Here is a 57,373-nt window from a genome sequence, read left to right as displayed (position 1 = left end):
GGCGCCGCCGAGCGATTCGTCGTCGGACTCCTCACCGGTCGCCATCTTGACCAGCGGCGGCCCGCCCAGGAACACCTTCGCGCGTTCCTTGACCATGACGACGTAGTCCGACATGCCGGGCAGGTACGCGCCGCCCGCGGTCGAGTTGCCGAACACCAGCGCGATCGTGGGCACCTTCGCCGCCGAAGACCGCGTGATGTCACGGAAGATCCGGCCGCCGGGGATGAAGATCTCCTTCTGCGTCGGCAGATCCGCACCGCCGGACTCGACGAGGTTGATCACCGGCAGGCGGTTCTGCGCGGCGATGTCCGCGGCGCGATAGCTCTTCTTGGCCGTCCACGGGTTGCTCGCCCCGCCTTTGACCGTGGGATCGCTCGCCGAGATCATGCATTCGACGCCTTCGACGACGCCGATGCCGGTGATCACGCTGGCGCCGACCTGATAGTCCGAACCCCAGGCCGCGAGCGGCGAGAGCTCCAGGAACGGCGAGTCCTCGTCGAGGAGGAGTTCGATCCGCTCGCGGGCGAGCAGCTTGCCGCGTTTGCGATGCCGGGTGACGTACTTTTCGCCGCCACCCGCGATCGCCTTGGCCTGCTCTCCGTCGATCTCGGCGAGCTTGCCGAGCATGGACTCGCGGTTGGCCGCGAACTCCTCGCTCTTCGAGTCCACTGTGGACCTGATCGTGCTCATGCGGTGTATCCCAATCGCTTCGCGGCCAAGCCGGTGAGGATCTCGTTGGTCCCGCCGCCGATGCCGAGGATGCGCACGTCACGGTAGTGACGCTCCACTTCGGACTCCCGCATGTAGCCGAGTCCGCCGTGCAGCTGCACGGCCTCGTTGACCACCCATTCGGCGGTCTCGACGGCGGTGTTCTTCGCGAAACAGGCTTCGGCGATGACCTCTTCGCCCGCGACGTGCCGCTGCGCGACCTGCCGGGTGTAGGCGCGGGCGACGTCGATCTTGCGGGCCATCTCGGTGAGCTTGTGCTGAACCAGCTGCCGGGAGATCAGAGGACGGCCGAACGTCTCCCGCAAGCGGCACCAGTCCAGCGTCAAGTCCAGCGCCCGCTGCGCGTGCGCGTAACCCTGCACCGCCAGTGAGACCCGCTCGGTGACGAACTGCGTGGCGACCTGCGCGAACCCGCTGTTCTCCGCGCCGATCAGGTTCTCCGCGGGCACCCGGACGTCCGCATAGGACAGCTCGGCGGTGTCCGAACAGAGCCAGCCCATCTTCTCCAGCTTGCGCGAGACGGTGAAACCCGGCGTACCCCGCTCGACGACGATCAGCGAGATGCCGTGGGCGCCGGATTCGCCGGTGCGGACGACCGTGGTCACGAAGTCGGCGCGACAGCCCGAGGTGATGAAGGTCTTGGCGCCGTTGATGACGTATTCGTCGCCTTCGCGGACGGCCGTGGTGCGGATCCCGGCGACGTCCGAGCCGCCGTCGGGTTCGGTGACCGCGAGCGAGCCGATCTTGGCACCTTCCAGCGTCGGCCGCACCCAGCGCTCGATCTGCACCGGATCGCCGGCCGCCGCGATGTGCGGGACGGCGATGCCGCAGGTGAACAGCGAGGCGAAGAGCCCGCCGGAACCGCCCGCGTAGTGCAGTTCTTCGGCGATGACGACGGCGTCGAGGTAGTCGCCGCCTCCGCCGCCGACCTCTTCGGGAAAGCCGACACCGAGGAGCCCGAGTTCCCCGGCCTTGCGATGCAGGTCGCGCGGCAGCTCGCCTTCGCGCTCCCACTCGTCGAGGTACGGCAGGATCTCGGCTTCGGCGAACCGCCGGACGGTCTTGCGCAGCTCGACGCGTTCCGGCGTGGAGAAGGGGTCGGTCACAGGAGAGCCTCCGGGATGTCGATCTCGCGGGAGCGCAGCCATTCCCCGAGCGCCTTCGCCTGCGGGTCGAACCGCGCCTGCGACGCGACGCCCTCGCCGAGGATGCCTTCGACGACGAAGTTGAGCGCCCGCAGGTTCGGCAGGAGATGCCGCCGGACTTCGAGGTCCGCGGTCTCGGGGAGCAGCAGTTTGAACTCGGTGACGGTGAGCCGGTGCGCGAGCCAGCGCCACGCCTCGTCCGACCGGGCCCAGACGCCGACGTTCGCGTTGCCGCCCTTGTCGCCGCTGCGCGCGCCGATCACCCTGCCGAGTGGCGCCCGGCGGACCTCGGCCTGCGTGAACGGGGCAGGCAGGGCTTCGTTGTCCACTTCGGACAGAGGGAGGGTTTCGGCGGCGGGCGCGATGTCACGACGCGTTCCGTCCGGCAGGACGGCGACATGCGGAACCTCTCGCGCGTCGACGAAAGCGGCTCGGTAGACGCCGTAGGGCGACGCGGCCGCGGGTGGCGCGGTGACGTGGAAACCGGGGTAGCTCGCCAGCGCGAGTTCGATCGCCGCTCCGCTGAACGCGCGTCCGGCGACCTCCGGGTCCGCGTCCTTCACCGCGACGTGCAGCAACGCGCTCGCCTGCTGTTCGGTTTCGGCGTCGGGACGCTCGGTGCGGGCGAGGGTCCACTTGACGTCGGCGGGCGGCCGGGCTTTGAGCGCGCCTTCGAGTTGTTCCTTGACCAGCGCGGCTTTCGCTTCGATGTCGAGTCCGGTGAGGACGAACGTCGTCTCGTTGCGGAAGCCGCCGAGACCGTTCAGGCACACCTTGAGCGTCGGCGGTGGCGGTTCGCCGGTGACGCCGCTGATCCGGACGCGGTCCGGACCGTCTTCGGCCAGGGTCAGCGTGTCGAACCGGGTCGTGACGTCCGGCCCGGCGTACCGAGCGCCGGTGATTTCGTAGAGCAGTTGCGCGGTAACGGTTCCGGCGTTCACGATGCCGCCGGTGCCAGGGTGTTTGGTGATCACGCTGGAGCCGTCGGCGGAGATCTCGGCGATCGGGAAGCCCGGGACGCCGATCTCGTGCTCGGTGAAGAAGGCGTAGTTGCCGCCGGTGGCCTGCGTGCCGCATTCGATCACGTGCCCGGCCACGACAGCGCCCGCCAGCGCGTCGTAGTCGTCGCGCGCCCAGCCGAAGTGCGCGGCCGCGGGCCCGACGATCACCGAAGCGTCGGTGACGCGCCCGGTCACCACGATGTCGGCGCCCGCGTTCAGGCAGTCCGCGATCCCCCACGCGCCGAGGTAGGCGTTGGCGGTCAGCGTCTTGCCGAACCCGAGTTCTTCGGCGCGCTGGATCAAGTCGTCGCCCTCGACGTGCGCGATGGCGACGTCGACGCCGAGTTTCGTGGCCAGTTCGCGGAGCGCGTCCGCGAGTCCGGCGGGGTTGAGCCCACCGGCGTCGGCGACGATCTTGACGCCCTTTTCCTTGGCCAGCGCGAGGTTCGCCTCCATCTGGCGGAGGAACGTCTTGGCGTAGCCGCGGTTCGGGTCCTTCATCCGGTCGCGGCCGAGGATGAGCATGGTCAGCTCGGCCAGGTAGTCGCCGGTCAGCACGTCGAGCGGGCCGCCGGTGAGCATCTCGCGCACGGCGGAGAACCGGTCACCGTAGAACCCGGACGCGTTGCCGATCCTGATGGGTGCGGTCATGCGAACTGACCCGGCTGCCGTCCCGCGCCGGGAGGTCCGGCGAAGGCCTGCGCGATGCCGAGCCATTCCTCGACGTCGGCGCCGGTGGCGACCAGGTCGGTGTCGTCGGGATGGCGGCGCTGGGTGATGACGAGGCAGAAGTCGACCGCGCTCCCGGTGAGCCGCTGCCCGGCGTCCTCGGGCCCGAACGCCCAGGTGGTGCCGTCCGGCGCGGCCAGCTCGACGCGGAACTCCTCGGCGGGCGGGGCGAGCGAGTTGAGCTTGTAGGCGAAGTCGCGGGTGCGGGTCCCGAAGCGGGCGATATGCCAGATCCTGGCCGAGTTCTCGCGCGGGACGCCGAGCGCGTCGAAGATGTCCTGACCGTGGGCCCAGGTCTCCATGAGCCGCGCGGTCACCATGGACGCGGCGCTCATCGGCGGCCCGTACCAGGGGATTTTCTGCCCGTCGGGCACCGCGGCGAGTGCTTCGGCGAGTTCCGCGCGACCGGCGCGCCACTCGGCCAGCAGTTGACGGGGCGGCGTTTTCGCGCCCTCGGCCGCTCCGTCGTCGACGTAGCTCTCCCCGGTCGCGAGGAGTCCTTCGATCTCGGCCTGCCACTCGGCCTCGGAGCCGCGCGCCGCGATCAGCGCCTTCTTGTCGGTCCAGGCCAGATGAGCGATCTGATGGGCGATCGTCCAGCCTTCGGCCGGGGTCTGCCGCGCCCAGTCCGACGCGGGCAGATCCGCCACCACGTCGTCGATGGCCTGCGATTCCGCCGCGAGATCCCCAAGGATCACGCCCAGGTCAGCCATGCCCGCCTCCTCGCGTCCCCCTCAGGCTGGCACCCCTCGCCAGAAAAATCAAGCACGCCTGATTGTTTTGCTCGCCTGCGCCCACCGACCCAAACCGCATTCAGAGGACTAAATGCGTGACATGGCGTGACACGACGCCGCACTCACGTGATCAGACACGGAACTCGCGTGTCCGGACTCCGCACACCAAGGACGGCGTCCAGTCACGCGAGTTCCGCCTTCCGTCACGCGAGTCCCGTGCTCAATCACGCGAGTCACGCGCCTGATCACGCGCGTCCGCTCGTCAGGGCCGCTCGAACTCCCGGATCAGCACCGGGTACTGCTCCCCGCCGTGCCCCGCCGCGATCGCCCGGTCGGCCATCGCCTTGATCAGCTTCGGCAGTTCGGCGTTCACGCCCAGCGCCTCGCTCTCCTCGACCATGTGCGCCATCGCCCGCACGTCGGTCTCCAGCGCCGACACCTCCGCGGGGAAGGAACCCTTGTCGACCTGCTCCGCGTAGCCGGGCAGCCAGCCGGCCACCCCGGCGGCGATCTGCTGCGCGAACGGCGCGTACGTCGCGGCGTCGACGCCGGCGGTCTTGAGCATCGCGGTGCCCTGGAGCCACGCGTTCAGGACGCTCCACATCATCGTCAGGCCGGCGACGTCGTACAGCGACGCGAGCCCGGGGTCCTCGCCGAGGTGACTGACCGTGCCGAGCGCGCCGAGGTCGAAGTCCGGCAGCGGCCCGCTCAGCAGGATCACCGCCTCCTCGGTACCGATCGACGACGGGATGGCCATGATCGCGCCGTCCAGGTAGCGGGCACCCCGTTTTTCCGCCCAGGCGGCGGTTTCCCGCGCTTGACCGGAATCGCCCGAGGTCAGGTTGACCAAGGTCGCGCCTTCCAGCGCGGCATCGTCGAGCAGGTCGCGCACGGCCGGGTAGTCGGTGAGGCACACGATCGTCGTGCCGCCCGCCGCGAGCGCGTCACCGATCGTGGGCGCGAGCCGCGCACCCTCGGCCACCAAAGCCGAAGCTTTGGCGGCGGTCCGGTTCCAGACGGTGGTGGGATGCCCGGCCGCGAGGAACGCGCGGGCGAGCGCGGTCCCCATCAGGCCGAGGCCGAGAACTGTCACAGGTGCGGTGGTTTCGTTGTCCATGGCTGCATCGTCGACGTTGAGACCGGTATGAAGGTCAAGTGGGAAACACGATGAAAATCGGGGAACTGAGCCGCCGCACGGGAGTCAACACTCACCAGCTGCGCTACTACGAAGCACAAGGACTCCTGGAGGCGGAGCGCGCCACGAACGGCTACCGCGAGTACGACGAAACCGCCGTCCTGCGGGTGAAGCAGATCCGGCACCTGCTCGCCGCGGGCCTGTCGTCCGAAGACATCGCGTACCTGCTCCCTTGCGCGATCGGCGAGGAGCCCGAGCTGATCGGCTGCCCCGAGCTGCTGGCCGCGATGCGCGAACGACTCGGCAAGCTCGACGAACAGCTGGACAGGATCATGCGATCCCGCACCGCGCTCGCCGGGTACATCGAAGCGGCCGAACAAACCGGCAAGAAGACCTACGAGCTCTTCGCCTGAGCCCTTATTGACACCTTGTCAACATAGTCTTACTTTCACGTCATGAGCGCGTACGCCGAAATCACCTACGAGGTCGCCGACCGCATCGCGACGGTCACGCTCAACCGGCCCGAGGCCCGCAACGGATACACCATCCGCATGGCCGACGAACTCGGCGACGCGATGGACCGGGCCGACAGCGACGAAGACGTCCGAGTGGTGATCCTGACCGGCAACGGCAAGGACTTCTCGGTGGGCGCCGACCTCTCGCAGGGCGGTTTCGACTTCGACCCGGAGTCCGGGCCGGACGCGGCGTGGCAGGAACCGGCGGGACGCTGCTCGAAACGGATCTTCACGATGAACAAGCCGGTGATCGCCGCCCTGCGGGGCGCGGCTGTCGGCGGCGGCGTCACGATCACGCTGTCGTGTGACTACCGTCTGGCGTCCACCGACTCCCGGTTCGGTTTCGTGTTCGTCCGCCGCGGCATCTATCCCGAGGGCGCGTCCGCGTGGTTCCTCCCCCGGCTCGTCGGGATGGGCACGGCACTCGACTGGATGATCAGCGGCCGCGTCTTCGGCGCCGAGGAAGCGAAGAGCGCCGGTCTGGTCCACAGTGTCCACGAGCCCGGCGAAGTGCTCGGCAAGGCCCGCGAACTGGCGCTGGAGATCGCCACGACCACGTCACCGGTTTCGGTCGCGGTGACCCGCCAGCTGCTGTACCGGATGGCGAGCGCCGAATCACCGTTCCCCGTGCACGCACTGGACTCACGGCTGATCGGCGGCCTGGGCTCCAGCCCGGACGCCGTCGAAGGGGTCATGTCCTTCCTCCAGAAACGACCACCGGAGTTCTCCATGCGCGTCGACACCGACCAGCCCGCCTACCTGCCGTGGCGGAACGCGTGACCGCCTATCCCCCCGAACCGTGGAACCTGGCGGGCCAGGCGCACCTGTCGATCTGGCGTGTCCCGGTGAGCGAACTGCCGGAGCTGCCAGACGGTGTCGAGCCGATCGTGGTGGGCGGCCGCGCGCAGGTGTTCACCGCCTGGATCGACTACCAGGAACCCGGGCAGCTCCAGTATCACGAGCTGCTGGCGACGGTCGCCGTCCGCGGCGAACGCCTGTCCAGCTCCATCACGGACATCTGGGTCGACAGCGAGGTCTCGCTCGCCGGCGGCCGCGCGCTGTGGGGCATCCCCAAGGATCTCGCCGCGCTCGACTTCACTCACGGGCGGACGTTCACCGCTTCGGCGGCCACCCACGAGGACTGGATCGCGACGGCCGCCTTCACCGTCCGCCCGAGCCTTCCGGTGCGGATGCCCGCGGCCTTCGACGTCGTCCAGATGCTGGACGGACGTCTCAAAAGAAGCCCCGTCCGAGCGAAGGCGAAGCCTCGCCCGGCCGCCGCGGACTGGCGGATCAACGAGCACGGACCGCTGGGCTTCCTGGCCGGTCAACGGCCCGTCCTGAGTGCCTGTCTGCGCGATTTCACGATCGTTTTCGGCGGCTGACCAGCCGCTCAGCGTGATCGTCTAACCCGCCAGGGTGAGACCACGACACGCCACCCATTGGGGCACGTGCAGCCTCCGACCCCTACATGTAGTCTCTGGGAACCGGCACCGCCCAGCGACGGGGAGACCGCTCAGGAGCGGTGGTCGGACAGCTTTGTGAACGTGCAGCGCACGGCCTTGTGAGGCCTTGTGGTGCTTCAACGCGCCCTTTGGAGTGACGATGTCAGTCGATACCGGTCAGCGGCCACCCTCGTCTTCGGACACCACCCCCGCGACCGTGCGAGTCATCCGGCGGGACGGCAGCGTGTCCCCCTTCGACGCGAACAAGATCTCGGTCGCCGTGACCAAGGCCTTCCTCGCCGTCGAGGGCGGTGACGCGGCCGCTTCGTCGCGGATCCACCACCTGGTCCAGGAATTGACCGAGCAGATCGAGTCCTCGCTGCTCCGCCACGCCGGTCCCGAGACCGCGCTGCACATCGAGCAGATCCAGGACATCGTCGAGCTCGCGCTGATGCGCGGCGAGCATCACAAGGTCGCCCGCGCGTACGTCCTCTACCGCGATGAGCGCGCGAAGGCCCGCGACGCCGAAAAGCCCGCGTCGTCCGACGTCGCGATCAGCGTCAAGGCGGCCGACGGCACGCTCCGCCCGCTCGACTGGGCCCGCGTCTCGCACGTGGTCGGCGAGGCCGTCGCCGGTCTCGAGGACGTCTCGGCCGAGCCGGTGCTGGCCGAGGCCAAGCGCAACCTCTACGACGGCATCAGCGCCGACGAACTCGCCCTCGCCCAGATCATGGCCGCGCGCGTGCTCGTCGAGCAGGAGCCGAACTACTCCTACGTCAGCGCCCGGCTGCTGGCGGACAAGCTCCGCGGCGAGGCGCTCAGCTACCTCGCGGGCGTCCCGCAGCAGGCCAGCCAGGACGAGATGACCACCCGGTACCCGCAGTACTTCCGGGACTACCTCAAGCGCGCCATCGAACTGGAGCTGGTCAACGCCGAGCTGCAGACCTTCGACCTGGACAAGATCACCGCGGCGATCCACGCCGAGCGTGACCTCGACTTCGGCTTCCTCGGCCTGCAGACCCTGTACGACCGGTACTTCCAGCACCACAACGGCGTCCGCTTCGAACTGCCGCAGGCGTTCTTCATGCGCGTCGCCATGGGTCTCGCGATCCGCGAAGACGACCGTGAAGCCCGCGCGATCGAGTTCTACGAGCTGCTCTCGTCGTTCCACTTCATGGCGTCCACCCCGACGCTGTTCAACTCGGGCACCACGCGCCCGCAGCTGTCGTCCTGCTTCCTGACCACTGTGGACGACGACCTCGACTCGATCTTCCAGGCGTACAAGAACAACGCGCTGCTGGCGAAGTACTCGGGCGGCCTCGGCAACGACTGGACCCCGGTCCGCGGCCTCGGCGCGCACATCAAGGGCACCAACGGCCAGTCGCAGGGTGTCGTGCCGTTCCTCAAGATCGCCAACGACACGGCGGTCGCGGTGAACCAGGGCGGCAAGCGCAAGGGCGCGGCCTGCGCGTACCTCGAGACCTGGCACGTGGACATCGAGGAATTCCTCGACCTGCGCAAGAACACCGGTGACGACCGTCGTCGCACGCACGACATGAACACCGCGAACTGGGTGCCGGACGAGTTCCTCCGCCGGGTCGAGGCCGACGCGCAGTGGACGCTGTTCTCGCCGAACGAGACCCCGGACCTGCACGACCTCTACGGCAACGCGTTCGCCGAGCGTTACCGCGAGTACGAGGCCGCCGCCGAGCGCGGTGAGCTGAAGGTGTTCCGCAAGATCCGCGCGGTCGACCTGTGGCGCCGCATGCTGACCATGCTGTTCGAGACCGGCCACCCGTGGATCACCTTCAAGGACCCGTGCAACCTGCGCTCGCCGCAGCAGCACGTGGGTGTCGTGCACTCGTCCAACCTCTGCACCGAGATCACCCTGAACACCACCACCGACGAGGTCGCGGTCTGCAACCTCGGCTCGGTGAACCTGCTCAAGCACGTCACCCCCGAGGGCATCGACGCGAAGCGCCTCGAGAAGACCGTGCGCACCGCCGTCCGCATGCTCGACAACGTGATCGACATCAACTTCTACACCATCCCGGAAGCACGCCGGTCCAACCTGCGGCACCGCCCGATCGGGCTCGGCCTGATGGGCTTCCAGGACGCGCTGTTCGAGATCGGTGTCCCGCTGTCCTCGGAAGAGGCCGTCCAGTTCGCGGACACCAGCATGGAGCACATCAGCTACTACGCGATCTCGGCCTCGACCGACCTCGCCGAGGAGCGCGGCCAGTACCAGACGTTCGAGGGTTCCTTGTGGAGCAAGGGAATCCTGCCGATCGACTCGATGCAGCTGCTGATCGACGCCCGCCAGGGCGACGCCCTCGACGTCGACACCTCGTCCACTTTGGACTGGGCGCCGCTGCGCGAGCGGGTCAAGACCGTCGGTATGCGCAACTCCAACGTGATGGCGATCGCGCCGACCGCGACGATCTCCAACATCGTGGGCGTCGGGCAGTCGATCGAGCCGCTGTTCCAGAACCTGTTCGTCAAGTCGAACATGTCCGGTGACTTCACCGTGGTGAACCCGCACCTGGTCCGCTCGCTCAAGGAGCGCGGGCTGTGGGACGAGGTCATGGTTTCGGACCTGAAGTACTTCGACGGCAGCCTCGGCCAGATCGACCGCGTGCCGGACGACCTGAAGGCGCTGTACGCCACCGCGTTCGAGATCGAGTCCAAGTGGCTCGTGGACGCCGGTTCGCGTCGGCAGAAGTGGATCGACCAGGCGCAGTCGCTGAACCTGTACATCGCGGCACCCAGCGGCCGCAAGCTCGACGAGCTGTACCGCTACGCCTGGCACAAGGGCCTCAAGACCACGTACTACCTGCGGGCGCGGTCCGCGACGCACGTGGAGAAGAGCACCCTGCGCGGCACCGACGGCAAGCTGAACGCGGTCTCGGCCACCCCGGCCCCCGCCACATCCAAGCCTGCCGCTCCTGCCCCGGCTCCCGCCGCTTCGCCCGCTCCGTCGGCCACCGCCGCGGTCTCGCCGTCGCCGGCCGCCGCTGTCCCGGCCGTGCCGGTGACCGCCCCGGCCCCGGCTCCCGCCGCCAAGCCGGAGCCGAAGGAGATGCCGCAGGTCTCGGACGTCGACTTCGTCGCCACCGACGGCGCCGCCTGCCGGATCGACGACCCGGACTGCGAAGCCTGCCAGTAAGACATCCTCGTGAGTGGTAAGGACGGTTAGAACCGTCCTTACCACTCACGACCCCCCACTCGTGAAGTGAGCCGCTCTATGACCACCTTTGACGCTTCCACCGACGCCACCGGTCTCGGTGAGATCGAAGTCGGCGCCGCCCGCATCAACGTCGACGACAAGCGGATGATCAACGCCCGCGCCGACGTCAACCAGCTGCTGCCGATGAAGTACACCTGGGCGTGGGAGAAGTACCTCGCCGGCTGCAACAACCACTGGATGCCGACCGAGGTCGCCATGCAGGCCGACATCGCGCTGTGGAAGTCGCCCGACGGCCTCACCGAGGACGAGCGCACCATGCTCAAGCGCAACCTGGGCTTCTTCGCCACCGCGGAGTCGCTGGTGGCCAACAACATCGTGCTCGCGGTGTACCGCCAGATCACCAACCCCGAATGCCGCCAGTACCTGCTGCGCCAGGCGTTCGAGGAGGCCGTGCACACGCACACCTTCCAGTACATCTGCGAGAGCCTCGGCCTGGTCGAGGGCGAGCTGTTCAACATGTACCGCGAAGTCCCCTCCATCTCGGAGAAGGACGCGTGGGCGCTCAAGTACACGCAGAACCTGGAGAACCCGGACTTCGAGACCGGCACCCCCGAGGCCGACCAGAACTTCCTGCGTGACCTGGTCGCGTTCTACGTGATCTTCGAGGGCATGTGGTTCTACACCGGTTTCGCGCAGATCCTGTCGCTCGGCCGCCGGAACAAGATGATCGGCATCGCCGAGCAGTACCAGTACATCCTGCGCGACGAGTCGATCCACCTGAACTTCGGCATCGACTGCATCAACCAGATCAAGATCGAGAACCCGCACCTGTGGACCGACGAGTTCCAGGCGGAGATCCGCGGCATGCTGACCGAGGCCTGCGAGCTCGAGGTCGCCTACGCCCGCGACACCATGCCGCGCGGCATGCTGGGCCTCTCGGCCGAGCTGATCGAGCAGTACATGCACTTCATCACCGACCGCCGCGCCCAGCAGATCGGTCTCCAGCCGATCTTCGGCGAGACGGAGAACCCGTTCCCGTGGATGTCGGAGGCGATGGACCTGAAGAAGGAGAAGAACTTCTTCGAGACCCGCGTCATCGAGTACCAGTCCGGTGGCGCCCTCGACTGGGACTGACCGTCCGTCCGTAGTACATGAAGGCCCCCTTCCTTGCGCCTAGGTACAGGAAGGGGGCCTTCATGTACTTGCGGGGCCTCGGGCGAAGTGCGGTTCCGCCGCTTCCAACCGCGGCACCGGGACGCCCAATCGGCGCGCTTCTGCCAAGGTGTCCCGGCAGACTTCACGCGGCTCCTCGGCGTCGGGATCGGAGTGCGCCGTGATGCTCACGCGCGCCGGCGCGACATGAGCGGTCAGCCAGGCGAGAACGGGGGCCGTCAGCCAGGTGGGCGCCCGGAACGGCAGCAAACCGACCCGATGACGTCGCAGGTCGAGTCCGCGCGCCTCGAGAAGCGGCAGTAGTTCACGGCCGTTCAGCAACCCCTCGCGCAAGTCGCTCCTCGACCCGGCCAGCCGGGACAGGGAACCCAGCCGCAGGCCTTGCGAGAGCAGGCCCGCGTCCGACGCGAAATGGACCCACAGCCAGCCGCGGAAGTCGGGGCGCTCCTTGATCCGGAGCCCGGCCTCGCGAAACGCCTGGCGCACGGCTCGCTCCCGATCGGTCGGGGGCCGGTCGAGGGTGCCGAAGACGACCGACGGCATCAGCATCCCGCGGAGCACGCCGTCCGCGTCGAAACCGCCACCGGCCTGGGGAAAGCCCCAGGCGATGCGGTCGAGAGGGAGCGGGCCGATCGCGGCCGCCGGCTCGGTCCAGACGTTGCCGAAGACCAGCACCGTGGCCCGGCCGACACGCGGGGCCAGGAAAGCCGTCGCCTCCGGCAGGCGGTGGTGCGAAACGCTGAGCACGATCAGGTCGAAGTCGTGGTCCGGCTCCAGCGTTTCGCGGAGGCGCACCGGCCACTTCTCGACGACACGCTGCCCCCATATCCGGCGCCGCGTGTCGAACAGGTCGAGGTCCACCGAGTCCCCGTACGTCGCCGCGCGGCCCGGCCGGACGTAGAACTCGACGTCATGTCCCGCCTTCCGCAGGGCCCAGCCGTAGATGGTGGCGATCACGCCTCGGCCGAACATCAGGATCTTCAAGCTGGACCTCACGGGGTACGATCGATTTGGAGATTATCTCCACTTTCGAAAATATGGAGATGCTCTCCACTTGTCAACGCGAGGGAGCGCATGACCGCCGACAAGCCGCTGCGGGCCGACGCCCGGCGCAAGCGCGAGGCCCTCCTCGCGAAGGCCCGGGAGATCTTCCAGGCCGGATGCTTCTTCGATCTGCGCTTCGACGACTTCGCCTGCCTGGCAGGCGTGGGCACGGGCACGCTCTATCGCCACTTCCCCACCAGGGAGGCGCTGGCCGAGGCGGTCTACCACGGGGAAGTCGCCGCGCTGTGCGACCGCGCCCGACAGCTCCAGGCCACCCTTCCCCCGGCGGAAGCCTTGGCGACCTTCCTTCGCGACATGGTCGACCACCTAGGCGCCCATGCCGGCCTGGCCAGGACGCTGGCCACCCTCATGGCCGACCGTTCGGGCGCCCTCGCCGAGGGCAGCCGGGCGCTGGAGGAGGCGGTCACCGCCCTCGTGGCCGACGCGGTGCGGGACGGCGCCGTTCGCGACGACGTGGACGCCGGTGCCGTGATGATGGCGCTGCACGGGATCGGTGCGGCCCATGACCGCCCCGAGTGGCGGGCCGAGGCCGACGGCGTCATCACCCTCGTGCTGGACGGGCTGCGCCGGTGACAGACTTTTCTCACATTCCAGCGACCCCGTAGCGGGCCTGAGTACGCTCCGGAGTGCTACTGGTTCGCCCGGCCCTCCAGGCCGGTCGAGGTAACAGGGAACCCGGTGAGAATCCGGGACTGCCCCGCAGCGGTATGTGGGAACGAAAGCCGTCACCGTGCGAGACACGGTAAAGCACTGGGTATGGCACCCGGGAAGCGACGGCCGGTAGGAGCGAGTACGTCGCCCACGAGTCCGAAGACCTGCCCGTGGTACGCGCGCCGACGGCGTGCGTGAGTCCGGGCCTCGTGGGATGGGCACGACCGAACGGCGGTCACTCCTGCGCGCGCTCCGGGCTCCGACGACAAGCTCGCGAGGAGAGAGCTGTGACCGAAATCGGCACGACAGTGCTGGGCTACCCCCGGATCGGACCGGACCGGGAACTCAAGCGTTCACTCGAACGCTATTGGGCGGGCAAGATCGACGAGGCCGAACTGCTGGACACCGGCCGCGCGCTGCGCACCCGCACCTGGCGGGAACTCAAGGACGCGGGGCTGGATTCCGTCCCGTCCAACACGTTCTCCCACTACGACCAGGTGCTCGACACCGCCGAGCTGTTCGGGGCGCTGCCGGAACGCTTCACGACGCTCGGTCTTTCGCCACTCGACACCTACTTCGCCGCCGCCCGCGGGGTTCAGGACGCGCCGGCGATGGAGATGACGAAGTGGTTCGACACGAACTACCACTACATCGTCCCCGAACTCGGCCCGGACACGACGTTCTCGCTCACCGGCGCGAAGCCGCTGGACGAGTACCGCGAGGCCCGCGCGATCGGCGTCGAGACGCGGCCGGTGCTGGTGGGCCCGGTGACGTTCCTGCTGCTCGCGAAGGCGGCCGAGAGCGCCCCGGAGGGCTTCCGCCCGCTGGACCTGCTCGACAACCTCCTCGACGACTACGTCGAGCTGCTGCGGCGCCTGCATGACGAAGGCGTCGAGTGGGTCCAGTTCGACGAGCCCGCGTTCGCGGGAGATCGCACCGAGCAGGAACTCAACGCCCTCATCCGCGCCTATCACCGGCTCGCGAAAGCGACCGCGCGGCCGAAGATCCTGGTCGCCGGGTACTTCGGCGGCCTCGGCCGCGGTCTCGGCGTGCTGGCCCGCTCCCCGATCGACGCGGTCGCTGTCGACCTGGTCACCGACGAGTCCTTTGTGGACGCCGTCGCGGCCGAACCCGCCTTGCGCGACAAGGAGGTCCTGGCCGGGGTCGTGGACGGGCGCAACGTCTGGCGCACCGACCCGGCCCGCGCGCTCAGCCGGGCGGCGACGCTGCTCGGCACCGCGAAGTCGGTCAGCGTCTCGACGTCGTGCTCCCTGCTGCACGTGCCTTACGACGTCGAAAGGGAGGACGGACTCCACCCGCGCCTGAAGGGCTGGCTCGCCTTCGCCAAGCAGAAGGTCGACGAGGTCGTCCTGCTCGGCCGCGCGTTGAAAGAGGACGGCGTCGATCTCGAAGCCGCCCGTGCCGTGGTCGCGGACCGCGCCACCGCGGCCGACCTGACCGACGCGGGCGTGCGTGCCCGGCTGGAGGCGCTGCGGCCGGACGACACCGTCCGCTCCCCCTACGCTCAGCGCGCGGCGGCACAGCAGGCCGCGCTGGAGCTGCCGCCGTTGCCGAGCACGACGATCGGCTCGTTCCCGCAGACCACCGAGGTCCGCAAGGCCCGGGCCGCGCACAAGGCGGGTTCGCTGGACGACGCGGGCTACGAGGCCGCGATGAAGGCGGAGATCGAGCACGTCATCCGGCTACAGGAGGACCTGGGCCTGGACGTGCTGGTGCACGGCGAACCCGAGCGCAACGACATGGTGCAGTACTTCGCCGAGCGGCTCGCCGGGTTCGCGGCCACCGACTTCGGCTGGGTGCAGTCCTACGGTTCGCGGTGTGTGCGGCCACCGATCCTGTACGGCGACGTCTCCCGTCCGGAGCCGATGACCGTCGAGTGGGCCCGCTACGCGCAGAGCCTGACCTCGAAGCCCGTCAAGGGGATGCTGACCGGGCCGGTGACGATCCTGGCGTGGTCGTTCGTCCGCGACGACCAGCCACTGGGCGAGACCGCCCGCCAGGTGGCGCTGGCCATCCGCGACGAGGTGCACGACCTGCAAGCGGCGGGCATCCGCGTCATCCAGGTCGATGAACCGGCGCTGCGGGAACTGCTCCCCCTGCGTGCCGCGGCGCACGAGGCGTACTTCGCCTGGGCGGTTTCGTCGTTCCGGCTGGCGACGTCCGGGATCTCCGACGCGACACAGATCCACACGCACATGTGCTATTCGGAGTTCGGTGAGGTGGTCAAGGCGATCGACGCGCTGGACGCCGACGTCACCAGCATCGAGGCCGCGCGGTCGAAGATGGAGGTCGTCACCGACCTCGGCTCGGCGGGCTTCGGCCGCGGCGTCGGGCCGGGTGTCTACGACATCCACTCGCCGCGCGTCCCCGACGTCGACGAGGTCAGCGGGCTGTTGCGGACCGCCGTCGGCGCCGTGCCCGCCGAGCGGATCTGGGTCAATCCGGACTGCGGTCTGAAGACCCGCGGTTACGCCGAGGTCGAACCGGCCCTGCGGAACCTGGTCGCGGCCGCCCGGGCGGTCCGGGCCGAGCTGGGCTGATCTGTCAGGAAAGGGTCTTTCAAGACGAAAAACGTCTTGAAAGACCCTTTCCTGACACTCGGGGCGGCTCCCTCCCCCAGGGTATTGTCAGGACGTCAACAAGGGTGCGATGGTGGAGCGGTAGCCGGTCTCAACGGGGAGATGGTCACCATGGCGAACACCGTCGAAAGGGTCACCGGGGCGCTGCGCGAGCGGGTTCCGCCGCTCACCTCGATCCCCCTGCCGCGTTCGGTGGACCAGCGCTGGCTCGGCGCGACCTGGCCGGTCCGCGAACTCGCGCCCGCCCCGCCGGGCCTCAAGCCCGTCCTCGGCGACGAAGGCCCACCGGTCATCGGGCACGCGCTGGACTTCATGCGCTTCGGCATCGAGTTCGGCCTCAAACGCCACGAGACCTACGGCCCGGTGTCGTGGATGGGCGCTTTCGGCCGCCGCATCGTCACCCTCTCCGGTCCGGAGGCCACGCAGATCGCGTTGGTGAACAAGGACAAGGCCTTCTCCCAGGAGGGCTGGAAGTTCTTCATCGAGCAGTTCTTCGACCGCGGCCTGATGCTGCTCGACTTCGGCGAGCACCATCTGCACCGCCGGATCATGCAGGCGGCGTTCACCCGGCAGCGGCTCACCGGCTACGTCGACCAGATGGGACCGGCCCTGCGCGACGGCGTCGCCGCGTGGGCGGACCGCCCGAATCCCCGGATCTACTGGTCCCTCAAGCAACTCACGCTCGACGTCGCGACGCGCGTGTTCATGGGTATGCGATCCGGCGACGACGCGGCCGCGATCAACCGCGCGTTCGTGAACTCCGTGCGCGCGGGCACGGCCATCGTGCGATTCCCCGTTCCCGGCGGCCGCTGGGCGGCGGGGCTGCACGGCCGCAAGGTCCTCGAACGCTACTTCTCGGCGAATCTGCCCGCGAAACGGGCGAGCGACGGCGACGACCTCTTCACCGCCTTGTGCCACGCCACCACCGAGGACGGCGACCGCTTCACCGACGCCGACGTCGTCAACCACATGATCTTCCTGATGATGGCGGCGCACGACACCTCGACCATCACCAGCGCCGCCGCCGTCTACCACCTCGCCAAGAACCCCGAGTGGCAGGAACGCGCACGCCGGGAGTCCTTGGCGCTCGGCGACGACGTGCCGGACATCGAGGCGCTGGAAACCCTGGAGACGCTGGACCTGGTGATCAAGGAATCCCTGCGCCTGGTGGCCCCGGTTCCTTCCCTGGCAAGGAAAACCGTGAAGGACACCGAGGTCCTCGGGCACTTCGTTCCCGAAGGGACACTGGTCGGGGTTTCGCCCACCGTCAACCATTTCGCACCGGAGCACTGGACCGATCCGATGCGTTTCGACCCGGACCGCTTCGGCGAGCAACGCCGTGAGGACAAGTCTCACCGCTACGCCTGGATGCCGTTCGGCGGCGGCGCGCACAAGTGCATCGGTCTGCATTTCGGGACGTTCGAAGTGAAAGCGCTGCTCCACGAGGTGCTGCGGGCGTATCGCTGGTCGGTCCCGGAGGACTACACCGCGCGCTGGGACTACGTCTCCCTGCCCGTCCCCGCGGACGGCCTGCCGATCCGGCTGACGGCACGCTGACCCGGCCGGCGAACAACCACTTTCGAGTACTCTTGGTAACTTCCGGTCACCACTCGTGTAGCAGCGATCACCCTTTCAGCCGGTAGACACTCCGGATCACGCGTGATGCCGTGGCACTACACCCGGTCGGCTCATACCTAGTGTGGGTCCGTGTGCTCGGACACCCGGTCTGAGCTGGCCATAAACCGCGCATGAAGAGGTGAAGTGTGCCCGAGCCTGGTTCCGCGCCAGGGTTGGTGGACGTCGCTCGGAGATGGGCCGCGACGCTCGCTGACACTAAAGGAGTATCGCTTCCCCAGGAGCAACTCGAAGAGCTCTTGCTCGGCGTCGCCCAGGACGCCGTCCGGACCGAGCCCGATCACGAGCCCGCCCGGGAGCGCTTCTCCAAGCTCTATTCCGCCTCACCCATCGGGATCGCGTTGGCCGACACCGACGGGAAGATCGTCGAGGCGAACACCGCGCTCGGCAAACTCCTCGGCTGCCGTCCCTCGGCGCTGCGCGGACGGCACATCCCCGACCTCGGCTCCGCCGACCACGACGTCACCCGCCTGCGGAACGGGCTCTCCCAGCTCATGGCGCACGGCAGGCAGACCCAGCAGGAACGCCTGCTGCTGGACCACAGCGAGGAAGGCACGCTCTGGGTCGACGTGACCCTCGCCGACCTTCCCGGCGACCGGCCCGGCTCGACGTACCCGGTGCTGATGGTCGCCGACGCCAACGAGATCCACCTGCTCCAGGAACAGCTGTTGCACCAGAACGTGCACGACGCGCTGACCGGCCTGCCGAACTCCGCCGCGTTCGGCAACACCCTGGAAACCGCGCTGGCCGGGGCGGGCGGCGAGCAGGTCGCGCTCGTCTACCTCGACGTCGACGGTTTCAAGGTGATCAACGACGGGCTCGGCGCCGGCGTCGGCGACCAGGTGCTGCGCGGGGTCGCGACCAAGCTCAAGGCCGTGTTCACCGGCAGGCACAACGGTTCCGTCGCGCGCCTGTCCGGCGACGGGTTCGCCGTCCTGCTGCGCGGCGAGTTCACCTCGCTCCAGGTGATCGCGCTGGTCGAGCAGGCCCTGGAGGAACTGGTCGAGCCGATCTACCTCGGCGGGCACGGCATCGGGGTCAGCGCGAGCGCCGGCATCGTCGTCCGCCCGGCCACCGACGGCGGGCCGGAAGACCTGCTCCGGGCCGCGGAGATCGCCCTGCACCGCGCCAAGGAGGCGGGCAAGGCGCAGTGGATGCTGTTCGACCCGGAACTCGACGCGCGCGACCGCGGCCGGTACCAGCTCGGCGCGGTCATCGCGGGCGCGCTGGAGAACGGCGAGTTCTCGCTGGTCTACCAGCCGACGGTGAAGCTCGCGAACCCGGACCAGCTGGCCGCGGTCAACGCCGGGCTGCGCTGGACCCATCCGGAGAAGGGCGAACTGGACTCCGAAGAGTTCTATCCGCTGGCGCAGATCACCGGGATGACCATCCCGCTCGGCCGGTGGCTGCTGGCGGAATCGCTCGCCGCCACCGCGCGCTGGCGGAACCGGTTCGGCGAGGCCGCCCCGGACGTCTGCGTGCGGCTGCCGAAACGGCTGGCCATCGACCCCGATCTGGTGCTGCTGGTCAAGGAGCAGCTCGACCGGCACAGCCTGCCCGCGCAGGCGCTGCGGCTGTGCACCGACCGCGAGTCCGTGCTCGACCCGCGCGGCGAGGTGCTGGACTCCTTCGCCGTATTGGCCGATCTGGGCGCCCAGCTGGTGCTGACGATCTCCGGCTCGGCCGATCTGGAGCTGATCCCCCAGCACGCGCTGCCCGTCCGCCACGTGATCCTGTCCGGCGCGGTGATCGACGCGCTGGCCGACGGGGAGGACGAGGCCGACGTCCGCCACCTGTGCCAGCTGGTCTCCAGGGCCAAGGAGCTGAAACTGCGCATCGGCGCGGAGGGCGTCCGGAGTCACGAACAGGCCGAGCGGCTGCGGCGGCACGGCGTCCTCGCGGCGCGCGGCTCGTTCGTCGCCGATTCCGCGACCGGGGACGAGGTCGACGAGCTCATCGAACGGCACGCCCACTGACGTGGCAGGATCCGTCCATGGACCAAGGTGACATCGCCCCGGACTTCACGCTGCCCGACGACAAGGGCGAGGAGCGCACGCTGTCGGACTTCCTCTCGTCCGGCCCGGTCGTGCTGTTCTTCTACCCCGCCGCGATGACGAGCGGCTGCACCGCGGAGAGCTGCCATTTCCGCGACCTGGCCGCGGAATTCGCCGAAGTCGGCGCGCACCGCGTCGGCATCAGCCCGGACGCCGTCGCCAAACAGCAGGAATTCTCGGCCAAACACGGCTTCGACTACCCGCTCCTGTCCGATGTGGACGGTGTGGTGGCCAAACAGTTCGGTGTGTGGCGCAAATTCAGCCCGCTGCACGCCAAACGGCACACGTTCGTCATCGACACCGACCGCAAGGTGCTCGAAGTGATCAAGAGCGAACTGAAGTTCACCGTGCACGCCGACAAGGCGCTCGCGGCCTTGCGCGAGCGCAAGACTAAGGACGCTTGAGCCGCCAGACCCGGTTGACGCCCGAGCACGCCGGGGCCAGCGGTGGCGCGGCGGTCTCGTCGCCGAACATCGTGAACCCCAGGCGCGCGGGCACCGCGCCGCTCGCGACGTTGTTCTCGTCGTGCCGGATCTCGACCTCGGGCGCGCCGATCCGGAAGGCCTCGTCCGCCAGGAGCCTGGCGGCTCTGGTGACGAGGCCGCGGCCGGTGTGGTGGCGGCTGAGCCAGTAGCCGATCTCGATCCGCTCCGGATGGGTGATCATGCCCGAGCCGCCGACGACCTCGCCGTCGGCGAAGATCGCGAAGTCGTAAGTCTTGCCCGCCGCCCAGTTCTTCGCGGTGCGCTCGAGGAAGTCGGCGGCGTCCTGGCGGCCGTAGCCGTCGGTGGCCCAGATCATCCAGGCGCCGAGGTGTTCCGCGGAATCCCCGGCGACGGCGGTCAGGGTTTCGAGCTGCTCCGGCTTCCAGCGGCGCAGCACGACGACGTCGTCGGTGAGGGTTTCGGCAGGCGCTTCCATCGGTCCATGGTGCCTCGCCGCCGCTCCGGGCGCCTCCGGTTTTCGGCTCTCCTGAACCTGACCGAGTGTGTCATGAGGGGTCCCCATAAGACATTTTTCGTCCTATGGGGACCCCTCATGACACTCGTCGGGTCCGGATCAGGTCAGGATCGCGCTGTCCGGGATCTCCGTGTCGTTCTTCAGCGCGTCGAACAACAGCTTCGACTTCGTCTTGTCCCAGTTCTCCGCCGAACCGCTGGTCACCGGCACGGTCGTGGTGACCACGCCGCCCGACGAGATCCCGCGCATCGCCAGTGCCAGCCCCACCAGGTTGTGCACGTGGTCGCCCGAGTCCATCGTCAGCGCGTCGGGCGCGGTCGACAGCAGCGGAAACAGCGAGAACGGGTTCAGCAGCGTGCCGGGGCTGCCGATCTCGCTCACCAGCGCGCCGATGAACTTCCGCTGGTTGGCGACGCGGTCGAGGTCCGACCGCGGGGTGGCCGCGCTGTGCCGCATGCGGACGAACCCGAGCGCCTGCGGGCCCTGGAGGTCCTGGCAGCCCGGTTCGATCTTGATCCCCGTCATGGTGTCTTCCATCGGCTTCTCGACGCACATGTGCACGCCGCCGATCGCGTCGACGATCTTCGCGAACCCGCCGAAGCCGATCTCGGCGTAGTGGTCGATCCGCAGGCCCGTGGCGCCTTCGACGGTCTGCGCGAGCAGTGTCGGGCCGCCGATCGAGAACGCCGCGTTGATCTTGTTCTTGCCGTGCCCCGGAATGGCGACCTGCGAGTCGCGCGGGAGGCTCAGCAGCGTCGGCTTGGTGCTGTTGTCCGGGACGTGCGCGACCATGATGGTGTCGGTCCGCTTGCCACCGCCCGCGGCCTTGGAGTCACCGGTGACCAGTTTCTCCTGCTCCTCGGGCGTCAGCCCGTCCCGGCTGTCGGAGCCCACGATCAGCCAGTTGGTGCCCTCCGCCGCGACGGGGCGGCCGGAGTAGTCGGCCAGCGCGTCGACGCGGTTGATGGAGAACTCCAGGTACACCCACACGCCGGCGAGGAACACCACGAACACGGTCAGCAACGTGAGCAGCACCTTGCCGAAGCCCCACCGCTTACGGCGCCGTGGCGGGCGCCCGTCGTCCATCGGGCGACGGGCGGGGGGCTCCGGACGGCGCGGAGGCGGGCCGGGCCGACGCTCGGCGCCGCCGTGCCCCATGGGCGTCGTCCGCTCGTCGTACGGGCTGCTCCCCCGGCCCGGCAGGGGCATCATCTGCGCGGGCTGATGCCGCCGAGGCCGGCCGGACGGCGGCATCCGTCGCCCTCGGTCGTCGCCTCCATACGTCATGCCGAATCACCCGTCCCGATTTCGCGTGTAGGGCCCAGTCAACCGCAGACCCTAGGTGAAGGACGTACGGCACCCCGCATCGGTTGGGTGGCTTTCACCGCCCGTTCTCGGCGAAGCCGAACTGATGAAGCTTGAGATACCCCGAACGGAACCCCGCTTCCGAGTACGCCAGGTAGAACTCCCACATCCGTTTGAAGACGTCGTCGAAGCCCAGTTCGGTGATGTCTTCCCACCGTTGGGTGAATCTCTCCCGCCACAACCGCAGCGTGCGGGCGTAGTCCTGGCCGAACTCCCGCACCCCGTCCAGCTTCAGCCGCGCGTGCTCCAGCAGGCCCTGTTCCACCGAGGTGGTCGACGGGATGAGCCCGCCGGGGAAGATGTACTTGTGCACCCAGGTGTACGACCTGGCCGCGGCGAGCATGCGTTCGTGGTCCATGGTGATGGCCTGGAGCCCGAGCCTGCCGCCCGGCTTCAGCCGCTTCCCGATGGTCTCGAAGAACGTGGGCCAGTAGGACTCGCCCACGGCCTCGATCATCTCGACACTGACCACGGCGTCGTACTCGCCGGTGGAATCGCGGTAGTCGCACAGCCGGACGTCGACCCGGTCGGCGTAGCCCGCCGCCGCGATGCGCTCGGTCGCCAGCGTCGCCTGCTCCTCGGAGATGGTCAGCGACGTGACCCGGGCCCCGCGCGCGGCCGCGCGGATCGCGAGTTCGCCCCAGCCGGTGCCGATCTCGAGCACCGTGCTGCCGTCACGGACCCCGGCGTAGTCGAGGACGCTGTCGATCTTGCGGTGCTGGGCGGCGGTGAGGTCGTCGTCCGGGCCGAACAAGGCCGACGAGTACATCATCGACGGGTCCAGGAAAGCGCCGAACAGATCGTTGGACAGGTCGTAGTGGCGATGGATGTTCGCCCGCGACCCCTCGATGGTGTTCTCCTCCTCCGCGGGGTGGCCGCGGTCGACGAACCGGCGGAACCGTTGCAGCAGCGGCGGAATGAGCGTCGCCATCCGCTCCGCGAACGGGGTCAGCACCTCGGCTAGCGCGTCGCTCGTCCAGTCGCCGACCATGTAGGCCTCGCCGAACCCGATCTTCGCGTCCACGCCGAGGCGATGGAAGAAGGCGGCGGGACGGTTGAGCCGCATTTCGGGCGCGTCCGGGCCGCCGGCGCCCAGCTGCGAGCCGTCGGGCATGCGCACGCGGACGTTCAGCGGGCGCACCGCCTGCCGGAACAACTGCTCGGCGATCCGCGCGCGGAACGGGGAATGCGGTGGGGTGGCCAATCCCGGCCACCGGGTTTCGTCAGGACTGGGCAGGCCGGCCGGACCTGCCGTCCGATCAACGCTCGACGTGGACATAGGTGCTCCCTCCCACCCGGTCTAGACCGGGATCCGCAGCCGCTCGGAGCTCGGCCGACCCCAGGCCGCGCTCACCGTTTCGTCAGTTCCCCCGGCTTCGATCAGCTCGAGAGTGAAAGCCCGTACGAGACGGTTCCAGACGCGAGACCTTCGTAGCATCGCGTGCCCTTCGCCGCCGATTTCAAACCGCGCGGACCGCGATGTCACCTTTTCGGCGCGTTCCGCGAAAGCGTGTGAGGCCACCGGATCGGTCATCCGGTCCTTGGTCCCGTGCGCGATCAGCACGACCCGGCCGCCGACGGCGCCGATGGGTTCACCCGGTGGTGTCCACGGTGCCAGGGCACAGACCCCGATGACAGCCCGATCGTCGGCGACGCGCAAGGCGACCCGCCCGCCCATCGAATGGCCGACCAGGATCACCGGCACCCCGGGGTGGTCCTCGTGGACGCGCTCCAGGGCCCAGCGCGCGTCGGCGAGCGCGTCGGTGCCGTGGTCGTTCCAGCCGTAGATCCGGTTGCGCAGGAGCCGCACCTCGACCCCGTGCCCCCGGCCCGCCCGGTGGACCGCCTTCGCCAGCGGCACCATCCGCTGGTACGCAAGCCGCCACGGCGCCACGCGGGCATGACTGTGCTCGGCGCCGCCGTGCAGCACCAGCACCACGGCTTTCGCCTGGCCTCGTGCCCGCCAGGTCCGCACCGCGGGATCAGCCTCGCTCACCCTGGGTCCTCCAGTCTCCGCATCCCCGGCCACAGCGATCGGGTCAACCTCGATCATGACCCGATGTATTCCACTTCTGCCATTGGTCCACGCGATACATTCGTCGCTGATCTCCAGACGGAAGGGCGGATGTGGTGAGCACCACCGAACGTTATGCAGACGTCGCCGAACGGCTCGCGGAGGCCGAACGGGGTAACGCGGAGCAGATCCGGAAGTCGGCGGAGCTGATCCTGGGGGTCATCAGGGCCGACGCCCTGGTGTTCACCGCCGGGGCGGGGCATTCGCTGGCGGCGGTCGCCGAGACCTTCTACCGCGCGGGCGGGCTCGCCTGCGTGTACCCGGTCTATCACCCCGAACTGCTGCCACTGCACGGCGCGCAGCACAGCACCAAGACCGAACGCCGCTCCGGGCTCGCCGAAGAGGTGCTGGCCGAACGCGCGCCGGGGCCGGACGACCTGCTGGTGGTGTTCTCGACCTCGGGCGTCAACCCGTATCCGGTCGAACTGGCCGCCGGGGCGCGGGCGCGCGGAGCGTCGGTCATCGCGGTGAGCTCGGCCGCGTCCGTGGCCGCGGCGCCGAAGCGCGCGGCGACGACGCTGATCGAGGAAGCGAGCATCGTGCTCGACTCCCACGTCCGTCCCGGCGACTCGAGCTACCCGCCGGACGCGCCGCGGACCGCGCCACTGTCCACAGTGATCAACGCGTTCCTGTGGAACCTCGTCCTCGCCGAGGTGGTGGACCTGGGTGCGGCGCAGGGCGTCGACATCCCGCTTTGGCGCAGTTCCAACGTGGACGGCGGCGACGAGGCCAACGCCGCGCTGCTGGCGAAGTACGGCGCGCGGGTTCCCGCTCTCCGGTAACCGTCGCCCGCGCGGACGAGCCCCTCGACTCGTCCGCGCGGCACTTCGTCGGGCACACACGGACTGGCCCTCCCTCTCGGATGTCATGAAAGGGTCGTTCAGGACGAAAAACGTCTTGAACGACCCTTTCATGACACCTCCCACCGCGCGCGCTATGAAGGACGCTTTCATTGCAAAATTTGCTATGAAAGCGTCCTTCATAGCGTCCCTGAGGCAGGTCACGCCGCCGCCGGCTCCTCCGAGAACTGCGTCAGGTACAGCGTCGCGTAGCGCCCCTCCCGGGCGAGGAGCTCGTCGTGCGTCCCCCGCTCGACGATCTCCCCGTGCTCGATCACCAGGATCTGGTCCGCCGCCCGGACCGTCGACAGCCGGTGCGCGATGACCAGCGCGGTCCGCCCGTCCAGCGCGTCGGTCAGCGCCTCGCCCACGGCCGCCTCGGACTGCGAGTCCAGATGCGCGGTCGCCTCGTCGAGGATGACGACCTTCGGCTGCGCGAGCAGGAGCCGGGCGATGGTCAGCCGCTGCCGTTCCCCGCCGGAGAGCCGGTAGCCCCGCTCCCCCACCACGGTCTCCAGCCCGTCCGGCAGGTCCCGGATCAGCTCGGCCAGCCGGGCGCGGTCCAGCGCCGACCAGATCTCGGCGTCGGTGACTCCGGCCCGCGCGTACTCGAGGTTCGCCCGGATCGTGTCGTGGAAGAGGTGCCCGTCCTGGGTGACCACGCCGACGGTTTCCCGCAGCGACGCGAAACTCAGGTCGCGGACGTCCACATCGGACAACCGGACCGATCCCGCGTCGACGTCGTAGAGGCGCGGCAGCAGCGAGGCGATCGTCGACTTCCCCGCGCCCGAAGACCCGACCAGCGCCACCATCTGCCCGGGTTCGGCCCGGAAGCTGATGCCGTGCAACACCTCCTCACCACCCCGGTGATCCAAAGTGGACACGTCCTCCAGCGAGGCCAGCGAGTACCGGTCCGCCGCGGGGTAGCCGAACCGGACGTCGGCGAACTCGACCGAAACCGGGCCTTCGGGAACGCGGTCCGGGTCCGGCTTCTCTTCGATCATCGGCTTGAGGTCGAGCACCTCGAAGACCCGCTCGAACGACACCAGCGCGGTCATCACGTCCACCCGGACGTTCGCCAGCGCGGTCAGCGGCGAGTACAGCCTGGTCAGCAGCAACGCCAGCGCCACGACGGTGCCCGGCGCGAGCGCCCCGGTCAGCGCGAGGTACCCGCCCAGGCCGTAGACCAGGGCCTGCGCGAGCGCGGAGACCGTGGTCAGGCTGGTCAGGAACCAGCGCGTCAGCATCGCCGTCCGCACCCCGATGTCGCGCACCCGCCCGGCCCGCGAACCGAAGTCGCCCGCTTCCCGCTCGGGGTCGCCGAAGAGCTTCACCAGCGTCGCGCCCGGCGCGGAGAACCGTTCGGTCATCTGCGTGGTCATCGCCGCGTTGAGCTGGCCCGCCTCCCGCTGCAACCCGGCCATCCGCCGCCCGAGCCGCCGCGTCGGCAGGATGAACACCGGCAACAGCACCAGCGCGAGCAGGGTGACCTGCCAGGACAGGGTCACCATGACCACCAGCGACAGCGCCAGCTGGATCACGTTGGTGACCAAACCGGACAGTGTGGCGGTGAAGGTGCGCTGCGCACCGATGACGTCGTTGTTGAGCCTGCTCACCAGGGCACCGGTTCGGGTGCGGGTGAAGAACGCGACCGGCATCCGCTGCACGTGCCGGTACACCGCGAGCCGCAGGTCGAGGATGATCCCCTCACCGATCCTCGACGACTGGGCCCGTTCCGCCAGCCCGAGCCCGGCGTCGATCAGCGCCAGCGCCGCGATCACCACGGCAAGCCACACCACCAGCGAGACGTCGTGCCCGCCGACGATCGCGTCGACCACCTTCCCGGCCAGCACCGGCGTGCTCACCGCCAGCACCGCCGACACGACGGTGAGCACCAGGAATATCAGCAACCTTCGCCAGTGCGGCCTGGCGAACCTCGCGACGCGGCGGAGCGTGCCCTTGTGCAGCCCCTTCGGAACATCGGCCGACTTCATCGCCGAGTTCATCAGCGTCCACGTGTTGTCCATGAGAACCCTCTCTTCGCCCCCAAAACCTCGATATTAGTCGAGAGTTTTCCCGGATATAAGCATGACCAACACCCCAGGCAAGCGGATGCTTCCCGGTTTCCGCGTCCTCTTTCCGGCGGAGGTCGCCGCGTCGGTAGCCTGGGCCGGTGACCAAGGACCCGGACCGGCGACGACTGACCATCGACTTGGTCTTCTACACGGGCTGCCTGATCTTCGCCGTCGTGAACACGGCCGTCGCGGAGTTCTACGGCTATCACGTGTGGGCGAACTTCGCCGTGGCGGGTTACGGCCTCGCCGTGGTCCACACCAGCTGGCTGATGGTCGCCGCACGACGTGGCAGGCCGGTCGGCGCGCTCGGTTCGCGGTGGATCGGTATCGGCGCCATCGGCCTGTTCGCAATGATCCTTCCGTTGGGGATGCTCGTCATTCGCCGTCTGACCGGAGTGGACTGGCTCATCACGCCGGAGTCGTGGGCCGCCCAGCCCGAGGTCTGGGTGATCGAACGGTCGGCGAAACTCCTGCTGGAGAACGGAACCCCGTACGTCGACGTCACCGCGCTCGGTCGCGCGGTGGAGGTAAACGATTACACCCCATACGGTCCGGTGATGACCGTCTTCGGCCTGCCGCGCGCTCTCTTCGGCGGCGGACCGGTGGCCGACGCCCTCACCGACGCGCGCTGGATGTTCGCACTGGCGGCCGTCGCGTGTGTACTGCTGACGCTGCGGCTGCTGAAGTGGCCGAAAATCCCGGTCAGCGCCGCCCAGCTCGCCCTCGCCTGCCCGCTGACCGCGCTGACCTGGGCGGTGGCGGGCCCGGATCTGGCCATCGTCGGCCTGCTGGTGCTGTCCTTCGCGCTGGCCACGACCGGCCGCGCCGTGCTGTCGGGTCTGGTGCTGGCCTTGGTGGTCAGCGCGAAACTCATCGTCGCGCCCGCGATTGTGGTGCTGGGTGTCCTGTTGATCACGCGGCGTGGTCCTCGCGCACTGGGCGGATTCGCCGCGGCACTCGTGGTGACGACCCTCGTCCTGCACGTACCGGTCTATCTCGTGGACCCGAAGGCGTTCGTCGAGCACGTCTTCCGGTTCCCGATGGGAATCGGCATGATCAAGTCGCCGGCGGCGAGCCCGTTGCCGGGTCGCCTCATCGCTTCGCTCGGCCCGGTGGGCACGGCGGTTTCCTTCGCCCTGCTCGGCATCGCGGCCGTCGTGATCCTCGTCTGGCTGGTGCGCCGCCCTCCCGCGACCGGATCGGACGCGCTGACGCGCATGGCCGTCGGGCTCGTCGCGCTGATCCTGCTCACCCCGGCGACAAGGTACGGATATCTGGTGTATCCGCTGGTCCTGCTCGGCGCCAGGCTGGTCTTCCTGTCCGGTGAAACCCGTGAAACAGCGGTCCCTGGAAAGGGAACTGCGCCCCCCGCGCAGCAGTCCGCTACTTCTTCGTGACTACTTCTTCTTGACCCTGGTGGCACCGCCACGCCCGCGCAGCTGGACGCCGGACTCCGAGAGGACCCGGTGCACGAATCCGTACGAGCGACCCGTGGACTCCGCGAGGGCGCGGATGCTCGAGCCCTTCTCGTATTTCTTCTTCAGGTCAGCGGCCAGCTTGTCACGCGTGTTGCCGGTGATCCGCGCGCCTTTCTTGAGATCAGCCACGTCGATCGCCTTCCCGCCGAGAGTGTTCTGGGCCACATAACGGCCCCTGTCGCCGCAATGATCGAACACTGAGCGCCGGAATGCCAGACGACGAGCGCAAAACTGCTGAAACCGCGATCACATTGGGCCATTTCAGTGGCCGGATGGCATCGATCAAGCACCCGAACGGACGCAGGCCTCACGCAAGTTGGACAAGTTCCAGATAATCCGCAGACCAATGGTCTTCGGTTCCGTCCGGCAACAGGATGACGCGTTCCGGCTCCAGGGCCTCGACCGCGCCCGGGTCGTGCGTCACCAGGACGACGGCGCCGGAGAAGCTGCGCAAGGCGTCCAGGACCTGCGCGCGGCTGGCCGGGTCCAGGTTGTTCGTCGGCTCGTCGAGCAGCAAAACGTTGGCAGCGCTGGACACCAGCCCGGCGAGCGCGAGCCGCGTCTTCTCGCCGCCGGAGAGCGTGCCGGCGGGCTGATCGAGCTGCTCGCCGGTGAAGAGGAACGATCCGAGAAGGTTCCGGAGCTCCTGCGCGCCCGTGTCCGGCGCGAGGTGACGGATATTTTCCCACACGGACGCGTCGTGGTCGAGCGTTTCGTGTTCCTGTGCGTAATAGCCCAAACGCAATCCGTGACCTGGAATGGTCTCGCCGGTATCCGGAGTTTCCATTCCGCCGAGCAGGCGGAGCAAAGTCGTCTTTCCGGCACCGTTCAATCCGAGTACGACAACCTTCGAACCGCGGTCGATGGCGAGGTCGACTCCGGTGAAGATCTCGAGCGAACCGTAGGACTTCGAAAGCCCTTCCGCGGTGAGCGGGGTCCGGCCGCACGGGGCGGGCTCGGGGAACTTGATCCGGGCGACCTTGTCGGCCTGGCGGGTGTCGTCGAGCGCGGAGAGCATCTGCTCGGCCCGGCGGGCCATGTTCTTGGCGGCCACCGCCTTCGTCGCCTTGGCGCCGAGTTTCGCGGCCTGCTGCTGCAACGCGGACGCCTTCTTCTCGGCGTTCGCGCGCTCGCGGCGACGGCGCTTCTCGTCGGTGGCGCGCGCGTCGAGGTAGCGCTGCCAGCCCATGTTGTACAGGTCGAGCTCGCCGCGGGTCGCGTCGAGGAACCACACCTTGTTGACCACGTCGGCGAGCAGTTCGACGTCGTGGCTGATGACCACGAGACCGCCGTCGTGCTGCTTCAGGAAGCCGCGGAGCCAGTTGATGGAGTCGGCGTCGAGGTGGTTGGTGGGCTCGTCGAGGAGCAGGATCGTCTCGGACTTGCCGCCCGCGCCGGCTTCGGCGGCGGCGAACAGGATCCGGGCCAGCTCCACGCGACGACGCTGACCGCCCGAGAGCGTCTGCAGCGTCTGCGCGAGCACCCTGTCGGCGAGACCGAGGTTGGAACAGATCCGCGCGGCCTCGCTTTCGGCGGCGTACCCGCCGAGGGAGGCGAAACGCTCCTCGAGACGGCTGTAGCGGTTGACCGCCTTGTCGCGCTCCTTCTCGTCCACCAGCTCCGACATCGCGTTCTGCGCTTTTTCCATGTTGCGCAGCAGCGCGTCGAGGCCACGCGCGGAGAGCACGCGGTCCTTCGCGGTGACGGACAGATCACCTTCGCGCGGGTCCTGCGGCAGGTAACCGAGCTCGCCGCTGCGGCGGACCTCGCCGGCGTACGGCTCGCCCTCCCCCGCCAGCACCTTGAGCGAGGTGGTCTTGCCGGCGCCGTTGCGGCCGACCAGGCCGATCCGGTCGCCCTGCTGGATGCGGACGTTGGTGTCGTCGAGCAGAATGCGCGAGCCGGCGCGCAGCTGAAGGCCAGAGGCCGTGATCACGGGAACTCCCGGTACAAGGGGTGGATGAGCGGACAGCTTCGACTCGCCGGACGAGGCCGGCGAGGAGCTACTCCAAGAGGATGTCCACACGATCAGTGTACGGGCCGCTGTCGAGCGGTTTTATCCGACCGTGCCCGAGGTCACGGCCCGGACAGGGTGATTTCGACCGCGACCGCCCGCTCGGCCGCGTCGTCGAGCACCGTACGACGCGGTTCGGCGATGTCGAGGATCCGGGGTTCGGCACGCTCGAACAACGGCACGAGCCGCCTGTCTTCGCGCAGTGATTCCAGCGCCCGGCGGTCGCCGCCGAGGACTACAGCGTCCACTTCGGACAGTTGCGGCACGAGGATTTCGACCGCGTCCTCGGCGGCCGAGCGGAGCGCCGTACGCGCTTGGCCTTCCCGGCGCCGCGCGAACCGCTGTTGCGACCAACCGCCCGCCGCGGACCGGCCTTGGACGAGATGGCGGTCCGTCCTGGACTGGACGACCACTCCCCCGCGCGCGATCCCGACGCTGTGCCCGCCGCGGCGCACCAGCAGGAGCGCGATCCGCCGCGAGATCAGCGCGTGGTCGACGAGCGGACCGGCCGCCAGCCCGGCCACGGTTCCTTCGGTACCCAACGGTCCGAAAGGGACTGTCGCGATGGCGACGACGCCGTTTTCCGCGGTGACCGTGACGGCGTCCGGCTCGAAGCGCGTTTCGCGGACGCCTTCGTTTCGGACGGCGAAGCGGGCGTACCAGCCTTCGAGGCGGTCCGGGGCGACCTCGACGGCGCGTCCTCCGCCCGCCACCTGCCGCTCCCTCGCCATGGTCCCAACCTACGGGGTCGGAGCGGATCGGCAACCGTGCCGGAAAGGTGCGCTGCTTCCTCTGGTGTCGGGTGGGTGTGTGGTGTCCCGAGCGCCACGCTTGGCCCCAGCTCACAATTCCTCGGCCCGATAACACCGCACTCGCGAGTTCCGTCTTCACGCACGCGAGTCACGCCTCCAAGCACGCGAGTTCCGCCTCCGCGCCCCGTCCCCTCCAGACCGAAGTACATGAAGGCCCCCTTCCTGTACCTAGGCGCAAGGAAGGGGGCCTTCATGTACTTGGCAAGGCGTGAAGGCCTCCTTCCCTACTTTGAGGGTAGGGAAGGAGGCCTTCACGGACTTGGCGAGAGGGCTAGACCGGCTTCACCGGTCCGGTCCCGACCGACTTCCCGACACTCGCGGGCCGCTCAGCCACGCCGGGCTGAACGAAACCGTTGAGGTGCAAGGAGATCGAGCGGATCGACCCGGTGTCGCCACCGGCGACGTCCACCGCGGTGAACTTCCAGACACCGTCCGCCGCCGTACCGGTGGCCAGGCCACCGATCGCCTGCGCCGGCCGGTAGGTCCCGGTGAACGGGTTGTTCGCCGCGGTGACCGAGCTGAACGGGGTGGCCGCGTTGTCGGCGAAGACGACCTGGCACAGGTTGTTGCCCGAGCCGCCGTTGCGCTGGAACACGGTCGCCTTGGCGCCCGCGGGCGAGGTCAGCGTGCCGACCAGGTCACCGACGTACGAGTGGTTGATGCCCACCGTCGTCGACGTCTGGTCGGTGTTGCAGGTCGCCCCGTCCACCGAGAACGTCAGCTTCGACGCGCGCCCGATACCGCTGACCGTGATCGGCACGGTCACGCCGGTCGGGTCGCTGTCCGGGATCGCCACCGCGGCACCGGCGTAGGTGAAGTTCTGCGTCACCGGCGACGGGGTGCCGACCGGCAGCGAGAACGTCGACGTGGTCGGCGAGAACGAGCCCGCGAACGTCACGCGCGCGTTCAGCACCACCGGCACACCGAGTTCCTGCGTGGTGGGAACGGTGATGGTGAAGTCGTTCACGCCGGTCTGCCCGGGGCTGATCGTGCCGTACGACTTCGACCGCGGCGCCACCGTGACACCCGGGGTCGGGCTGGAGAGCACGACGCTGGTCGACGACGCGGTGCCGTCGCCGCGGTTGGTCACCGGCAGGGTCACCTTGGCGGTGTCGCCCGGGTCGAGCGCGGAACCGCCGTCGGCCGGGGTGACCGTCGGCTGGCCCGCGGTCGCGAGCGGCTGCGGGCTGGCGCCGGTGTAGGCGAGCACCTTGTCGGCGAGGATGACGCCAGCGCCGCTGGAGGGGTCACGGCCCGGGGCCAGGATGTCGACGGCGGTGTTGATCAGTGCCTCGCGCACCTCGGCCGGGGGCAGCCCCGGGTTGCCCGAAAGCACCAGGCCCGCGATCGCGGCGGCGTGCGGCGCGGCGGCCGACGTGCCGTAGAACGTGGTGAAGCCGGTGACGCTGGTGGACACGCCGTCGGCCGCGGTGATGTCCGGCTTGGCGCGGACCTCACCACCGGTGCCGGACACGTTGCCCGGGGTGATCGGGGTGCCGTCGGCCTGGTAGAACATCCGCCGCGGACCGTCCGAAGTGAACCGTTCGACCTTGGTGGTCGCGCCGAAGGCGGCCGGGAACGGGCCCGCCGGGTTGGCCGGGTCGCCCGGTTCGAGGGCACGCGGGAACGCCTTGGCCGCCGGGGCCGCCGCGACGCTGAACGCGTCCCGCGCGGCCGAGTGGCCCACGGTCACACCGGGTTTGGTGTAGGCCTTGAGGCCGTCCGCCGAGTCGGTGAAACGACCGCGCAGCGCGGACAGCGACAGGTAGCGGCCCTCACCGGAGAACTTGACGATGGCCAGCCGCAGTCCGGCGGCGCCCGTGGTGTTCACCCGTTCGTAGGCGTCCTGGGTGCCGGTCTGGACGTCCTGGCTCTGTGCGACGACGTTGCCCGCCGCGTTCAGCAGGTACAGGTCGTAGTCGTTGTTCGAGTGGCCCAGCGGGTCGGACCAGAACAGGGTGACCGGTACCGCCCCGGACGCGTTCGAGATCGGCTGGAAGATCTGGTTGCCCGCGGCACCGGCGAAGTTGTGCGCGGTGCCCGCGAACTTGCCGATGCTCTTTCCGGAGTCGACGAAGTCGCCTTCCCAGTGGCCCGAGGTGCCGTCGGCGACGTTGCCCTCGTTACCGGCCGAGGAGAAGTACAGCGCGCCGTTGGCGGTCACGTCGTTCACGGCCTGGGCGATGATCCAGTCCTGGAACGGGGATTCCTTGAAGTACAGGACGTCGTCCACGATGACGTCGCAGTGCGCCTCGAACCGCAGCTTGCGGATGTTGTCGGCGAAGCTGGCGTCGGAGTTGAACGCGCTGGCGAAACCGAGCGACGCGTTCGGCGCGAGATCGTGGATGATCTCGAGCATCGCGGTGCCCTCGTCGCCGGAACCCTCCTGGCCGGGGATCACGTCGACCCCCGCCGGGAGTTCGCCGCGCGCCTGCGAGGTCGCGAGCGAGTCGACGCCGTCGGAAAGCGCGCAGATCTTGGTGCCCACCCCGGTGACACCGAACTGCTGGCGCGCGGTGTCGGCGTTGTGCGCGCGGTCGCCTTCACTGGTGAGGGGCCCGGCGGCGATGCCGACCTGGCCCTTGGCCTCGACGGCTTTCTTCAGCTCGTCCGCGATCCGGGCGGCCTTCTCTTCCTTGCTCTCCCCCTTCGCCTTTCCGGCGGCGGAGGGCTCGGCCAGTTGCCGGGCGGTGAACGCCTCGTTGGCGGTCTCGATCCGCTTGACGTCGGCGCGGCCCGCGATCGTCGTGACCGCGTTCAGCGGCACTTCGGCGCGGACGCTGCCGTACCGCTGCGAGACCGCGCGAATCCCCGCACCGGATTCACGCAGGCTCTTCAGGAGTTCTTCCGAAACCTGGCCCCGGATGTCCACGAGTACGGTGCCGGCCGCGGAGACATTAGCCCCAGACCCCAGTGCGGGAACCGCGGAGGCCGACATGCGTTGAGCGCGGATCTTCTGTTCGACGACCAGCGTGCTGTCCACTTTGGACTCACTGGCCGTCTGACTCTTCTTGATCGACTGCAAGGCCTCGATCTGCCGGATGGTGTTCTCCGAGAACGCGTCCGGGGATTGGCCGGTTTCCGCCGCCGCGACGGGCGGGCTGACGAGGCCGAGCGCCGCGACGAGGGCGGCGGTGCCGGCGGTCAGGATCGATCTTCTTCTTTTACCAGAACGGGTTGGACGCACGTGCGCCTCCGATTCCTAGGCGCGTGCCCCGACTCACGCTGACCAACGCCGGCGATCACCGGCTGGATCAAGCTAAGTACCGGGCGTGCATCGGCGGCAGGCGCCGTTCGAGTGACATCGGATGGGAAATTTCCGGTTTCGGCCGCACGCCGTAGGCTGTTCAGCGTAATCGTATGGTCACAGTGTGATGACCGACCGGCCTCAAAGGACGAACGAGTCCGACCAGGGCTGCGAAGCGCGACCGGACAAGCCGTCCAAAAGGGTCACCGCCTGTTTGTCGGTCAGTGACGCCACGAAGTCGACCACCGCCCGGCCCCGCGCCAGACCGCGCACGGCGTCGGCGCCGGTGACCGGTTCCCCGGTCGCCCCGACGAGCAGTTCCGGCGACGTCCGCGCGAGTCCGGTGAACTCCGACTGGGCCAGTTCGACCAGATCGTGCAGCCGCCGCGGGAGCCGGTAGAACTCGTCGCGGTCGAGCAGCCACGCGTCGAGCGCGTCGACCAGGGTGGTCACCAGGCTCGCCTGTCCGCGCTGGTGCAGCGCGAGTTCCGGGCGCAGCAGCACGAACCGCCGGTGCACGAACTTCAGTACCTGCACCTCGTGCCACTGCGCGGGACGCAGCGTGAGATGCCCCGTCCGGGTCGAGGGCGACGGGACCACCTGGACGCCGTCGACGAGCCGCGCGGTCCATTTCGCGGAGAAGGCGGCGGTCGCCTGCTCGGCCTCGATCGAACCGTCGAAGCCGGTGGCGAGCAGGCCGTCGACGAGTTCGGCGCGGACACGCGCGACCGCGCTGGTGAAGGCGTCGTCGTCGACGATCCATCCGTCCTTCGCGTGCATACGGCGGCGCAGGCGTTCCAGCGAACGGCCCGGGAGCCGCCGTTCGGCGGTCAAGGTCGCGTCGTCCAGACCGGCGAGTTCCACCGCGTGGTCGACCCAGCCGGAGAACTCGGCCGCGACCGGCGCGTGCTGAAGGACGCCGATCCGATGGAAGTCCTGAAGGTCGTGGATGGCGTAGGCGATGTCGTCGGCGGTGTCCATCACGGACGCTTCGACGGTCTGCTGCCAGGGTTCGATCCGGCCCGCGAACGGCGCCCGCGCCTGGGCGAAGTCGTCAAGCTCGGTGCTGTAGGCGGAGAACTTGCTCGCGCCGGTGCCGGGCGCGTCGGCCGGTTCGGCCGCGCCGCGCGGCTGGACGTCCATCGACGTCGGATGCGGATCGGGGACGTGCAGGCGCGCCCACGGGTACTTCAGCACCGCGGCGCGCACCGCCGTGGTGAGGTCGAGCCCGGACGCGGACGGCCCCCGCACGTCGGTCGTGGTGATGATCCGGAACGACTGCGCGTTGCCCTCGAATCCGTCGGCGAGGCCGAACCGGTGCCGGGCGATCCGGTCGAGCGTCTGCTCCCCCAGGTGCCCGAACGGCGGATGCCCGAGGTCGTGCGCGAGCGAGGCGGCCTCCGCGACGTCCGGGTCGCAGCCGCCCAGTTTCGCGGCGAGTTCGGCGGAGTCGCTGGTCGAGTTGATCCGCTCGGCGATGGCGCGGGCGACCTGCGCGACCTTGAGGCTGTGCGTGAGCCGGTTGTGCAACAGTCCGGAGCCGCCGGCGCTGACCACCTGGGTCACCCCGCCGAGCCGGGCGAAGAACGGCGACGCGGCGATCCGGTCCCGGTCGATGCGGAACGGGCTCGTGGCGAGGTCGGTGAACCCGGCGCTCTCGCTCTCCGGATCGCGCCTCCACGTCCTCGGATCCGTCAGTTCCATGCGTCACACCGTATCCGCCGGGACGCTTTGGGACACTGCCCAGGTGGCGGACGTGGTGATCGCGGGCGGCGGCCCGGCCGGGCGGGCACTCGCGCGTGCCTGCGCTCGGCGAGGCTTGGAGACGGTCCTGATCGACCCGGCGCCGGGCAGGCGCTGGCGGGCGACCTACGGGCTGTGGGCCGACGAACTGCCGTCGCTGCCCGAAAGCGCCGTCGCCTGCGCGCCTTCGTCGACAGTCGCGTTCGGAACCGCGCCGCACGTCCTCGATCGGCAGTACCTCGTGGTGGACAACGCCGGGCTGCGCGAGTGGCTGGAAGGCGGTTACGACGTCGTCACCGGGACGGTGTCCGGCGTGGATCACGGCGCGCGGGGCTCGTCGGTACGCCTCGAAGACGGGCGGATCCTCGCGGCGGGCCTGTACTTCGACGCCTCCGGCACCCGGCGGCGGGGAAACCGGTACGAACAGACGGCCTTCGGCGCCGTCCTCCCCGCCGAGGACGCGCTGCGCCTGGTGGACGGTCCGGACACCGCCGTGTTCATGGACTGGCGGGAGACCGAGTCCGGCTTCCTCTACGTGCTGCCCCTCGGCGACGGCACCGTCCTGGTCGAAGAAACCTCGCTGGCCCGCAAGCCCGGTCTGCCGCTGGAACTCCTGGCGGCGCGGCTGCGCGCCCGGCTGAAGGCCGCCGGGCTGACGTCACGCGGGCGCGAAGAGCGGGTGCGGATCGTGCTCGACGTGCCGGCCCCCCGGCGCGGCCGGACGGTGCCGTTCGGGGCCACCGGCGGCCTGGTGCATCCAGCGACCGGATACAGCGTCGCGACCTCGGTGCGGCTCGCGGAGCCCGTCGCCGACGCCGTCGTCCGGGCCTGGGACCGGGGACCGGCCGCGGCCGCGTCGGCCGCTCACGGCGCGTTGTGGCCGTCCTCGGCCCGGACCGTGCACGGGTTGCGGCGGCACGGCCTGCGGGCGTTGTGCGGAATGCCGCCCGAACTGGTCCCGGTGTTCTTCGACCTTTTCTTCACGCTGCCGACCCCTCTTCAGCGAGCCTTCACCACCGGCCGTGAGGATCTTTCGGGGACCATCGAAGCCATGTCGGCACTTTTCCGATTAGCACCGTGGAAAGTGAGAAAACACCTGATCGGGTGGCGTGCGTTACGCCGTTCTAGGTAACCCAGGTGCCTTGCCGATGAACATCAGTCGACACGTGTTTCGTTTCGCACCGCCACCGACGACCATGCGGTTGTGACGTTGCAGATCGCGGTCCGCTTCGCTTACCAACCGTTGTACAGCCTTCACACGGGCGGCGTCGTCGCGTTCGAAGCCCTGGCGCGGCCAGGCCGCGGCACCGCCCACGAATTGCTGGCCGACGCCCGGCGCGGCGGCAAGCTGGCCGAGGTCGACGTCGGCCTGGCCGCCGAAGCCGTTCGGCAGCAGAGCGAGGCGCAGGCGGCGCTCCCGCTGCACCTGAACCTGTCCGCGCGGACCGTGGCGGCGCCACCGGCCCGGTTCGAGCCGCTGACCGAGGCGCTCGGCCTGTCCGGCCGCCGGACCAGGGACGTCGTACTGGAGATCGGGCCGCCGTTCACGCAGATCCCCGCCGATCTGCTGCTCACCGGCATGCGCAGGCTCACCGAACTCGGGTTCCGGCTCGCGCTCGACGGCCTCGGTCGCGGCGACCTGCCGCTCACGCTGCTCGCCTCCGCGCCGATCGACCTGGTGAAACTGGACCGCAGCGTGCTGCGCGGCCTGCCGCACGACCCGGCCGCCGTCGCGGTCGTCGAGGCGGTGCTGCACTTCGCGTCGCGCACCGACAACCGGCTGGTCGCGACGGGGCTCGAAACCACCGAACAGCTGGAGTCCGCGCGGCGGCTCGGAGTGCGGATCGCGCAGGGCAACCTGCTCGCTCCGCCGGACGGCGACCACGCGCCGCTGCCCGCGCCGGACGCGCCCGGCCCGTTCATCCCCGGCACCGCGCGGGCCCGCCGGGTCGGCGACTTCCTGCGCCCCGCGACCACTCTGCCCGAAGACGCGACCTGTGACGACGTGCGCGAGGTGCTGGCCGCCTCCGACGGGCCGAGCGGCATCGTCGGCATCGACGACCGGCACCGTCCACAGTGGTCGATCGACCGGACGCGGTTCCTGGTCGCGGTCACCGGGCTGTACGGCCACGCGTTGCACGCCAAGCGGCCCGCGTCGCGGCTCGCCGACCGGCCGCACACGATCCACACCGACGCGAGCGCGCTCGAATTCCTCGAACTGGTCACCGACGCGGACTGGAGCCGCACCGGCGACGACGTCGTGGTGGTCGACGACCGCGGCCGGTGCGTCGGCGTGGTGCTGGTGAACGAGGTCCTCCGCGGGGTCGCCGAGGCGAAGGTCGAGGAGGCCGTCTCGCTGAGCCCGCTGACCCGTCTTCCCGGCAGCGACGCCGTCGCCAGGGACGTCGACCGCCGGATCAACGCGCGGGAGCCGTTCGTCGCGGCCTGGCTGGACGTCGACTCGTTCAAGACGGTCAACGACACCGCCGGATTCGCCGCCGGCGACGACCTGATCCGCACCCTCGGCCGGACGCTCACCGATCTGGAGGCCCGGCTGCGCCGGATGCGGGTCAGCCACGTCGGCGGGGACGACTTCCTGATCGCCTGCGACGTCGACGAGATCGGCACGGTCGCCGCCGCGCTGCTGGACACGCCGTGGTCGGCCGACGGGCTGCCGGTGACGGTCTCACTGGCGACCCTGGTGTGCGGGAACGGCGCGATCCGGTCCTACAAGGACGCTTCCCGGCTCCTGGCGCCGCTGAAGAAGCGGGCCAAGGAGGTCCCCGGGTCCAGCTGGGTGCTCGGCCGTCCGGGCTCGGAGCGGGTCGAGGTGCTGCGCGGCATCACCACCCGGGGTCTGCCGTCGCAGCGCGCCGCCGTCGGCTTCTGACCTCTCGCATTTCGTCCTCTGAATGCGTTCCTTGCGGCAAGCAAGTACCGCATTCAGAGGACGAAATGCGTTTCAGAGGGAGTGGGCCGCGCGGTAGGCGGAGAAGCGTTCGTCGACCTCGCCCGCGGTGAGCCCGAAGTCGGCCAGGTCGTACCGATGCACGGGTTTCCTTTCCCCGGAACGACTTTCGGCGTGCACGGCGGTCATCGCGTCCCGTGCCTCACCGCTCAGCGACAGCCCGAAGTGCCGGTAGACCCCCTCGACGGTGGCGATCGGGTCCGCGACGAAGTCCTCGTACCGGACATCGCAGAACTGCGCCGGATCGTGCCGCTTCCTCGCCTCCAGTGACCTTTCCGCGCCCCGCGCCCACAGATCCAGCTGGCCGCGCCCGATCACGTCACCGCGAAAGACGTCGGACCAGCCCTCCGAGGCCTGTTCGTTCAGGCTGCACACCGACGCGATGATCGTGCTCGGCGCGCGGTGGGTCTGGACGATCAGCGCGTCCGGGTACACCTCCAGCAAGGCGTCGAGCGCGAAGATGTGACTCGGGTTCTTGAGTACCCAGCGGCGTTTCGCGTCGGGCAGGCCGATCAGCTGGAGATTCCGGCGGTGCCTGCGATAGGCGTCGGTCCAGCTCTGCCCGTCCAGCCAGCGCGAGTACGACGGCACGTGCGCGAGGCATTCGTAGGACACCGATTTCAGCGACTGCCGAAGGAGCTGCCAGCATTCCTCGACCTGGTCGGCGGACATGTGGTGCAGGCCCATGAACTCGGGATGCTCGACGTGGTGTTTCTCGTAGCCCGCCTGGATCCCTTGGAAGACCGGGTTTTCCGCCCAGGTCTCACGCGGCGGCCTCGGCTGCGGCACCTCGGTCAGCCATACCTGGAGCCCCTGGTGCGCCGGATCCTCGGTGAGCAGCCGGTGCAGCGCCGTGGTCCCGGTGCGCGGCAGACCGGTGACGAAGATGGGCCGCTCGATCGGCACCTCGGCGTACCGCGGGTTCTGCTTCCAGGACGCCTCGCTCAACGACCTCGCCACGAGGGCACCGCGTAGGAAGGCTCGATGGATCTTGTTGCCGTACGGCGTCAAACCCGCCTCTCCGGCATAGGAGTCCAGCAGGACCCGCAGTCCTTCGAGGTGGTCGTCTCCACCGAAGTCGTCCAGCCCGGTGAGTTTCGCCGCCGACGCGTGCAGATCCTCGACGGTGCCGACGTTTTCCCGCCCTGGCAGCATGTTCTCCCCTTCAGTGGTGGTATTCGCCGGCGTTGACGTCGAGGCACTGACCAGTGACGCACCGGGCGAGCGACGAGGTCAGGAACACGACGGCATCGGCGATCTCGTCCGGTTCGGGCAGGCGGCGCAGGTCGATCGTCTCCGCCGTCTCGGCGTACACCTGCTCCGGCGGCACACCGCGTTCCTTGGCCAGGTAAGCGAAATACCACTTCAGCGAGTCCGCCCAGATGTAGCCGGGCGCCACGGAGTTGACCCGGATCCCGCGCGGCCCGAGTTCCGACGCCAGGCTCTGGGCGAGCGCCAGCAGGCTCGCCTTCGCCATCTTGTACGCGCCGAACGTCCGCCGCGAATGCCGGAGCACCGCCGAATTGATCATCACCACCGAGCCGCCGCTCTCTTCGAGCGAAGGCGTGAACAGCCGCGTGAGCCGGAGCGCCGCGAGCACGTTGGTCTCGAAGCCCGCCCGCACGTCGGCGAGGTCGACGTCGGCGAGATCCATGATCGGCGGGATCGCGAAAGCGTTGTTCACCAAGGCATCCACCCGGCCGAACGCCTTCAGCGCGGCTTCGGCGAGGTTCGCGGCCGAAGTGTCGTCGGTGATGTCGGTGGGCACGGTGACCGCGCGGCGGCCGAGCGCGTCGACCTCCTTGGCGACCTCGGCGAGCCGCGATTCGGTGCGGGCGGCGAGGACGACGTCCGCACCGGCCGCGGCACTGCGCACGGCGATGGACCGGCCGAGTCCCGGTCCGACTCCGGAGACGACGACCACTTTGTCCCGCAAGAGATCCGTCATCCCAGCATCCTCCCCGCGACAGCCTCTTGGCGGGCCGCGATCCGGGCCGCCCACTCCTCCGGGGTCACCCGGGCCTCGTCGTGGAACGGCAGCCTGTCGGCGAGTTCGCCGAACTTCACCACCTCGACCTCGGGGCCGTCGGCCACGTCGAGCGCGCGGGACAGCCGCTGCCAGCGGATCTGGACGTAGCCCCGATCGTGCCCGGTGCGTTCGAGCCAGTTGGCCAGGCCGGGATCGCGTTCGCTGATCACGAACCGGATCTTGCCGTCCGGGTCGACCCGCGCCTGGTCGGCGGTGAGGCTCGTCTGGTGGTTGATGTAGTCGAGCGAGAGGTACCAGACGCTGCCGAGCTGGATGCCCTGATACGGCGCGTCCGAGCGCGGAACCGTGACGATCATGACCTCCTCGTCGCCGAGTTCGTAGTGTCCGGCCGAGGAATACTGCGTCGTCAAGCCGCCCGGGGTCGGACGCGGTTCGGTCATCGTGTTCACCGGCAGGTTCAGGTAGAACCACTTCGGGAAGGCGAGGAAGGTGCGCAGCCTGCTCAGCAGGATCTTGCCGGAGACGCCGTAGCGCTTGGCCAGCCCGTCGCGGGTGAGCGGCGCGGGCGAACCGCCCGCGGTGTCGGCGCACTGGATCTGGATCGTGCCGCGGCGTTCGGTGGCCCAGTCGCTGTAGACCTCGCGCACCACGAGCATCGACGAGCCGGGGCCGAGGATGAAGTAGTTGGGGCCGGGGTCGGGTTTCGCCGGTCCGAAGCGGAGTTCGAACGTGCCGTCCTCGGCGATCTCGATCTCACGGTCGTCGAAGGCGGCGAGGCTGTCCGGTACCTCGACGGGTGAGTAGTCGCCGTTGAGCACTTGAAAACTGACGTCGGCCGTGCTTCCCCGCGTCCCGGTGACGACGTACTCGCGGTCCTCGCGGATGTTCGCGTTGAAGTACAGCGTGTCCGGGTTGTCCAGGCCCATCTTCGTGTACGGCCCGGTGGACTGGGTGAAGAACGGATAGTCCCGTTCGTAGGCCCACGCCATCTGCAGGGACGCGCGGATGCTGCCGGCGAGATAATCGTAGCCCTCGACCAGGTCCTGTTCGGTCCGGATGTGCGGCGCCTCCGCGATGACCTTCTCGGCTTCGACGATCGCGTCCGCGAACGGTTGAGTGAGCACCGGCGACTCCTCATGCTGGTACAAATACGTACCGACTTGGTACGTTCTTCGCTGCGTAAGACTAGAACGCGTTCTAAGGATGGGTCAATGATTCGACGCTCACCGCCCACCGAGCGAGTCGTGCGGCTGCTCGATTTCTTCGCCGCGCACCCGGGCCGCCGATTCGGCCTGTCGGAACTCGCGCGCGAACTGGACCTGGCGAAGCCGACCTGTCTCGGCATCGTGACCGAACTGGCCGCGGGCGGCTACCTGGTCCGGGACCCGGGTCCGGTCACCTACCGGCTCGGGCCGGCGATGGTCGCCGCCGGCCGCGTCGCGAGCGAGGGTTTCGGCGCGAGCGAGGTCGCACGACGGCATCTCGAGGACCTGAGCAGGCGATACGGCGCCACGTGCACGGCGTCGGCCGTCGTCGGCGACCGGATCCTGATGCTGCAGAGCGCCGGGCCCGGCCGGGTCAAACTCGGCGAGACCTACCCGTTCGCGCCGCCGGTCGGCCTGATGTACGTGCTGTGGGATTCCGACGCGGCGTTCGACGCGTGGCTCGCCAAACCCCCGGCGGTGCCGGTGCGCCTCGACGAAGCGCACCTGCGTCACGTCGTCGCCGAATGCCGCGAGCACGGCTACCTGGTGGAAAGCCTGACCTCGGCCGGACGGCGGCTCTACGCGCTGATGGCCGGCGTCGGCGCGGAGGAACTGCCGCCGGAAGTGCGGGGCCTGGTGGGCGAACTCGTGTCGAGTCTCGGCGAACGCGTCTACCTCGGCGCCGACCTGGAGCCGCGCCGCAAACACGCCGTGAGCCTGCTCGCCGCGCCGACGTTCGACGCTTCGGGCAGGCAGGAGCTGGTGCTCACGCTGTCGGTCGGCGAGCCGATCACCGGCGCCGAGATCGCGCGACGGGGCGCGGCGCTGGTCGCCACCGCCGACGCCGTCACCGCCGAATCCGGCGGCCGCCGCCCCACGCGTTTCGTCCTCTGAATGCGGTAGTTGCACACGCAAGGACCGCATCCAGAGGACGAAACGCGGTCAGGAGGCCCAGCGGTTCGCGGTGAGTTTCAGGCTCGGCACGTCATCCATCGACATCATCGTTTCGTACAGCCGGTCGTACTGGGTCGAGGCGGTCAGCCACGCGCCGTCCACCCGCCGATAGGTGTCCTCGTAGTACGCCGCGCCTTCGATCACCACCCGGTGCTCGGGCACGATCACCTTGTCCCGCATCAGCCACGTGCCCGTCGCGGTGTCGCCGTCGACGTCGATCTCCGGCTGCCCGGCGAAGTGCACGGTGGTCACACCGGGACCGACGGCGTTCCGGAAGAACCCGATGATCGCCTCACGCCCTTCGAAGTTCAGGGGTTCGCCGTACGACGGCGTGCCGAAGCGCGCGTGCGCGTCGGTCGTCAGGGTCCCGGCCATCTCGTCCCACAGCTTGAGGTCGAGGCACCGGAGGTAGCGGGCTTTGAGGCGACGGATCTCTTCGAGCGCGACCAGGTCCATGCCGACAGCGTCCTCCTCCCCTTGACCAAGCACAAGAACTTGTTCTACTTTTCTGATCTCCAACCACGGAGGTCACGATGGTGTCGCCGACCTACGAGCTCACCCATCTCGAAGCACTCGAAGCCGAAGCCGTGCACATCTTCCGCGAGGTCGCGGCGACCTTCGAACGACCGGTCCTGCTGTTCTCCGGCGGCAAGGACTCGATGGTGATGCTCCATGTGGCGGCCAAGGCGTTCTGGCCGTCACCGCCGCCGTTCCCGGTGATGCACGTGGACACCGGGCACAACTTCGACGAGGTGATCGAGTTCCGGGACCGCACGGTCGACAGGTACGGGCTCCGGCTCGTCGTCACCAGCGTCCAGGACGACATCGACGCGGGCCGGGTCGTCGAAGACCCGAAGGCCGGCCGCAACCGCCTCCAGACCGTCGCCCTGTTGCGCGGGATCCGCGAGCATTCCTTCGACGCCGTCTTCGGCGGCGCCCGGCGCGACGAGGAGAAGGCCCGCGCCAAGGAGCGCGTGTTCAGCTTCCGCGACGAGTTCGGCCAATGGGATCCGCGCAATCAGCGGCCGGAACTCTGGGACCTCTACAACGGCAGGCATCGCAAGGGCGAGCACATCCGCGTCTTCCCGCTGTCGAACTGGACCGAACTCGACATCTGGCAGTACATCGAGGCCGAGGGCGTCAACCTGCCGTCGATCTACTACTCGCACCGGCGCCCGGTCGTCCAACGGGACGGGATGCTGCTCGCGCACACCCGCTTCCTCACCCTGGGCGAAGACGAAACCCCTTACGAGGCAACAGTCCGTTTTCGCACCGTCGGCGACGCGACCTGCACCGGCTGCGTGGAGTCGACCGCGACGTCACCGGCCGAAGTGGTCACCGAGGTGGCGGCCAGCAGGCTCACCGAACGCGGCGCCACCCGCGCCGACGACCGGATCTCCGAAGCGGGCATGGAAGACCGGAAGAAGGAAGGCTACTTCTGATGGGCGCCTCACAGCTGGTCCGGCTCGCGACAGCGGGCAGCGTGGACGACGGGAAGTCGACCCTGATCGGCCGTCTGCTGTTCGATTCGAAGGCGGTGTTCACCGATCAGCTCGAAGCCATCGAACGCACCAGCCGTGACCGCGGCGAGGCGTATCCGAACCTCGCGCTGCTGACCGACGGCCTGCGCGCCGAACGCGAGCAGGGCATCACGATCGACGTCGCCCATCGGTACTTCGCGACACCGCGGCGGAAGTTCATCATCGCCGACACCCCGGGACACGTGCAGTACACCAGGAACATGGTCACCGGGGCGTCCACGGCGGACCTCGCGCTGATCCTGATCGACGCCCGCAAAGGCGTGCTCGAACAGTCGCGACGGCACGCGTTCCTGGCGAGCCTGCTGGGAATCCCGCATCTGGTGTTATGCGTCAACAAGATGGACCTGGTCGACTGGTCGCAGGAGCGCTTCGAAGAGATCCGCGAGGACTTCCGCCGCTTCGCCATGAAACTCCAGGTGCCCGACCTGACCTTCGTACCCATGTCGGCGCTGCACGGTGACAACGTCGTGCACCGCGGCGCCAGTATGCCTTGGTACGAGGGCACTTCCCTGCTGCACCATCTCGAACAGGTGCATGTGGCCTCGGATCGCAACCTCATCGACGCGCGATTCCCGGTGCAGTACGTGATCCGGGAGCACAGCCGTGACTTCCGCGGGTACGCGGGCACCGTCGCGGGCGGGGTGTTCAAACCCGGTGACGAGGTCGCCGTGCTGCCGTCCGGCTTCACCACGACGGTCCGCGCGATCTGGGGTCCGGGTGGGTCCACGGTCACCGAAGCCTTCGCCTCTCAGGCCGTCACGATCGAACTCGACGACGACCTCGACCTCGGACGCGGCGATCTGATCTGCCGTCCCGGGAACCGTCCGCACACCAGCCGGGACGTCGACGCGATGGTCTGCTGGTTCTCCGAACACGGGGCGTTGAAAACCGGGAACAGCTACGTCGTCCGGCACACCACCCGGGAGACCAAGGCCGAGATCCGCGATCTGGACTACCGGCTCGACGTCACCACCCTGCACCGCGACGAGACCGCGAAAGCGTTGTCCCTCAACGAGATCGGCCGGATCCGGTTGCGCGCGCGGCAGCCGCTGCTGTTCGATTCCTACCGTCGCAACCGGTCCACCGGCGGTTTCCTCCTCGTCGACGAACATTCCGGGGCGACGGTCGCGGCCGGCATGATCACCGGACCGAGCGTGACGGCGTCGAACGTCGTCTGGCACACCGCCGCGGTCACCAGGGCGGAACGCCCGACCCGCGGGCTCACCGTCTGGCTCACCGGGCTTTCCGCGTCCGGGAAGTCGAGTGTGGCCGTGGAGCTGGAGCGACGGCTGGTCGCGTCCGGGCGGCCCGCGTATCTGCTGGACGGCGACAATCTCCGGCACGGACTGAACGGGAACCTCGGTTTCAGTCCCGCCGATCGCGCCGAGAACGTCCGGCGCGTCGCCGAGGTCGCGAAGCTGTTCGCCGACGCCGGTGTGGTGTCGGTGGTCTCCCTGATCAGCCCATACCGGGCCGACCGCGAACTCGCCCGCGCCGCGCACGAGGCGGCCGGGCTGCCGTTCCTCGAAATCTTCGTCGACACCCCGCTCGAGGTCTGCGAAGACCGCGACCCCAAGGGGATGTACGCGAAGGCCAGGGCGGGCGAGATCAGCGGCTTCACCGGGGTGGACGCCCCCTATGAGCGGCCGGAGAACCCGGATCTGTTGCTGCGCCCGGAAAACGGGGACCCCGCCGCGATGGCCGCGCTGATCCTCGCCGCCCTGGAGTAGCTGAAGGGCGCTTTCCCCGCATCGGATGCGGGTAAAGCGCCCTTCGCCTCGTCCTATGCGGGTAAAGCGTCCTTCAGCCGCCGTTCGAGGCCCGGTACGGCGCGGTCGCGTAGGTGCGCGCGGTGGCGGCCGTCAGCTTCTCGACCGACCGGAACATCGTCTTCCCGAGCTTCGTCCGTGCCCTCAGAGCCGGATGCGTCGCGGCGTAGTCGTCCTTGTTGACCGCCGGATCGCCCGCGAACCGACCGGACGCGAACAGCGAGTAGGTCAGGATCGGCTTGCCGTCCGCGCTGAACATCACGCCCGCTTCGTTACGGCCGTCGTTGAACCAGCCCGCCTTCGTGGCGACCCGCAGCCGCTCGGCCGAGTTCAGATCGAGGCGCACGCCGTCGGTGAACGCGCTCAGCGAACGCAGGATGTTCAGCAGGTACTCGGTGGACTTCGCCGAAAGCAGCGTCCCGCCGACCAGTTTCCGAAGCAGCGTATGCGTCTCGGCCGGGGTCGTCTTCCCGAGGAAGAAGCGGTTCGGGTTCGCCACCGGGACGACCTGGGTGTGCACGAATCCCTTGCCGCGCAGGATCTCGTTGACCTCCGCGGCGGGGACGACCAGCCCGCACAGGCGGACGGCGGTGTTGTCGGACAGCGTCAGCAGCGCGGCCATCGCGTGCCCGAGAGTGATCGAGCTCGGGTACGCGCCGTCGAGGCCGAAGATGCCGTCGGTGTCCTTGATGACGATGTCGGCCGTGACGTCGACGCGCTGGTCCAAAGTGAGCAGTCCACGGTCGATCTTGTCGAGTACCGCGGTGGCGACCGCGATCTTGTTGACGCTGTAGGCCTCGACCACCTCGTCGGCTCGCTCGGAGACGGCGGGGATCAGGTTCCCGGCGGTGTCGGCGACGCTGACGTACGACGACCAGGTGCCACCCGCCTTCGCCGTTTCCCGGGCGTACACCTGGGAAATCCGGCGCGCGGCGGCCGAGGCGTCAGCGGCGGCGGTGTCCGGATCGGACTCGGCGGCCTGGGCGATCTGCGTTGTCCCGAGTACCGCGCCCGCGGCGGCGACCGTTCCCAGCCCCAGCACGCGACGACGGTTGACGTTCGTATCCACCTCGCGGACCCTACCGCTTTCAGCCCGCCGGTGTGACGAATCCGGTGTCGTAGGCCTTGATCACCGCTTGTGTCCGGTCCCTCGCACCGAGTTTCGCGAGGATGTTCCCGACATGCGTCTTCACCGTCTGCACGCCGAGGTACAGCTCGCCCGCGATCTCCACATTGGACAGTCCGGCCGCCATCAGCCGCAGCACCTCGCGTTCGCGTTCGGTGAGCCCGGAGTCGGCGAGACCGTTCTGAGGAGCCCGGTTCGCCTGCTGCGAGGCCAGCCGCCGGATCGCGGCCGGGAACAACAGGGACTCCCCCGCCGCCACCGTCCGGATCGCCGCGACGATCTCCTCGGGCCGCGCCCGCTTCAGCAGGAAGCCGCTCGCGCCGGCGAGCAGCGCGTCATAGACGTAGTCGTCGTTTTCGAAGGTGGTCACCACGATCACCTTCGGCGGACTATCCATAGTGGACATCAGATGCGTGGTCGCGCGGATCCCGTCGACCGAGGGCATCCGGACGTCCATCAGCACGACGTCGGGCCGGAATCGCGAGACCAGGCCGGGCACCTCGGCGCCGTCGGCAGCCTCTCCCACGACCTCCAGATCGGGCTCGGAGGCGACGATCGCCCGCAGCCCCGCCCGGATGAGCTGTTCGTCGTCGACCAGCAGCACCCCGATGCTCATCGCCGCTTCCCCCATGGCACCGCCACCTCGACCTTCCAGAATCCGTCCGCGCGGCCTGCGGTGATCGTGCCCCCGAGCACTTCCACCCGTTCCGCCATTCCCGCGAGCCCCCGGCCGCCCCCGTCCCGTGACGGCGCCGCGGCGCCGAGCGGGTTGGCCACCCGCAACCGCAGCAGCTCCGCTTCGGCGTCGACGAGCACCGTCACCGGCACCTTACCGGCGTGCCGCAACGCGTTCGTCAGGCATTCCTGCAAGATCCGGTACGCCTCGCGGGAGACGACCGGCGGCACCGACGCCGGTTCGCCCCGCACCTCCGCCGCCACCTCGGCGCCGGCCAGCCGTGTGGCTTCGACCAGCGCGGAAAGCTCTGTCAGTCCCGATTGAGGCGCCCGCGACGACGCTTCCTCGCGCAGCAGCCCGAGCACGTGGTCGAGGTCGTCCAGCGCGGCCCGGGCCGACTCCTCGATCGCGGTGAGCGCCTGTTCGGTGAACTCCGGATCCGACCGCAGGGTCCGGCGCGCGGCCCCCGCCTGGATGGTCACGACGCTCAGCGCGTGGCCGACCGAATCGTGCAGTTCCCGCGCGAGCCGGTTGCGTTCGGCGAGCTGTTCGGTGCGCTTCTCCAGCTGGGCGATCCGTTCGGCGGCCGAGATCCCCAGCAGGCTCTTGGCGCAGCGGGTCAGCACCGCGCCTGCCACCCAGACGACGTACGCCAGCACGACGAGACCGAGCAGGAAGGCCGCGGGGATCCAGGCGCTCGCCCAGCCTTTCGGCACCGAGATCGGGTCCTCTGTGGACAACGCTATCCGGCCGGTGAACGGCGCCGCGACCGAGAAGCCGAAGGCGACCGGGACGAGCAGGCTCACCAGGCTGACGACACAACCGGTGGCCACGTGCAACAGGAACATCGCGCTCGACCGCAGCCGGACCGGCCAGCTCCCCGCGGGCCCGAACGTCACCCCGGGCACCGGATCGTCCAGCAGTTCCCGGACGGCCGCGCCTTCCAGCACCCGGACGGCGGGGAGGAACGACGACGCGATCACCACCAGGACGACGGTGATCATCGCGATGACGATCCCGCGCCCCATCGTCACGACAAGGGGCAGCAGCGACGGCACCACGATGGCGGCGAAGAGCAGATACGGCACGCTCAGCGCGCCGCCGAGGATGAAGTAGACCCACCGGCGGTAGGTCGCCCGGTCCACGAGCGGGCCGAAAAGTCGCATGCGCTCTTTCTAGCGTGTGCCGACTTCGCGCGGATCCCTCATCAGTATCTCCGCGATCTCCCTCGCGAGCGTGACCCGGTGCGCGTCGCCGTCGATGCCGGTGTGCGCAACAGCGCCCTCCAGCAGGAGGAAGAGCTGCTCCGCGAGCCGCTCCGGATCCGGCGCGCCCGGGGCGTCCTCGCGGAGGAGTTCCGCGAACTTCGCCCGGACGGCCTCCTTGTGCCGCCGGATCACGTCGAGCCCGGGATGCCCGGCGGGCAGCTCGGCGGCCGCGTTCAGGAAGGCGCAGCCCCTGTCGCTCCCGAGCCCGGGATGGTCGATGTAGGCGTCGAAGACCACGAGCGCCCGGGGCGGATCGGCTTCGGCCAGCCGCTCTTCGAGGTACGCCCACCAGACGTCGTGCCGCCGTCGCAGGTACTCGACGATGAGCTCCGTCTTCGAACCGAAGCACGCGTACAACGTCTTTTTCGTGACGCCCGCGGTCTCGGCCACGGCCGCGACGCCCACCGCGTTCAGGCCCTCCCGGTAGAAGAGCTCGGTCGCGGCCGCCAGGACACGCTCGCCGGCTGGAGTCAGCATGCCTCGACTATACCGATCGGTTGACCTGAGCGCGAAATGCAGGAACACTCCTCAGGTATACCGATCGGTATACACAAGGAGGCGATCCGATGGTTTCTTCCCACAAACCCGAGCTGACGCTCACCGCGGCCGGGTTGTCGCTGATCGCGGTCACTTACGGGCTGGCGAGGTACGCGTACGGGCTCTTCGCGCCGACCCTCCGGACCGAATTCGATCTCGACGGCGGCACGCTCGGCGCCGTCGCGGCGGGAAGTTACGTCGCGTACTGCCTGGCCGTCGTCGTTTCGACCGCCGTCACGGCCCGCTGGGGCGCGCGGACGGGCGCGCTCGCCGCGGGAACGGCCGCCACCGCGGGGACCTCGCTGATCGCGGCCGCGCCGAACACCGCGGTCCTCGCGCTCGGTGTCGTCCTCGCCGGCGCCAGCACGGGCCTGGCCTCCCCCTCCCTCGCGGACGCGGTCTCCCGTGTCGTCCGGGTGGCCCGCCGCGACCGCGCCCAGTCCGTGGTGAACGCCGGGACCGGGCTCGGCGTGCTGATCTCGGGTCCGGTCTCGCTGCTCGCGATCGGCGACTGGCGGCTGGCTTGGTGGGCCTTCGCCGCGACCTCGGCGCTGGTCACCCTGTGGATCGCCCGTGTCGTGCCGCCGGTCAAGGAGGATCGCCCGCGCGGGTTGCCGACGCCGCTGTTCCCGCCCGCCACCGGACGGCTGCTGCCCGCCGCCGCGACGCTCGGCCTGGCCAGTGCGGCGATCTGGACGTTCGGCCGGGACATCGCCGTGAGCGTCGGCGGGCTCGGCGAGACCGAGTCGACCGTGGTGTGGATCGTCCTCGGCGCGGTCGGGCTGGCCGGGGCTTTCACCGCCGAACTGACCTCGCGGGCGGGACTGCGCCGGGCCTGGTCGGCGGGGATGATCCTGTTCGCGCTCGCCACGGCGCTCTTCGCCCTCGCCACCCGGTCGTTCCCGGCGCTCGTCGTCGCGGCGGCGCTGTTCGGCGCCGTCTACATCGGACTGACCGGTGTGCTGATCCTCTGGGGCACCAGGGCTTATCCGACGGCGCCCGCGTTCGGTGTCGGTGTGGCCTTCCTGATGCTGGCACTCGGCCAGGCCGCCGGGGCACCGCTCATCGGCTTGCTCGGCGACCTGATCGACCTGCGTGCCGGTTTCCTCGCCGCCGCGGCGACGGCCGTTCTCGGGGTCCTGTTCGCCCCCAAGGAAGCGACCACGACGTACAACTTCGGGGTCCGTTCCCTCTCAAGGGTGAGTACCGTCCCGCCGGAGCGGGAATCCCGCGTCGGTTGCGCGTGATGTTCTCATCGGCATGAACCTGCTGCTCGGCCTGCTCACGTTGCCCGTCTACGCGCTGATGCTGTGGCCACTCGTGGTCGCCGCCCGCCGCGTGCTGGGCGTGCGGATCGGCGTGATCCGCGCGTTCTGCGCCGCCGGCTTCGGCTGGCTGGTCGCGGGCGGCATCCTCACCGCGGTCCCCCGGCTGATGTACGCGGGCGGCGCCTTCGCCGGGCTGGTCATCCCGGTGGCGGGCAGCGCGTTCCTGGCGACGCTGATCTTCCTGTTCGTCGCGGAGTTCGTCCTGCCTTCCGGTTCGGGGCTCGGGCTGATCGGCAGGATCCGGTCACTGCGCCGCCGCGCGGCCCGGACGCGGCGGTACTCGCAGATCACCCGGATCGCGATCAAGCACGGCCTCGGCCGGTACCTCACCGGCCGCCGCGAACCCGGCCTCGCCCAGGTCCGGCACGCCAAGCTGGCGCGCTCGCTGCGACGCGCGCTGGAAGAGGGCGGCGTGACGTTCGTGAAACTCGGCCAGCTGCTCTCCACTCGATCCGACCTGCTCCCGCCGGTGTTCGTCGACGAGCTGAGCAAGCTCCAGGACCAGGTCGCCTTCGCCGACGCCGACGAGGTCGCGACGGTGCTGCGCGAAGAACTGGGCGGAAATCCGGACGAGATCTTCGCCGAGTTCGATCCGGAGCCGATCGCGGCCGCGTCGATCGCGCAGGTCTACCGGGCGAAGCTGCGCGACGGGCAGGACGTCGTCGTCAAGGTCCAGCGGCCCGGCATACAGGCACTGGTCGAACGGGACCTCGACATCGTCCGCCGGGTCGCGGCCGCACTCGACCAGCGCGCGGACTGGGCCCGCTCGCTCGGCGTCGTCGACCTCGCCGAGGGATTCGCCGACGCCCTGGTCGAAGAGCTCGATTTCCGCACCGAGGCCAGGAACATCGAAGCGGTCGCCGCGGCCTACCCCGGTACCGAGATCGCGCTCCCGACCGTCCACAAAGCACTGTCCACCGAACGCGTGCTGGTGATGCGGCGCCTCGACGGCAAACCGCTCGCCGCCGCCAAGGAGCAGGTCCCGGTCGCGGAACGGGCGAACCTCGCGCGGTCGATGCTGCGCTGTGTGCTCGGCCAGGTGATGGGCAGCGGCGTCTTCCACGCCGACCCGCATCCCGGCAACGTCCTACTGCTCACCGACGGCAGGCTGGGCTTGCTCGACTTCGGCTCCGTCGGACGGCTCGACTCGGGTCTGCGCGCCGGGTTGCAGAACCTCATCCTCGCCCTCGACCGCGGCGACCCGGCCGCGTTGCGCGACGGCCTGCTGGAGATCGTCGACCGGCCGGACGAGATCGAGGAGCGGCGGCTGGAGCGGGCGCTGGGTGCCTTGGTGGCAAAGCACTTCAACCACGGGCAGGCCCCGGATCTGGACATGTTCACCGACCTGTTCCGGGTGATCGCCGACTTCCGGCTCAGCGTGCCCCCGCCGATCGCCGCGGTGTTCCGCGCCCTGGCCACTTTGGAGGGAACTCTCGCCGCGCTGGCGCCGGGGTTCAACATCGTCGTCGAATCCCGCGCCTACGCCGCCGAGCAGGTCGGCGCCGGGTTGCGGCCGGAATCGCTGCGCTCCACGGCCACCAACGAACTGATGGCGCTCCTGCCGGTGCTGCGCCGCCTGCCCCGCCGCGTCGACCGGATCGGCGACGCGCTGGAGCAGGGCAGGCTTTCGGTCAACGTCCGGCTGTTCTCCGACGAACGCGACCGTGACGTGGTCACCGGGCTGGTGCACGAGGTCCTGCTGGCGTTCGTCGGCGCGGCCACCGGGCTGATGGCCGTGCTGTTGCTGGGCAGCGCGACCGGCCCGGAGGTGCTGCCGGGGGTCACGCTGCACCAGCTGTTCGGCTACAACCTGCTGGTGGTCAGCGCGCTGGTGGGATTGCGGCTGCTCTTCGTCGTTTTCCGGCGGACCGGACAACGGTCACGATCGTCCCGATGACGCCGAGGACGACGAGCCCGGCTCCGCCGAACATCAGCAGACGCGAAGTACGGAACCCGGTGTCGGACACGGGATCTCCCGGAAGCCCGGCCTCGACGAAAGCGGTGGTCTGCGGAAAGGGCTCGGCGGAGAAAGGGCTCCCCAGTCCGACGACGATTCCGCTCAGCTTCGCCAGGGGAACGGCGCCGTTGCCGGGCTCCTCGGTGTAGATACGCGAGTCCCGGGAATTGTTCCGCAGGTCACCGGCGACGAACACCGTGCCCGGCGGCACCTGGACGCTGAACGGCCGGTATTCCTTGCGGCCGTACCCGTTGTCGTCCTCGGTGTACGGCTCCTTGACCGGCTTCCCGTTGACGGTGATCAGGTTGTCCTTCGTACAGCAGACGACCTGATCACCACCGATGCCGATCACCCGCTTGACGGCCCGGCCCTCGCCGGGACTCGCGTCCGGGAACGCCGAAAGGTCCATGAGGACGACCGCGCCGCGCGGAATCTCGGGGAGTTCCACCCAGCGATACAGCACGACCTCGCCCGGCTGGATCGTGGGCGTCATCGCTTCGCCGGGGACACTCACCATCCGATAGCCCATCAGGGTCCAGAACCCGTATCCCCCGATGCCCACGCCGACGATCGCCACGAGGATCATCACGAGCAGGAGCGGGGAGAATCTTCGCTTCGGCCCGGGTCTGTCGGCGGGCGGAGCGGGGAAGTCCGTTTCGGTCACAGCGCACGATAGCGCCGGTGACCGACAGTTTTCCGGCGAACGCTCAACCTCGGGGCGCGTACATGATGACGCCGACCCCGGCCAGGCAGATCAAAGCGCCGATCACGTCGTAGCAGTCCGGCCGGTAACCGTCGGCGACCATTCCCCAAGCCAGCGAACCCGCGACGAAGACGCCACCGTACGCGGCGAGGATGCGCCCGAAGTTCGCGTCGGGTTGCAGTGTCGCGACGAAGCCGTAGAGGCCGAGCGCGACGACGCCCGCGCCGATCCAGAGGTAGCCGCGGTGTTCCCGGACGCCCTGCCAGATCAGCCAGGCGCCGCCGATCTCCAGGAGGGCGGCGAGCGCGAAGAGCGCGATGGACCGGATCATCCGAGCAGTTCCTGAATCGCCTGGCGCGCGTCGTGCACCTGCGACTTCACCGTGCCGACCGGGGCTTCCAGCTCTTCGGCGATCTCGGCGTAGGTCAGTTGGGAGATGTCGCGCAGGATGAACGGCCGGACCACTTGCGGCTTGGCGGTTTCGAGCTTTTCGAGCGCGTCGAGCAGGTCGAGCCGCGAACCGGCGATGACGCTGGTGGTGCGCGGATCAGGTTTCAGCGCGATCAGTTCGTCACTGGAGAACTGCTTGTCGGAACGGCGTTTCAGCGAGCGGTAGGTGCTGAGCGCGCTGTTGGACACGATGGTGTGCAACCAGGTGCTGAACTTCGACCGCCATTCGAACACGGCGAGGTTGGCCGCGACCTTGAGCAAGACGTCCTGGCACGCTTCCTCGGCGTCCTGGCGGCAGGGCAGGAACCGGCCGCACCGGCGCAGCACCTCGGGTTCGATCCGGCGGAGCAGCCTGTCCATAGCCGCGGGGTCGGCCGCGGCTTCGGCGGCCAGCGTTTCGAGCTCGTCGTCCACCATCGCGCACCCCCGGACTCGGCTAGCATCTCCGCACAGATCGTAACCGGGGGTGGAGAACATCGAGGAGATCGGGCGTTATCGGGTCGAACGCTTGCTGGGCACCGGTGCGTTCGCGTCGGTGTGGCTCGCCCACGACGACGTCCTGGATTCTTCCGTGGCGGTCAAGGTTCTCGCAGACAACTGGGCGTCCAGAATGGACGTTCGCGACCGTTTCCTCACCGAGGCGAGGCTGCTGCGCCAAGCCGATTCGGACCGAGTGCTGCGCGTCCTCGACATCGGCGAACTTCCCGACGAGCGCCCGTATTTCGTCACCTCGTTCGCCGACGGCGGCAGCCTCGAAGAGCGACTCGACGGTCCGATGGCCCCCGACGAAGCCCTGCCGATCCTGCTCGAAGTGGCGGAGGCGGTCTGCGTCCTGCACGGAATGGGGGTCGTGCACCGGGATCTCAAACCGTCCAATGTGCTCTTCCAGGGCGATCGCGTGGTGCTCGCGGATCTCGGGCTGGCGAAAGCACTGGCCCAGGGCTCCGGTCTCACGCAGATGGCGGGCTCCCCCGGCTACATGGCGCCCGAACAGTCTCGACCGGCCGGGATCGTCGACGAGCGGACCGACGTCTACGGTCTCGGCGCGCTCGCGCACCGCTTGCTGACCGGCACGGTCGTGGACGATCCCTCGGCCGCTCCCCTGCCCCGTCCACTGGGCGACGTCGTGCGCAAAGCGCTTCAAACCGACCCGGCGAAACGATGGCCGACCATGCGGGCGTTCGCCGATGGCCTGCGCGGGAACGCGAAGCCATCGAAACGCCGTTGGCTGCCGTACCTCTGCGCCTTCGTGGTCGCGGCGGCCGGCGCGACATGGTGGCTGATCCCCCGCGATACTCCGACGGCCACGCCACCCGCCGCCGTGCCTCCGGCGGTGGATCCGGCCCTGTGCCGCGCCGACGAACTGCGGATCTACCACAACGACGCCGACAACGGCACCGGCAACGAGAACCGGTGGTATGCCGCGCTGCTCATCGAAGCGACGACCCGCACTTGCGACGTTTTCGGTTACCCACAGGACTTCCGGCTCGTGACCGCGACGGGACCGCTGCCCCGGAAGGTCGGCGACGGGACGGGCGAACCGAAACGCGTCACCCTCGTGCCCGGCGAGGGAATGGCGGAGGTCTCGATGAGCTGGTCGCGCGAGACCGCCGATGGCTCCGAAGCCCCGACACCGGTCCGCGCCGAGTTCACCGTGCCAGGGACGGGCACCCGCTATGCCTTGCCATGGGGTCTCGGCCCGGTCGGCGACGAAGGCCAGCTCGAAATCGGCCCGATCGGCCCGGCCGTGAACTAGATCACCCGATCGTGAGCCAACTCCGCTTCCCCGGGCGGCATCACAGCCCTTGTCCGGACCACCCGGTTTTGGAAGGGGAAAGATCATGGGGAAGACGGAGAAACTCATCGGACTGGCGCTCGCCGGGACCACGGCGGCGTCGCTGATCCTGGCGGGGACCGCTTTCGCGAGCGAACCCGCGGCGCCGTGCCGCGCCGCCGAAGTCGAACTGTTCACGAACGAGGCCGGGCAGCAGGGCCCGGTGAAGGGATCCGGGCTGTTCTTCGGCACCCTCGCCGAAGACGGCGAGTGCACGCTGACCGGCTACGTCCAGGACGTGCGCCTGCTCGACGCCGGCAAGCGGCCGATCCCGGCGGTCGCCACCCGGGACACCTCACAGCCTGTCCGCGTCGCGCAGGTCAGCCACGGTCCGGGCGCGGAAGTGGGGCTGACCTGGGCCGACGGGCCGACGGTGCCCGCGTACCTCGAGGTCCGGCTGCCTGGCGCCGACGAAACCAGCGTCGTGGACTGGAAGGGCGGCGGCATCGACCCCGCTCAGCCGCTGCTTTTCACCGCCGTCCAGCCGACGCACGCCTGACCACCGGGCCGCCGTATAGGTCGTTATACGCGCGTTTTCGCATTCAGAGGACTAAACGCGGTGGGTTCTGACTGAAAAAGTCCGTGAAGGCCTCCTTGAGGGACCCAGAGTCCCTCAAGGAGGCCTTCACGGACTTCGCAAGCGAGGAGCTGGCGTCACATTC

48 protein-coding genes and 1 riboswitch (1 of these 49 cut by a window edge) are annotated in these 57,373 nt (G+C 69.2%); of the genes, 21 read left to right on the top strand and 27 right to left on the bottom strand.

Going from position 1 to position 57,373, the window contains the following annotated elements:
• From ACFWMR_RS13215 to ACFWMR_RS13195, 5 genes are all read right to left on the bottom strand, one after another.
• On the bottom strand, window positions 1-690 hold the 5' portion of the coding sequence (locus ACFWMR_RS13215) for an acyl-CoA carboxylase subunit beta (RefSeq protein WP_378378519.1). It extends 909 nt beyond the left edge of the window; the window shows 690 of its 1,599 coding nt (coding positions 1-690); the start codon lies at window positions 688-690; the stop codon falls past the left edge of the window.
• Window positions 687-1,835, bottom strand: coding sequence for an acyl-CoA dehydrogenase family protein (locus ACFWMR_RS13210; protein WP_378378518.1), 1,149 nt, complete (start codon window positions 1,833-1,835; stop codon window positions 687-689). Before ACFWMR_RS13210 ends, ACFWMR_RS13215 begins: the two co-directional genes overlap by 4 nt.
• On the bottom strand, window positions 1,832-3,526 hold the full coding sequence (locus ACFWMR_RS13205) for an acyclic terpene utilization AtuA family protein (protein WP_378378517.1): 1,695 nt from the start codon (window positions 3,524-3,526) through the stop codon (window positions 1,832-1,834). The genes ACFWMR_RS13210 and ACFWMR_RS13205 overlap by 4 nt, the downstream gene beginning before the upstream one ends.
• Window positions 3,523-4,317 carry a TIGR03084 family metal-binding protein gene (locus ACFWMR_RS13200; RefSeq protein WP_378378516.1) on the bottom strand — a complete coding sequence of 265 codons (795 nt, stop codon included), beginning with the start codon at window positions 4,315-4,317 and terminating at the stop codon, window positions 3,523-3,525. The genes ACFWMR_RS13205 and ACFWMR_RS13200 overlap by 4 nt, the downstream gene beginning before the upstream one ends.
• Before the next feature lie 283 nt (window positions 4,318-4,600).
• Window positions 4,601-5,455, bottom strand: coding sequence for an NAD(P)-dependent oxidoreductase (locus ACFWMR_RS13195; protein WP_378378515.1), 855 nt, complete (start codon window positions 5,453-5,455; stop codon window positions 4,601-4,603).
• A gap of 50 nt (window positions 5,456-5,505) precedes the next feature.
• On the opposite strand from ACFWMR_RS13195, the gene ACFWMR_RS13190 reads away from it, so the two are divergent.
• From ACFWMR_RS13190 to ACFWMR_RS13170, 5 genes are all read left to right on the top strand, one after another.
• Window positions 5,506-5,886 (top strand): MerR family transcriptional regulator, encoded by a 381-nt coding sequence (locus ACFWMR_RS13190; RefSeq protein ID WP_093934205.1) that lies wholly within the window; start codon window positions 5,506-5,508, stop codon window positions 5,884-5,886.
• 42 nt (window positions 5,887-5,928) lie between these two features.
• Window positions 5,929-6,768, top strand: coding sequence for an enoyl-CoA hydratase-related protein (locus tag ACFWMR_RS13185; protein WP_378278939.1), 840 nt, complete (start codon window positions 5,929-5,931; stop codon window positions 6,766-6,768).
• Window positions 6,765-7,373 (top strand): acetoacetate decarboxylase family protein, encoded by a 609-nt coding sequence (locus ACFWMR_RS13180; protein WP_378378514.1) that lies wholly within the window; start codon window positions 6,765-6,767, stop codon window positions 7,371-7,373. Before ACFWMR_RS13185 ends, ACFWMR_RS13180 begins: the two co-directional genes overlap by 4 nt.
• Window positions 7,374-7,593: 220 nt before the next feature.
• Entirely contained in the window at window positions 7,594-10,599 is a 3,006-nt protein-coding gene (locus ACFWMR_RS13175) for a ribonucleoside-diphosphate reductase subunit alpha (RefSeq protein WP_378378513.1), read from the top strand.
• Between the two features lie 66 nt (window positions 10,600-10,665).
• The gene (locus tag ACFWMR_RS13170; RefSeq protein WP_378378512.1) at window positions 10,666-11,754 is read left to right on the top strand and encodes a ribonucleotide-diphosphate reductase subunit beta; all 1,089 of its coding nucleotides are present in this window, start codon (window positions 10,666-10,668) and stop codon (window positions 11,752-11,754) included.
• 60 nt (window positions 11,755-11,814) lie between these two features.
• Here the strand turns inward: ACFWMR_RS13170 and ACFWMR_RS13165 are convergent, their stop codons facing one another.
• Window positions 11,815-12,777: a ketopantoate reductase family protein gene (locus ACFWMR_RS13165; RefSeq protein WP_378378535.1), complete on the bottom strand. Its 963-nt coding sequence runs from the start codon at window positions 12,775-12,777 to the stop codon at window positions 11,815-11,817.
• A gap of 90 nt (window positions 12,778-12,867) precedes the next feature.
• Between ACFWMR_RS13165 and ACFWMR_RS13160 the strand changes: the two genes are divergently transcribed.
• From ACFWMR_RS13160 to ACFWMR_RS13140, 5 genes are all read left to right on the top strand, one after another.
• Window positions 12,868-13,431 (top strand): TetR/AcrR family transcriptional regulator, encoded by a 564-nt coding sequence (locus ACFWMR_RS13160; protein ID WP_378378511.1) that lies wholly within the window; start codon window positions 12,868-12,870, stop codon window positions 13,429-13,431.
• Between the two features lie 43 nt (window positions 13,432-13,474).
• Window positions 13,475-13,695: riboswitch (cobalamin riboswitch) on the top strand.
• 101 nt (window positions 13,696-13,796) lie between these two features.
• A complete protein-coding gene (gene metE, locus ACFWMR_RS13155) occupies window positions 13,797-16,070 on the top strand; it encodes a 5-methyltetrahydropteroyltriglutamate--homocysteine S-methyltransferase (RefSeq protein WP_378378510.1) in 2,274 nt (757 codons plus the stop codon).
• A 141-nt stretch (window positions 16,071-16,211) separates the two neighbouring features.
• Complete coding sequence (locus tag ACFWMR_RS13150) at window positions 16,212-17,666, top strand: cytochrome P450 (protein WP_378378509.1); 1,455 nt, start codon at window positions 16,212-16,214, stop codon at window positions 17,664-17,666.
• 236 nt (window positions 17,667-17,902) lie between these two features.
• Window positions 17,903-19,720 (top strand): putative bifunctional diguanylate cyclase/phosphodiesterase, encoded by a 1,818-nt coding sequence (locus ACFWMR_RS13145; RefSeq protein WP_378378534.1) that lies wholly within the window; start codon window positions 17,903-17,905, stop codon window positions 19,718-19,720.
• Window positions 19,721-19,737: 17 nt separating this feature from the next.
• The gene (locus ACFWMR_RS13140) at window positions 19,738-20,202 is read left to right on the top strand and encodes a peroxiredoxin (RefSeq protein ID WP_034311845.1); all 465 of its coding nucleotides are present in this window, start codon (window positions 19,738-19,740) and stop codon (window positions 20,200-20,202) included.
• On the opposite strand, the gene ACFWMR_RS13135 is transcribed toward ACFWMR_RS13140, so the two are convergent.
• From ACFWMR_RS13135 to ACFWMR_RS13120, 4 genes are all read right to left on the bottom strand, one after another.
• Window positions 20,189-20,719 (bottom strand): GNAT family N-acetyltransferase, encoded by a 531-nt coding sequence (locus ACFWMR_RS13135; protein ID WP_378378508.1) that lies wholly within the window; start codon window positions 20,717-20,719, stop codon window positions 20,189-20,191. The genes ACFWMR_RS13140 and ACFWMR_RS13135 overlap by 14 nt on opposite strands.
• A 138-nt stretch (window positions 20,720-20,857) precedes the next feature.
• A complete protein-coding gene (locus ACFWMR_RS13130) occupies window positions 20,858-22,045 on the bottom strand; it encodes an LCP family protein (RefSeq protein ID WP_378279854.1) in 1,188 nt (395 codons plus the stop codon).
• A 94-nt stretch (window positions 22,046-22,139) separates the two neighbouring features.
• The gene (locus ACFWMR_RS13125) at window positions 22,140-23,402 is read right to left on the bottom strand and encodes an SAM-dependent methyltransferase (RefSeq protein ID WP_093934137.1); all 1,263 of its coding nucleotides are present in this window, start codon (window positions 23,400-23,402) and stop codon (window positions 22,140-22,142) included.
• Window positions 23,403-23,423: 21 nt separating this feature from the next.
• Window positions 23,424-24,119 carry an alpha/beta hydrolase gene (locus ACFWMR_RS13120; RefSeq protein WP_378378507.1) on the bottom strand — a complete coding sequence of 232 codons (696 nt, stop codon included), beginning with the start codon at window positions 24,117-24,119 and terminating at the stop codon, window positions 23,424-23,426.
• 131 nt (window positions 24,120-24,250) lie between these two features.
• Between ACFWMR_RS13120 and ACFWMR_RS13115 the strand changes: the two genes are divergently transcribed.
• Window positions 24,251-24,979, top strand: a complete 729-nt coding sequence (locus ACFWMR_RS13115; protein ID WP_005152167.1) for a sugar isomerase domain-containing protein — start codon at window positions 24,251-24,253, stop codon at window positions 24,977-24,979.
• 218 nt (window positions 24,980-25,197) lie between these two features.
• Here ACFWMR_RS13115 and ACFWMR_RS13110 read toward each other — a convergent pair whose 3' ends face one another.
• Window positions 25,198-27,063 carry an ABC transporter ATP-binding protein gene (locus ACFWMR_RS13110; protein WP_378378506.1) on the bottom strand — a complete coding sequence of 622 codons (1,866 nt, stop codon included), beginning with the start codon at window positions 27,061-27,063 and terminating at the stop codon, window positions 25,198-25,200.
• Between the two features lie 146 nt (window positions 27,064-27,209).
• Between ACFWMR_RS13110 and ACFWMR_RS13105 the strand changes: the two genes are divergently transcribed.
• A complete protein-coding gene (locus tag ACFWMR_RS13105) occupies window positions 27,210-28,508 on the top strand; it encodes a glycosyltransferase 87 family protein (protein ID WP_378378505.1) in 1,299 nt (432 codons plus the stop codon).
• On the opposite strand, the gene ACFWMR_RS13100 is transcribed toward ACFWMR_RS13105, so the two are convergent.
• The 5 genes from ACFWMR_RS13100 to ACFWMR_RS13080 form a co-directional block, all read right to left on the bottom strand.
• A complete protein-coding gene (locus tag ACFWMR_RS13100; RefSeq protein WP_003071237.1) occupies window positions 28,509-28,718 on the bottom strand; it encodes a helix-turn-helix domain-containing protein in 210 nt (69 codons plus the stop codon).
• Window positions 28,719-28,896: 178 nt separating this feature from the next.
• Window positions 28,897-30,525: an ABC-F family ATP-binding cassette domain-containing protein gene (locus tag ACFWMR_RS13095; protein ID WP_093934133.1), complete on the bottom strand. Its 1,629-nt coding sequence runs from the start codon at window positions 30,523-30,525 to the stop codon at window positions 28,897-28,899.
• A 140-nt stretch (window positions 30,526-30,665) separates the two neighbouring features.
• A complete protein-coding gene (locus tag ACFWMR_RS13090; protein ID WP_378378504.1) occupies window positions 30,666-31,334 on the bottom strand; it encodes an acVLRF1 family peptidyl-tRNA hydrolase in 669 nt (222 codons plus the stop codon).
• A gap of 352 nt (window positions 31,335-31,686) precedes the next feature.
• Complete coding sequence (locus tag ACFWMR_RS13085; RefSeq protein ID WP_378378533.1) at window positions 31,687-34,566, bottom strand: S8 family serine peptidase; 2,880 nt, start codon at window positions 34,564-34,566, stop codon at window positions 31,687-31,689.
• 237 nt (window positions 34,567-34,803) lie between these two features.
• Entirely contained in the window at window positions 34,804-36,366 is a 1,563-nt protein-coding gene (locus tag ACFWMR_RS13080; protein WP_093934131.1) for a deoxyguanosinetriphosphate triphosphohydrolase family protein, read from the bottom strand.
• 43 nt (window positions 36,367-36,409) lie between these two features.
• Between ACFWMR_RS13080 and ACFWMR_RS13075 the strand changes: the two genes are divergently transcribed.
• Window positions 36,410-37,537, top strand: coding sequence for a lycopene cyclase family protein (locus ACFWMR_RS13075; RefSeq protein ID WP_378378503.1), 1,128 nt, complete (start codon window positions 36,410-36,412; stop codon window positions 37,535-37,537).
• Window positions 37,538-37,609: 72 nt separating this feature from the next.
• Window positions 37,610-39,295, top strand: a complete 1,686-nt coding sequence (locus ACFWMR_RS13070; protein ID WP_378378502.1) for a GGDEF domain-containing protein — start codon at window positions 37,610-37,612, stop codon at window positions 39,293-39,295.
• A 72-nt stretch (window positions 39,296-39,367) separates the two neighbouring features.
• Here the strand turns inward: ACFWMR_RS13070 and ACFWMR_RS13065 are convergent, their stop codons facing one another.
• Genes ACFWMR_RS13065 through ACFWMR_RS13055 form a run of 3 tightly spaced genes read right to left on the bottom strand, consistent with a single transcriptional unit; the run spans window position 39,368 to window position 42,487 of the window.
• Window positions 39,368-40,528 (bottom strand): sulfotransferase family protein, encoded by a 1,161-nt coding sequence (locus tag ACFWMR_RS13065; RefSeq protein ID WP_378378501.1) that lies wholly within the window; start codon window positions 40,526-40,528, stop codon window positions 39,368-39,370.
• Window positions 40,529-40,538: 10 nt separating this feature from the next.
• Window positions 40,539-41,321, bottom strand: a complete 783-nt coding sequence (locus tag ACFWMR_RS13060; protein WP_378378500.1) for an SDR family oxidoreductase — start codon at window positions 41,319-41,321, stop codon at window positions 40,539-40,541.
• Complete coding sequence (locus tag ACFWMR_RS13055; RefSeq protein ID WP_167406118.1) at window positions 41,318-42,487, bottom strand: DUF1214 domain-containing protein; 1,170 nt, start codon at window positions 42,485-42,487, stop codon at window positions 41,318-41,320. Before ACFWMR_RS13055 ends, ACFWMR_RS13060 begins: the two co-directional genes overlap by 4 nt.
• Before the next feature lie 87 nt (window positions 42,488-42,574).
• Between ACFWMR_RS13055 and ACFWMR_RS13050 the strand changes: the two genes are divergently transcribed.
• The gene (locus ACFWMR_RS13050) at window positions 42,575-43,462 is read left to right on the top strand and encodes a helix-turn-helix domain-containing protein (RefSeq protein WP_378378499.1); all 888 of its coding nucleotides are present in this window, start codon (window positions 42,575-42,577) and stop codon (window positions 43,460-43,462) included.
• A gap of 48 nt (window positions 43,463-43,510) precedes the next feature.
• Here ACFWMR_RS13050 and ACFWMR_RS13045 read toward each other — a convergent pair whose 3' ends face one another.
• Window positions 43,511-43,978 carry a nuclear transport factor 2 family protein gene (locus ACFWMR_RS13045; protein WP_378378498.1) on the bottom strand — a complete coding sequence of 156 codons (468 nt, stop codon included), beginning with the start codon at window positions 43,976-43,978 and terminating at the stop codon, window positions 43,511-43,513.
• A 77-nt stretch (window positions 43,979-44,055) separates the two neighbouring features.
• Between ACFWMR_RS13045 and cysD the strand changes: the two genes are divergently transcribed.
• Both cysD and cysC read left to right on the top strand, forming a co-directional pair.
• A complete protein-coding gene (cysD, locus tag ACFWMR_RS13040) occupies window positions 44,056-44,964 on the top strand; it encodes a sulfate adenylyltransferase subunit CysD (protein ID WP_378378497.1) in 909 nt (302 codons plus the stop codon).
• Complete coding sequence (gene cysC, locus ACFWMR_RS13035) at window positions 44,964-46,793, top strand: adenylyl-sulfate kinase (protein WP_378378496.1); 1,830 nt, start codon at window positions 44,964-44,966, stop codon at window positions 46,791-46,793. The genes cysD and cysC overlap by 1 nt, the downstream gene beginning before the upstream one ends.
• 73 nt (window positions 46,794-46,866) lie before the next feature.
• On the opposite strand, the gene ACFWMR_RS13030 is transcribed toward cysC, so the two are convergent.
• From ACFWMR_RS13030 to ACFWMR_RS13015, 4 genes are read right to left on the bottom strand one after another with little or no spacing between them, the layout of a single operon-like run.
• Entirely contained in the window at window positions 46,867-47,901 is a 1,035-nt protein-coding gene (locus ACFWMR_RS13030; RefSeq protein ID WP_378378495.1) for a serine hydrolase, read from the bottom strand.
• Between the two features lie 19 nt (window positions 47,902-47,920).
• Window positions 47,921-48,574, bottom strand: a complete 654-nt coding sequence (locus ACFWMR_RS13025; RefSeq protein WP_093934298.1) for a response regulator — start codon at window positions 48,572-48,574, stop codon at window positions 47,921-47,923.
• A complete protein-coding gene (locus ACFWMR_RS13020; protein WP_378378494.1) occupies window positions 48,571-49,800 on the bottom strand; it encodes a sensor histidine kinase in 1,230 nt (409 codons plus the stop codon). The genes ACFWMR_RS13025 and ACFWMR_RS13020 overlap by 4 nt, the downstream gene beginning before the upstream one ends.
• Window positions 49,801-49,809: 9 nt before the next feature.
• Entirely contained in the window at window positions 49,810-50,379 is a 570-nt protein-coding gene (locus ACFWMR_RS13015) for a TetR/AcrR family transcriptional regulator (RefSeq protein ID WP_378378493.1), read from the bottom strand.
• Between the two features lie 89 nt (window positions 50,380-50,468).
• Between ACFWMR_RS13015 and ACFWMR_RS13010 the strand changes: the two genes are divergently transcribed.
• Both ACFWMR_RS13010 and ACFWMR_RS13005 read left to right on the top strand, forming a co-directional pair.
• Entirely contained in the window at window positions 50,469-51,686 is a 1,218-nt protein-coding gene (locus ACFWMR_RS13010) for an MFS transporter (protein WP_378378492.1), read from the top strand.
• Window positions 51,687-51,699: 13 nt separating this feature from the next.
• On the top strand, window positions 51,700-53,664 hold the full coding sequence (locus ACFWMR_RS13005) for an ABC1 kinase family protein (RefSeq protein WP_093934282.1): 1,965 nt from the start codon (window positions 51,700-51,702) through the stop codon (window positions 53,662-53,664).
• Here the strand turns inward: ACFWMR_RS13005 and lepB are convergent.
• Genes lepB through ACFWMR_RS12990 form a run of 3 tightly spaced genes read right to left on the bottom strand, consistent with a single transcriptional unit; the run spans window position 53,588 to window position 55,294 of the window.
• Window positions 53,588-54,388, bottom strand: coding sequence for a signal peptidase I (gene lepB, locus ACFWMR_RS13000; protein ID WP_378378491.1), 801 nt, complete (start codon window positions 54,386-54,388; stop codon window positions 53,588-53,590). The two genes, ACFWMR_RS13005 and lepB, sit on opposite strands and share 77 nt — an antisense overlap.
• Before the next feature lie 43 nt (window positions 54,389-54,431).
• Window positions 54,432-54,758, bottom strand: a complete 327-nt coding sequence (locus tag ACFWMR_RS12995; RefSeq protein WP_378378490.1) for a YnfA family protein — start codon at window positions 54,756-54,758, stop codon at window positions 54,432-54,434.
• A complete protein-coding gene (locus ACFWMR_RS12990; RefSeq protein ID WP_378378489.1) occupies window positions 54,755-55,294 on the bottom strand; it encodes an RNA polymerase sigma factor in 540 nt (179 codons plus the stop codon). The genes ACFWMR_RS12995 and ACFWMR_RS12990 overlap by 4 nt, the downstream gene beginning before the upstream one ends.
• 49 nt (window positions 55,295-55,343) lie before the next feature.
• On the opposite strand from ACFWMR_RS12990, the gene ACFWMR_RS12985 reads away from it, so the two are divergent.
• Complete coding sequence (locus tag ACFWMR_RS12985) at window positions 55,344-56,633, top strand: protein kinase domain-containing protein (RefSeq protein WP_378378488.1); 1,290 nt, start codon at window positions 55,344-55,346, stop codon at window positions 56,631-56,633.
• Window positions 56,634-56,718: 85 nt separating this feature from the next.
• Entirely contained in the window at window positions 56,719-57,210 is a 492-nt protein-coding gene (locus ACFWMR_RS12980) for a DUF4232 domain-containing protein (protein ID WP_378378487.1), read from the top strand.
• Window positions 57,211-57,373: the final 163 nt, after the last annotated feature.

This window comes from Amycolatopsis thailandensis (genome assembly GCF_042723255.1).
In the GTDB taxonomy this organism is placed as follows: domain Bacteria; phylum Actinomycetota; class Actinomycetes; order Mycobacteriales; family Pseudonocardiaceae; genus Amycolatopsis; species Amycolatopsis thailandensis.
Note: the sequence above shows the minus strand (reverse complement) of the source record. Positions and strands in the feature narration are given on the sequence as shown.

What these genes read in the sequence shown, in the direction of transcription:
- ACFWMR_RS13025 (WP_093934298.1), bottom strand. Translation starts at nt 48,574, where the DNA reads ATGAGCATCGGGGTGCTGCTGGTCGACGACGAACAGCTCATCCGGGCG.
- ACFWMR_RS13065 (WP_378378501.1), bottom strand. Translation starts at nt 40,528, where the DNA reads ATGCTGCCAGGGCGGGAAAACGTCGGCACCGTCGAGGATCTGCACGCG.
- ACFWMR_RS13125 (WP_093934137.1), bottom strand. Translation starts at nt 23,402, where the DNA reads ATGTCCACGTCGAGCGTTGATCGGACGGCAGGTCCGGCCGGCCTGCCC.
- ACFWMR_RS12990 (WP_378378489.1), bottom strand. Translation starts at nt 55,294, where the DNA reads ATGGTGGACGACGAGCTCGAAACGCTGGCCGCCGAAGCCGCGGCCGAC.
- cysD (WP_378378497.1), top strand. Translation starts at nt 44,056, where the DNA reads ATGGTGTCGCCGACCTACGAGCTCACCCATCTCGAAGCACTCGAAGCC.
- ACFWMR_RS13090 (WP_378378504.1), bottom strand. Translation starts at nt 31,334, where the DNA reads ATGGCGAGGGAGCGGCAGGTGGCGGGCGGAGGACGCGCCGTCGAGGTC.
- ACFWMR_RS13080 (WP_093934131.1), bottom strand. Translation starts at nt 36,366, where the DNA reads ATGGAACTGACGGATCCGAGGACGTGGAGGCGCGATCCGGAGAGCGAG.
- ACFWMR_RS13160 (WP_378378511.1), top strand. Translation starts at nt 12,868, where the DNA reads ATGACCGCCGACAAGCCGCTGCGGGCCGACGCCCGGCGCAAGCGCGAG.
- ACFWMR_RS13045 (WP_378378498.1), bottom strand. Translation starts at nt 43,978, where the DNA reads ATGGACCTGGTCGCGCTCGAAGAGATCCGTCGCCTCAAAGCCCGCTAC.
- ACFWMR_RS13150 (WP_378378509.1), top strand. Translation starts at nt 16,212, where the DNA reads ATGGTCACCATGGCGAACACCGTCGAAAGGGTCACCGGGGCGCTGCGC.
- ACFWMR_RS12980 (WP_378378487.1), top strand. Translation starts at nt 56,719, where the DNA reads ATGGGGAAGACGGAGAAACTCATCGGACTGGCGCTCGCCGGGACCACG.
- ACFWMR_RS13020 (WP_378378494.1), bottom strand. Translation starts at nt 49,800, where the DNA reads ATGCGACTTTTCGGCCCGCTCGTGGACCGGGCGACCTACCGCCGGTGG.
- ACFWMR_RS13110 (WP_378378506.1), bottom strand. Translation starts at nt 27,063, where the DNA reads ATGGACAACACGTGGACGCTGATGAACTCGGCGATGAAGTCGGCCGAT.
- ACFWMR_RS13050 (WP_378378499.1), top strand. Translation starts at nt 42,575, where the DNA reads ATGATTCGACGCTCACCGCCCACCGAGCGAGTCGTGCGGCTGCTCGAT.
- ACFWMR_RS13015 (WP_378378493.1), bottom strand. Translation starts at nt 50,379, where the DNA reads ATGCTGACTCCAGCCGGCGAGCGTGTCCTGGCGGCCGCGACCGAGCTC.
- ACFWMR_RS13130 (WP_378279854.1), bottom strand. Translation starts at nt 22,045, where the DNA reads ATGACGTATGGAGGCGACGACCGAGGGCGACGGATGCCGCCGTCCGGC.
- ACFWMR_RS13140 (WP_034311845.1), top strand. Translation starts at nt 19,738, where the DNA reads ATGGACCAAGGTGACATCGCCCCGGACTTCACGCTGCCCGACGACAAG.
- ACFWMR_RS13060 (WP_378378500.1), bottom strand. Translation starts at nt 41,321, where the DNA reads ATGACGGATCTCTTGCGGGACAAAGTGGTCGTCGTCTCCGGAGTCGGA.
- ACFWMR_RS13200 (WP_378378516.1), bottom strand. Translation starts at nt 4,317, where the DNA reads ATGGCTGACCTGGGCGTGATCCTTGGGGATCTCGCGGCGGAATCGCAG.
- ACFWMR_RS13190 (WP_093934205.1), top strand. Translation starts at nt 5,506, where the DNA reads ATGAAAATCGGGGAACTGAGCCGCCGCACGGGAGTCAACACTCACCAG.
- ACFWMR_RS12995 (WP_378378490.1), bottom strand. Translation starts at nt 54,758, where the DNA reads ATGATCCGGTCCATCGCGCTCTTCGCGCTCGCCGCCCTCCTGGAGATC.
- ACFWMR_RS13195 (WP_378378515.1), bottom strand. Translation starts at nt 5,455, where the DNA reads ATGGACAACGAAACCACCGCACCTGTGACAGTTCTCGGCCTCGGCCTG.
- ACFWMR_RS13205 (WP_378378517.1), bottom strand. Translation starts at nt 3,526, where the DNA reads ATGACCGCACCCATCAGGATCGGCAACGCGTCCGGGTTCTACGGTGAC.
- ACFWMR_RS13175 (WP_378378513.1), top strand. Translation starts at nt 7,594, where the DNA reads ATGTCAGTCGATACCGGTCAGCGGCCACCCTCGTCTTCGGACACCACC.
- ACFWMR_RS13010 (WP_378378492.1), top strand. Translation starts at nt 50,469, where the DNA reads ATGGTTTCTTCCCACAAACCCGAGCTGACGCTCACCGCGGCCGGGTTG.
- ACFWMR_RS13185 (WP_378278939.1), top strand. Translation starts at nt 5,929, where the DNA reads ATGAGCGCGTACGCCGAAATCACCTACGAGGTCGCCGACCGCATCGCG.
- ACFWMR_RS13135 (WP_378378508.1), bottom strand. Translation starts at nt 20,719, where the DNA reads ATGGAAGCGCCTGCCGAAACCCTCACCGACGACGTCGTCGTGCTGCGC.
- ACFWMR_RS13005 (WP_093934282.1), top strand. Translation starts at nt 51,700, where the DNA reads ATGAACCTGCTGCTCGGCCTGCTCACGTTGCCCGTCTACGCGCTGATG.
- cysC (WP_378378496.1), top strand. Translation starts at nt 44,964, where the DNA reads ATGGGCGCCTCACAGCTGGTCCGGCTCGCGACAGCGGGCAGCGTGGAC.